This is a genomic window from Mycobacterium sp. 852014-52450_SCH5900713, assembly GCF_001667075.1.
Classification (GTDB): Bacteria; Actinomycetota; Actinomycetes; order Mycobacteriales; family Mycobacteriaceae; genus Mycobacterium.
In genome coordinates this window covers 113,086-170,756 of record NZ_LZIL01000035.1, presented here as the reverse complement: position 1 = coordinate 170,756, position 57,671 = coordinate 113,086, and the positions used below count along the sequence as shown (strand labels likewise).

General features: G+C 65.0%; 49 protein-coding genes (2 of these 49 only partly in view). 27 read left to right on the top strand and 22 right to left on the bottom strand.

Translation table 11 applies throughout. The annotated features are described in order from the left end of the window. A protein-coding gene (locus A5773_RS10280; RefSeq protein WP_082948168.1) for an amidohydrolase family protein crosses the window boundary here: on the top strand, positions 1-353 show its 3' portion. 841 nt of this gene lie to the left of the window's left edge; 353 of the gene's 1,194 nt are visible here — the last part of the coding sequence; the start codon falls outside the window, past its left edge; the stop codon is at positions 351-353. Here A5773_RS10280 and A5773_RS10275 read toward each other — a convergent pair. Genes A5773_RS10275 through A5773_RS10255 form a run of 5 tightly spaced genes read right to left on the bottom strand, consistent with a single transcriptional unit; the run spans position 350 to position 6,248 of the window. Next, entirely contained in the window at positions 350-1,318 is a 969-nt protein-coding gene (locus A5773_RS10275) for an LLM class flavin-dependent oxidoreductase (protein ID WP_066958690.1), read from the bottom strand. The two genes, A5773_RS10280 and A5773_RS10275, sit on opposite strands and share 4 nt — an antisense overlap. 23 nt (positions 1,319-1,341) lie before the next feature. Further along, entirely contained in the window at positions 1,342-2,883 is a 1,542-nt protein-coding gene (locus tag A5773_RS10270) for a class I adenylate-forming enzyme family protein (protein WP_066958530.1), read from the bottom strand. Further along, on the bottom strand, positions 2,883-4,082 hold the full coding sequence (locus A5773_RS10265) for an acyl-CoA dehydrogenase family protein (RefSeq protein ID WP_066958533.1): 1,200 nt from the start codon (positions 4,080-4,082) through the stop codon (positions 2,883-2,885). Before A5773_RS10265 ends, A5773_RS10270 begins: the two co-directional genes overlap by 1 nt. Then, positions 4,079-5,044, bottom strand: coding sequence for an acyl-CoA dehydrogenase family protein (locus tag A5773_RS10260; protein WP_067790781.1), 966 nt, complete (start codon positions 5,042-5,044; stop codon positions 4,079-4,081). The genes A5773_RS10265 and A5773_RS10260 overlap by 4 nt, the downstream gene beginning before the upstream one ends. A gap of 7 nt (positions 5,045-5,051) precedes the next feature. Beyond that, the gene (locus tag A5773_RS10255) at positions 5,052-6,248 is read right to left on the bottom strand and encodes an amidohydrolase family protein (protein WP_066958537.1); all 1,197 of its coding nucleotides are present in this window, start codon (positions 6,246-6,248) and stop codon (positions 5,052-5,054) included. Positions 6,249-6,363: 115 nt separating this feature from the next. Here A5773_RS10255 and A5773_RS10250 point away from each other — a divergent pair, with 115 nt between their 5' ends. Both A5773_RS10250 and A5773_RS10245 read left to right on the top strand, forming a co-directional pair. Beyond that, complete coding sequence (locus A5773_RS10250) at positions 6,364-7,458, top strand: acyl-CoA dehydrogenase family protein (protein ID WP_066958539.1); 1,095 nt, start codon at positions 6,364-6,366, stop codon at positions 7,456-7,458. A gap of 10 nt (positions 7,459-7,468) precedes the next feature. Continuing rightward, complete coding sequence (locus A5773_RS10245; protein ID WP_066958541.1) at positions 7,469-8,368, top strand: TIGR03619 family F420-dependent LLM class oxidoreductase; 900 nt, start codon at positions 7,469-7,471, stop codon at positions 8,366-8,368. On the opposite strand, the gene A5773_RS10240 is transcribed toward A5773_RS10245, so the two are convergent. Then, on the bottom strand, positions 8,358-8,795 hold the full coding sequence (locus tag A5773_RS10240) for a nuclear transport factor 2 family protein (RefSeq protein ID WP_066958543.1): 438 nt from the start codon (positions 8,793-8,795) through the stop codon (positions 8,358-8,360). The genes A5773_RS10245 and A5773_RS10240 overlap by 11 nt on opposite strands. A 60-nt stretch (positions 8,796-8,855) precedes the next feature. On the opposite strand from A5773_RS10240, the gene A5773_RS10235 reads away from it, so the two are divergent. From A5773_RS10235 to A5773_RS10225, 3 genes are all read left to right on the top strand, one after another. Beyond that, a complete protein-coding gene (locus A5773_RS10235; protein ID WP_066958546.1) occupies positions 8,856-9,491 on the top strand; it encodes a cysteine hydrolase in 636 nt (211 codons plus the stop codon). Between the two features lie 89 nt (positions 9,492-9,580). Then, the gene (locus A5773_RS10230) at positions 9,581-10,774 is read left to right on the top strand and encodes an amidohydrolase family protein (protein WP_066958548.1); all 1,194 of its coding nucleotides are present in this window, start codon (positions 9,581-9,583) and stop codon (positions 10,772-10,774) included. Further along, complete coding sequence (locus tag A5773_RS10225; RefSeq protein WP_066958550.1) at positions 10,771-11,241, top strand: MaoC family dehydratase; 471 nt, start codon at positions 10,771-10,773, stop codon at positions 11,239-11,241. Before A5773_RS10230 ends, A5773_RS10225 begins: the two co-directional genes overlap by 4 nt. A 2-nt stretch (positions 11,242-11,243) precedes the next feature. Here A5773_RS10225 and A5773_RS10220 read toward each other — a convergent pair whose 3' ends face one another. Beyond that, entirely contained in the window at positions 11,244-13,607 is a 2,364-nt protein-coding gene (locus A5773_RS10220; RefSeq protein ID WP_066958552.1) for a CaiB/BaiF CoA-transferase family protein, read from the bottom strand. Then, entirely contained in the window at positions 13,604-15,061 is a 1,458-nt protein-coding gene (locus A5773_RS10215; protein ID WP_066958695.1) for an aldehyde dehydrogenase family protein, read from the bottom strand. The genes A5773_RS10220 and A5773_RS10215 overlap by 4 nt, the downstream gene beginning before the upstream one ends. A 279-nt stretch (positions 15,062-15,340) precedes the next feature. Between A5773_RS10215 and A5773_RS10210 the strand changes: the two genes are divergently transcribed. From A5773_RS10210 to A5773_RS10175, 8 genes are read left to right on the top strand one after another with little or no spacing between them, the layout of a single operon-like run. Further along, the gene (locus tag A5773_RS10210; RefSeq protein ID WP_066958698.1) at positions 15,341-16,513 is read left to right on the top strand and encodes a cytochrome P450; all 1,173 of its coding nucleotides are present in this window, start codon (positions 15,341-15,343) and stop codon (positions 16,511-16,513) included. Then, a complete protein-coding gene (locus A5773_RS10205) occupies positions 16,513-17,694 on the top strand; it encodes an acyl-CoA dehydrogenase family protein (protein ID WP_066958554.1) in 1,182 nt (393 codons plus the stop codon). The genes A5773_RS10210 and A5773_RS10205 overlap by 1 nt, the downstream gene beginning before the upstream one ends. A 17-nt stretch (positions 17,695-17,711) precedes the next feature. Continuing rightward, on the top strand, positions 17,712-18,263 hold the full coding sequence (locus A5773_RS10200) for a MaoC family dehydratase N-terminal domain-containing protein (RefSeq protein WP_066958556.1): 552 nt from the start codon (positions 17,712-17,714) through the stop codon (positions 18,261-18,263). Beyond that, positions 18,263-18,676: a Zn-ribbon domain-containing OB-fold protein gene (locus tag A5773_RS10195; protein ID WP_066958558.1), complete on the top strand. Its 414-nt coding sequence runs from the start codon at positions 18,263-18,265 to the stop codon at positions 18,674-18,676. Before A5773_RS10200 ends, A5773_RS10195 begins: the two co-directional genes overlap by 1 nt. An 18-nt stretch (positions 18,677-18,694) precedes the next feature. Next, complete coding sequence (locus tag A5773_RS10190; RefSeq protein ID WP_066958559.1) at positions 18,695-19,807, top strand: acyl-CoA dehydrogenase family protein; 1,113 nt, start codon at positions 18,695-18,697, stop codon at positions 19,805-19,807. Next, positions 19,804-20,256, top strand: coding sequence for a MaoC family dehydratase (locus A5773_RS10185; protein WP_066958562.1), 453 nt, complete (start codon positions 19,804-19,806; stop codon positions 20,254-20,256). Before A5773_RS10190 ends, A5773_RS10185 begins: the two co-directional genes overlap by 4 nt. After that, entirely contained in the window at positions 20,253-21,422 is a 1,170-nt protein-coding gene (locus A5773_RS10180) for a lipid-transfer protein (RefSeq protein WP_066958565.1), read from the top strand. The genes A5773_RS10185 and A5773_RS10180 overlap by 4 nt, the downstream gene beginning before the upstream one ends. A 44-nt stretch (positions 21,423-21,466) precedes the next feature. Further along, positions 21,467-22,069 carry a TetR/AcrR family transcriptional regulator gene (locus tag A5773_RS10175; RefSeq protein ID WP_066958567.1) on the top strand — a complete coding sequence of 201 codons (603 nt, stop codon included), beginning with the start codon at positions 21,467-21,469 and terminating at the stop codon, positions 22,067-22,069. A 10-nt stretch (positions 22,070-22,079) separates the two neighbouring features. Here A5773_RS10175 and A5773_RS10170 read toward each other — a convergent pair whose 3' ends face one another. Genes A5773_RS10170 through A5773_RS10160 form a run of 3 tightly spaced genes read right to left on the bottom strand, consistent with a single transcriptional unit; the run spans position 22,080 to position 25,116 of the window. Next, positions 22,080-23,291, bottom strand: coding sequence for a cytochrome P450 (locus A5773_RS10170; protein ID WP_232001826.1), 1,212 nt, complete (start codon positions 23,289-23,291; stop codon positions 22,080-22,082). Then, positions 23,288-24,541, bottom strand: a complete 1,254-nt coding sequence (locus A5773_RS10165; protein WP_066958569.1) for a CaiB/BaiF CoA-transferase family protein — start codon at positions 24,539-24,541, stop codon at positions 23,288-23,290. The genes A5773_RS10170 and A5773_RS10165 overlap by 4 nt, the downstream gene beginning before the upstream one ends. Positions 24,542-24,585: 44 nt before the next feature. After that, positions 24,586-25,116, bottom strand: coding sequence for a nuclear transport factor 2 family protein (locus tag A5773_RS10160; protein WP_066958702.1), 531 nt, complete (start codon positions 25,114-25,116; stop codon positions 24,586-24,588). A gap of 127 nt (positions 25,117-25,243) precedes the next feature. On the opposite strand from A5773_RS10160, the gene A5773_RS10155 reads away from it, so the two are divergent. The 3 genes from A5773_RS10155 to A5773_RS10145 all read left to right on the top strand — a co-directional run bounded on the left by A5773_RS10155 (position 25,244) and on the right by A5773_RS10145 (position 28,542). Continuing rightward, entirely contained in the window at positions 25,244-26,857 is a 1,614-nt protein-coding gene (locus A5773_RS10155; protein WP_067790780.1) for a class I adenylate-forming enzyme family protein, read from the top strand. A gap of 89 nt (positions 26,858-26,946) precedes the next feature. Continuing rightward, positions 26,947-27,723 (top strand): SDR family oxidoreductase, encoded by a 777-nt coding sequence (locus A5773_RS10150; RefSeq protein WP_067261027.1) that lies wholly within the window; start codon positions 26,947-26,949, stop codon positions 27,721-27,723. Between the two features lie 15 nt (positions 27,724-27,738). Continuing rightward, positions 27,739-28,542: an SDR family NAD(P)-dependent oxidoreductase gene (locus A5773_RS10145; RefSeq protein ID WP_066958573.1), complete on the top strand. Its 804-nt coding sequence runs from the start codon at positions 27,739-27,741 to the stop codon at positions 28,540-28,542. Between the two features lie 54 nt (positions 28,543-28,596). Here the strand turns inward: A5773_RS10145 and A5773_RS10140 are convergent, their stop codons facing one another. Next, on the bottom strand, positions 28,597-29,031 hold the full coding sequence (locus A5773_RS10140) for a hypothetical protein (RefSeq protein WP_066958575.1): 435 nt from the start codon (positions 29,029-29,031) through the stop codon (positions 28,597-28,599). 79 nt (positions 29,032-29,110) lie between these two features. On the opposite strand from A5773_RS10140, the gene A5773_RS10135 reads away from it, so the two are divergent. Together A5773_RS10135 and A5773_RS10130 are read left to right on the top strand one after the other, a co-directional pair. Next, positions 29,111-29,899, top strand: a complete 789-nt coding sequence (locus tag A5773_RS10135; protein ID WP_066958578.1) for an SDR family NAD(P)-dependent oxidoreductase — start codon at positions 29,111-29,113, stop codon at positions 29,897-29,899. Positions 29,900-29,969: 70 nt separating this feature from the next. Next, positions 29,970-31,004, top strand: coding sequence for a dihydrodipicolinate reductase (locus tag A5773_RS10130; RefSeq protein WP_082948177.1), 1,035 nt, complete (start codon positions 29,970-29,972; stop codon positions 31,002-31,004). On the opposite strand, the gene A5773_RS10125 is transcribed toward A5773_RS10130, so the two are convergent. Next, complete coding sequence (locus tag A5773_RS10125; RefSeq protein WP_066958580.1) at positions 31,001-31,783, bottom strand: SDR family NAD(P)-dependent oxidoreductase; 783 nt, start codon at positions 31,781-31,783, stop codon at positions 31,001-31,003. The two genes, A5773_RS10130 and A5773_RS10125, sit on opposite strands and share 4 nt — an antisense overlap. Positions 31,784-31,863: 80 nt before the next feature. Between A5773_RS10125 and A5773_RS10120 the strand changes: the two genes are divergently transcribed. Then, entirely contained in the window at positions 31,864-32,685 is an 822-nt protein-coding gene (locus A5773_RS10120) for a mycofactocin-coupled SDR family oxidoreductase (protein ID WP_066958582.1), read from the top strand. On the opposite strand, the gene A5773_RS10115 is transcribed toward A5773_RS10120, so the two are convergent. The 3 genes from A5773_RS10115 to A5773_RS10105 are packed head-to-tail and all read right to left on the bottom strand — an operon-like array spanning position 32,682 to position 36,085. Further along, positions 32,682-33,779: a dihydrodipicolinate reductase gene (locus tag A5773_RS10115; protein ID WP_197505826.1), complete on the bottom strand. Its 1,098-nt coding sequence runs from the start codon at positions 33,777-33,779 to the stop codon at positions 32,682-32,684. The genes A5773_RS10120 and A5773_RS10115 overlap by 4 nt on opposite strands. A 43-nt stretch (positions 33,780-33,822) precedes the next feature. Next, a complete protein-coding gene (locus tag A5773_RS10110; RefSeq protein WP_067790775.1) occupies positions 33,823-34,887 on the bottom strand; it encodes a spirocyclase AveC family protein in 1,065 nt (354 codons plus the stop codon). 1 nt (position 34,888) lies between these two features. After that, positions 34,889-36,085, bottom strand: a complete 1,197-nt coding sequence (locus tag A5773_RS10105) for a cytochrome P450 (RefSeq protein ID WP_067790773.1) — start codon at positions 36,083-36,085, stop codon at positions 34,889-34,891. A 169-nt stretch (positions 36,086-36,254) separates the two neighbouring features. Here A5773_RS10105 and A5773_RS10100 point away from each other — a divergent pair, with 169 nt between their 5' ends. Further along, on the top strand, positions 36,255-37,289 hold the full coding sequence (locus A5773_RS10100; protein ID WP_066958710.1) for a dihydrodipicolinate reductase: 1,035 nt from the start codon (positions 36,255-36,257) through the stop codon (positions 37,287-37,289). On the opposite strand, the gene A5773_RS10095 is transcribed toward A5773_RS10100, so the two are convergent. Both A5773_RS10095 and A5773_RS10090 read right to left on the bottom strand, forming a co-directional pair. After that, on the bottom strand, positions 37,286-38,332 hold the full coding sequence (locus A5773_RS10095) for a dihydrodipicolinate reductase (protein ID WP_066958589.1): 1,047 nt from the start codon (positions 38,330-38,332) through the stop codon (positions 37,286-37,288). The two genes, A5773_RS10100 and A5773_RS10095, sit on opposite strands and share 4 nt — an antisense overlap. A gap of 12 nt (positions 38,333-38,344) precedes the next feature. Beyond that, complete coding sequence (locus A5773_RS10090) at positions 38,345-39,583, bottom strand: cytochrome P450 (protein WP_066958591.1); 1,239 nt, start codon at positions 39,581-39,583, stop codon at positions 38,345-38,347. A 138-nt stretch (positions 39,584-39,721) separates the two neighbouring features. On the opposite strand from A5773_RS10090, the gene A5773_RS10085 reads away from it, so the two are divergent. Next, positions 39,722-40,810 (top strand): dihydrodipicolinate synthase, encoded by a 1,089-nt coding sequence (locus tag A5773_RS10085; RefSeq protein WP_066958594.1) that lies wholly within the window; start codon positions 39,722-39,724, stop codon positions 40,808-40,810. Here A5773_RS10085 and A5773_RS10080 read toward each other — a convergent pair. Next, positions 40,772-41,926: an ABC transporter substrate-binding protein gene (locus A5773_RS10080; RefSeq protein ID WP_066958596.1), complete on the bottom strand. Its 1,155-nt coding sequence runs from the start codon at positions 41,924-41,926 to the stop codon at positions 40,772-40,774. The genes A5773_RS10085 and A5773_RS10080 overlap by 39 nt on opposite strands. Before the next feature lie 99 nt (positions 41,927-42,025). On the opposite strand from A5773_RS10080, the gene A5773_RS10075 reads away from it, so the two are divergent. The 5 genes from A5773_RS10075 (at position 42,026) to A5773_RS10055 (ending at position 46,380) form a co-directional block, all read left to right on the top strand. Then, on the top strand, positions 42,026-43,129 hold the full coding sequence (locus tag A5773_RS10075) for a dihydrodipicolinate reductase (RefSeq protein ID WP_066958598.1): 1,104 nt from the start codon (positions 42,026-42,028) through the stop codon (positions 43,127-43,129). Between the two features lie 40 nt (positions 43,130-43,169). Beyond that, positions 43,170-43,802, top strand: coding sequence for a TetR/AcrR family transcriptional regulator (locus A5773_RS10070; RefSeq protein WP_066958600.1), 633 nt, complete (start codon positions 43,170-43,172; stop codon positions 43,800-43,802). 117 nt (positions 43,803-43,919) lie between these two features. Then, positions 43,920-44,714 carry an SDR family oxidoreductase gene (locus tag A5773_RS10065; protein ID WP_066958602.1) on the top strand — a complete coding sequence of 265 codons (795 nt, stop codon included), beginning with the start codon at positions 43,920-43,922 and terminating at the stop codon, positions 44,712-44,714. 10 nt (positions 44,715-44,724) lie between these two features. Then, positions 44,725-45,888, top strand: a complete 1,164-nt coding sequence (locus tag A5773_RS10060; RefSeq protein WP_067790769.1) for an NDMA-dependent alcohol dehydrogenase — start codon at positions 44,725-44,727, stop codon at positions 45,886-45,888. A gap of 21 nt (positions 45,889-45,909) precedes the next feature. Beyond that, on the top strand, positions 45,910-46,380 hold the full coding sequence (locus tag A5773_RS10055) for a hypothetical protein (RefSeq protein ID WP_066958605.1): 471 nt from the start codon (positions 45,910-45,912) through the stop codon (positions 46,378-46,380). A 418-nt stretch (positions 46,381-46,798) separates the two neighbouring features. On the opposite strand, the gene A5773_RS10050 is transcribed toward A5773_RS10055, so the two are convergent. From A5773_RS10050 to A5773_RS10040, 3 genes are all read right to left on the bottom strand, one after another. Beyond that, positions 46,799-48,124 (bottom strand): dipeptidase, encoded by a 1,326-nt coding sequence (locus tag A5773_RS10050; RefSeq protein WP_067790766.1) that lies wholly within the window; start codon positions 48,122-48,124, stop codon positions 46,799-46,801. A gap of 111 nt (positions 48,125-48,235) precedes the next feature. Then, positions 48,236-48,628, bottom strand: coding sequence for a holo-ACP synthase (locus tag A5773_RS10045; protein ID WP_067790764.1), 393 nt, complete (start codon positions 48,626-48,628; stop codon positions 48,236-48,238). 31 nt (positions 48,629-48,659) lie between these two features. Beyond that, a protein-coding gene (locus tag A5773_RS10040) for a type I polyketide synthase (protein WP_067790762.1) crosses the window boundary here: on the bottom strand, positions 48,660-57,671 show its 3' portion. 234 nt of this gene lie beyond the right edge of the window; only the last 9,012 of its 9,246 coding nucleotides appear in the window; its start codon lies beyond the right edge, outside the window; it ends in the stop codon at positions 48,660-48,662.

The window sequence follows — 57,671 nt, the reverse complement described above, 5'->3', positions numbered from 1 at the left end:
GGGTGTTCGAACGTTTTCCCGGGGTGCGCGTCGGCGTGGTCGAGAACGGCGGCTCGTGGGCGCACCGCCTGTTGGACGTGTTCGACCGCGTCTACCGAAAGAGGCCGTATGACTTCAGCGAGCATCCTTGTGATGTCTTCCGCAGGCACGTGTGGGTCAACCCGTTTCACGAGGAGGACATGTCGCACCTCATCGACATTCTCGGCACGGACCGCGTAATGTTCGGATCGGACTACCCGCACCCGGAGGGGCTCGCCGAACCGGCGAAATTCGTAGGCGAACTCGCAAACCTTCCAGCCGACATCACCGCGCGCGTCATGGGGGGAAATCTCAAGGAGCTCATCGGGATCTAGGTTGCCAGCTGTCCGAGATCGGCGAAGCGCTTCAAGTAGGGCCACGCAATCTCGGTTGGCATGCCGCCGCACAGTGGTGAGAGGTTCATGACTTCCCCGCTGGCGACACGCTCGGCCGCCTCCTCCACCGACAGAATCACGTGCGTCGTGGCCTGACGCCGCAGCTCGTCGACGGTCTTCGCGTGCGTGATGTTGGCCGACACGGCGTTGTCGGGATTCCACTCGCCGTATGCCATCGCATCGTGCAGCAGGTACTTGCCGATCTCGTCCCACGCCGCGTCGACATCCTCTGCCACGAAGCAATTGGTGGCCGCGTCGCGCTCGGGAATCAGCACGAAACCCGGTTGGTGACCATTCTGCCGACACGCCTGTTCATAGGCCTCCCGCATGCCCGGGACCCCGCCGTTGGCCAGCAGACCAAGGCCGTTTCGGCCAGCGCGCCGCGCGGCGGCCAGGCTCGCCCCACCCCACATCAACATCGGCCCACCCGCAGTGTGCGGCAGTGGCGTCACCTTCATCCGCCGGCCCCCATGAACGACCTCCTCGCCGGTGAGCAACCGGCGCAGAATGCCGAGCTTCTCCTCAGCCAGTCGTCCACGCTCGGACAACGAGAGCCCGAAGTGGTCGAATTCCTCTCGGCGATAGCCAATCCCGAACACATAACTGGCCCGGCCAGCGCTGATGTGGTCCAGCACCGATATGTCCTCGGCCAGCCGGGCCACATCGTAGAACGGAAGAATGACGACCAAGTTCAGCATCAGCCGCTTGGTCCGCGCCGCGATCGCCGAGCCGAGCAGCAGCGGCGACGGCAAGTAACCGTCGGCGGCGCAATGGTGTTCGCACAACACGACGGCCACGCATCCGCGGGACTCGGCCCATGCGGCCATGTCGGCGGCCGCTGCGTAGAGTTCGCTCGCGGGCGCACCGATCTGCGGTGCTCTCATATCGAACCGAAGCGTGAACATTCCCACCGGCAGTTCCAAACCCTCTACGTTTCGCCGAACCGGCTGCGAAGTTCATTCTTCAACACCTTGCCGGTGAGATTTCGCGGAAGCGCCTCCACGACCTCGAGCCGCTCCGGTGATTTGTGTCGGCTCAGATTTTGCGTCGCGCAGTGTTCCGCGAGCTCGGCAAGCGTGACATCTCGTCCGGGTGCAGCGACAACGACTGCGCAAACACGTTCACCCGTACGAAGATCCGGCACGCCGATGACCGCGACGTCGGCGACGGCGGGGTGGGTGGCCAGAACACCCTCGATCTCCAGCGCCGAGATTGTTTCCGCATTGCGGATGATCGCGTCCTTGATCCGTCCGGTGATGACGACGTTTCCTTCGGCATCGATACGACCTCGGTCGCCGCTGCGAAACCAGCCGTCGGCGTCGAACGCATCGCCGTTGAGCGTCTCGTCAACGTAGCCAAGGAAGCACTGCGGCCCCTTGAGCCGGAGCTCGCCGACTTCGCCAGGACCGACCTCCCGTTCGGACTCGTCGACGACACGGATGCCTACCCCCGGCACCGGGCGGCCCACGGTGTGGTCAAGCACGTCCGGCTCTCCGTCCGGCGGTGGTGAGGTCACGACCGGAAACTCGGTGAGCCCCCACGCATTGGCCACTCCGGCGACCGAAAACGTCTCGCGCACTTGTCGTCCCAGCTCGGCGGTGATCGGCGCTCCACCGCCGACACAGCCCCGCAGATCGGGGAACAGCGGATCGGTGCCGTGCTCCCGCTGTGCTGCCATGTAGGCGACGAAGAAGGGGGTAGCCGACCCGAGCATCGTCGGCCGATGCGCCGCGACCGCCTTTGGGGTGAGCACGGGATCGAAGGTGTCGAACAACACCAGCCGCATCCCGGTGAACAGGCTCGCCGCCAACATCGCGGCACCGCCTATATGCGAAACCGGAAACGTAATCGGATTGACGTCGGTGTTCGACGCGCCAAACATTCCCACTACTCCGGCCGACCCGGCGATAACCGAGCGATCGCAATGCCGCACGCCCTTTGGCGCCGCAGTGGTGCCCGAGGAGTAGTAAACCCAGCGTGGATCTTCGCCGGACCTCGGCGGCGCGGGGAGACGGATCGGATCGCCGACCGGCAGGCGAAGCCCTTCCGTTATCGGCGCGTCATGATCTATGACGACCACCGACATCGGCCGCTCCTTTGCCAGCTTCGACGCAAGTGCGGTGTGGTCGAAACCCCGCCAATGGCCCGGGACGATGAACACTTCGGTCGCGAGTTGTTCAGTGACGAAACGGACTTCGCTCTCGCGCCAGATGGGCAGGATCGGGTTCTGCACGGCGCCGAGTCGGGTCAGTGCCGCCATGACAACCATCGTCTCCAGAGTGGTGGGCAGCTGCCAGGAAACTACCGAACCGACACCAACCCCGCGTTCTGCCAATGCCGCTGCGACGCTTGCCGCCGAATCCCGCAGCTGCGAATTCGTCAGACTGCGGCCGAAGTCGTCGACGAGGACGACGCGGTCGGGATTTGTCTCGGCCGCCGCTTCGACCAGGCTCCAGTAGGTTTCGGACATCACTTGCTCGGCAACAACAGCCGACGTTTGGCGAGGATGTTACGCATCATCTCCGAGCTTCCGCCGGAGATCGTATAGGCACGTGACCATAGCCAGCATTCTCGGAGACGCTGTTTGGCCTGCTCGACACTCGGATCGGCCGCTACGGTGCATACCATCGCGGCGAGTTCGGTGCCATAGGCCGAAACCCGGTGGTAGGTCTCGGAGAAGCTGAGTTTGGCTATCGAGCCGTCACCCGGTTGATCCGCGCCGATGATCAGACGTTCGACGTGATCGTCGATGAAGGCCTTCGCCACTTCGGCTTCGACGGCCAACTCGCCCACTGTCTGCCGGATGTCATCGCGTTCAAGCGCCGGGATGCCGTCGAGGGTGGCGTTGCGCGCCACCATCACCAGATCGTCGATCAGCAGCTCGAGCAGGATGACGTTTCCGCCGATGCCGAACCGTTCGAAGTCCAAGCCCGCCATGATGATCGGCCATCCCTGGCCGGGCTCGCCGATCAGGCTTCCCGCCGGCAGCGTTACGCCATCGAGAAAAACCTCGTTCACCTCGATCGCCTCGTTGATCGTCCGGATCGGACGAACCTCGACGCCTGGCGTCGACATGGGCACCGCGAACACCGAAAGGCCTTGGTGGCGCAGTGAAGCCGGGTCGGTGCGGATGAGCGCGAGCCCCATGTCGGCCCAGTGGCCGTCGGTGATCCAGGTTTTCTGACCGTCGAGCACCCATGTTCCGTCCGGTTGCCCGACAGCCCTGCTGCGGACGGCGGCGATATCGCTGCCGGCATCGGGTTCGCTGAGCAACTGACACCACACGTGCTCGCTGCGCCGGATCGGCGGCAGCAGTGCGGCCTTCTGCTCGTCCGACCCGAAGTGCAGGAGCACGTGGGCCGCAAGGTTGACCTGGTCGACGGGGCGCGGGGCACGGGCACGCAGGAGCTCTTCGCTGAGAATGCGGTCGTGCAGGGGGTGGTGATCCGCACGTCCGCCGTGCTCGACCGGCCAGTCCGCCCCGACGAAACTCGCATCGAACAACGTCGCGAACCACCTGCGCAACTGCGCTTCCTGCTCGGCGTTTTCCGGCGCCCGACGTCCCTCTCTGGCGTCGAATGGAGGTGCGTGCTCGGCGATGTGCGCCCTGACCCGATGCCTGAACTCGGTCAGCTCCGCTTCGCTGGGACGGGCGGGTGCGACGCTCACCAGCCCGACCTTTGCGCAAAAAGCGCACGGCTGGAGCGAGCCGTGCCGAGCAGATAGCCGTTGGTGAATACCCGACGCAGCTCGCGATGCAACGGGTACTCCCAGGTGAATCCGATGCCACCCGACAGTTGCATACACTCGTCCACGGCAGCGGTTGCCTTGGCGGCGACGAACGCGTGCGCCGCGGCGGATAATGTGATTGCGACGTCCAAGTTTTCGTCGGCCTCGAGGGCGCGGCACGCCTTCATGACGATCGCGCGTGCCTTCGCCTCGAACACCAACAGATCCACCAGTCGGTGTTGCACCACTTGAAAACTCGCGATCGGCGCACCGAACGCGATGCGCTCCTTCAGGTAGCCGACCAACCGCTCGAACGTGCTCGAAAAGGCTCCCAGCGAATCCGCGCCGAGCAGGACCCTGGCCACCGCCAGCAGCTGAGCCGCCCGTTGCGGGCCGCCGATCAACACGCTGTCCGCCCCACCGGCCTCGACGCGCCATGCTGCGCGGTCGAGATCCAGCAGCTCGTCATCACGGCTTCGCGGGATTGTTTCCGCTAACTCGAACAGATGGATTCCGTTGTGCCCCAGTGTGACCAGGATGTCAATCGCATCTCCGCGCGCAACCCGAACCGTGTCGGCAGACTGCGCGCAGCCCGCCGTCGCGGTTCCGTCGAGCATCGCGGGCAACCATCGGTCGCGCACCTCGCCGGGTGCCGAAGCCAACGCGGCAGCAGATAGCACGGACCCAAACCAGGTTGACGAGTTGTGCGCGCGGCCGAGTTCCTCGGCGATGACCGTCGTCTCCACAGGACGCCAACCGCTGCCGCCGAGATTCTCCTCGACGAGCAGCCCCGTCCAGTCCATGGCCGCGAGTTCTTTGACCGAGTCTTGGGCGCGGCGCCCGGTCAGGAAATCGCGCGCCCCTGCGCGCAGCAGATCGAGATCGATGTCATCATCTGCCATAGAGCGTCTAGCTCCGCCCAATGAGATGCTCAGCGTTGTCACGCATTATCCGTTTCTTGGTGGCATCGTCGAGCGGGTCGAGCAACTTGACGAAGTCAGCAGGCTCGGCCAGTCCTTCCGCATGCGGGTAATCGGAGCCCATCACCAGACAGTCGTCGTAGCCCAAGCTGGCGACGATCGCGGGCGTATCGTCCTCGGGATACGGCACCACCCGGACGTGCTGGCGGAAGATGGCAGACGGCTTTTCCGTCAGTTTCCCGCCGATCCATGGACCATTTCGGCCCATGCCGCGGCTCTTGTCCATGTGTTTGGTGAAGAAGGGCACCCACTCTGCACCGTGTTCGGCGACAAGCACGTTCAAGCCGGGAAAGCGGCCGAACAGGTTGTCGAAGATCAGCGCTGAGAGGGTGTCCTCGATCGGGCGTTGGCCGTAGACGTTCATCCACTGCCAGGCCGACATGTGCCACGAGGCAGGATCTGCGCAGTGCCCCCAGGCAGGCGAGATCGCATCGAAGTACCAGAAGGGCATGATGTGGAACACGAGGACGCAGCCGGCTTCCTGAAGCCGGGCGTAAATCGGATCAAAGTGGGGATCGCCGGGAGATCTGCCGTATGCCGGTCCCGTCGGCAACATGACAAACTTCGCGCCCTGCGCGATCAAGGCGTCGGTTTCGCGGATGGCCGAGTCGAGGTCGCGAAGTGAAAGCAGCCCGGTCGCGTATATGCGGTCCTGGTAGTTGAACCCCCATTCCTCGTCGAACCATCGATTGAAGGACCGGAGATTTGCGTATAGCGCCGCGGTGTCGTCGACGTAGTGCTCGGCAGCCAGGGCCATGCCGCTCGGGTAGATGACCATCCGCTCGACGTTCTGCTTCCCCATCACCGCGAGCCGTGCTGACCGCTCGATGTACTCGGGCTGCATGGGTTGGGGCTCGTAGGACTCCTCTGGGTTGCCTGATCCCATCTGCCTGAGCATCTCTTTCAGCGATCCGGGGCGGTATGCGACGTCCAGCCCCAGCCCCCCTTCGCTGTTGAAGGTTGCGACACGATGGCCGGCGAGGATTACCTCGACCCCGTCGGCTCCCCGAACGGTGGTGATCGCGCGATTCTGGAACTCCTTGGGCAGGTATCGAGTAAACGCGTCACGCGTCTCGTAGCAATGCGTGTCGCAGTCGATGATCCCGTAGTCGAGTTTCGTCGTCACCGCGCGGCTCCTTCATGCGAGAATGGTGATTCTCCTATTTCAGAAAAGATACTATCCTTTCCCGGCAATGCCTATCCCGGGTCGGGCCGGGCAGACCCACACCGAAGGAACCAGGATGAGCGAAGCCGACGAACTCCGACAGGCGGTGCGGGAGTTCCTGGAGGCCGCCTCGCCGTCCGGCCGGGTACGCGACCTCATGTCCACCGCGGAGGGATATGACGAATCGGTGTGGCATCAGATGGCCGGCGAACTGGGGCTGCACGGCATCGCCGTTCCCGAGGAGTTCGGCGGTGCGGGTGCCACCTTGGCCGAACTCGCGGTCGTGTTCGAGGAGATGGGCGCCGCCCTGTTGTGTGCGCCGTTCTTCTCCACCGTCGCACTCGCCACGCAAGCGATCCTCTGTAGCGGCGATACCGTCGCGATGGGCGACTACCTACCGCGTTTCGTCGACGGATCCATGACCGCGACGGCGATCCTCAACGGCGGCCTCGATGCGTGGGAGCCGCAAGCCGTCACACTGACTGCACGCGCCGGTGGCACCGGTCATCGGATTCATGGCGATGCGGATCTCGTCCTCGACGGCCATACCGCCGATGTCATTCTCGCCGCGGCGAATACGAGCGCAGGCACATCACTGTTCGCGGTCGCGGCGGACGCCGACGGGCTGACGCGTGAACCGCTCGCCACGCTCGACCGCACGCGCAAGGTCGCACGCCTACGGTTCCACGACGTCCCCGCACGATTGATCGGAACCGATGGGGACGCTGCCGCGGGCCTGGCCCGCACGTGCGACCTCGCGATCGCCGCGCTGGCCGCCGAGCAGGTTGGCGGCGCCCAACGCTGCCTCGATATGGCCGTGGGCTACGCCAAGGAGCGAGTTCAGTTCGGGCGCGCCATCGGCAGCTTTCAGGCCGTCAAGCACCGGTGCGCGGACATGCTGGTGCTCGTCGAGGGCGCTCGCTCCGCCGCCGTCCACGCTGCGGAATCCGCCGACGGCAGCGACCTGCCGATTGCCGCGTCGGTGGCGAAGATGGCCTGCTCGGAGGCCTTTCTGCAAGTCGCCTTGGACAACATGCGAATCCACGGCGGAATCGGGTTTACCTGGGAACACGACGCACACCTCTACGTTCGGCGCGCCAAGGCCACCGAGCTGATCTTCGGCAGCCCCGACCACCATGCCCAACGCTTGGCAGCCTTAGCCGCACCATGAAAGGACGAACGTGACCATCTCGTACTCCCTCGAACTGCCCACCCAGCGGGTAGACGCCGTAACTGAATTCGTCACCGCCGACGCGATATCCGAAATCGCCCGGGTCGGCGAGGCGAGCGGCTTCGCCGCCGTGCACGTCACCGATCACCCCGCCCCCGACGCGAAATGGCTCGACCACGGCGGACACCACGCCCTGGACCCGTTCGTCGCGCTGTCGTTCGCGGCGGCCGCCACCACGGAGGTGAAGCTGCTCACCAACGTCTACATCGCGGCCTACCGCAATCCCTTTCTGGGCGCGAAGTCGATCCAGAGCCTGGACGTCCTCTCCGGCGGTCGGCTGATACTGGGTACCGCCGCGGGTTACCTCAAACCCGAATTCAGGGCGCTTGGAATCGATTTCGACAACCGCGGGGCTTTGCTCGACGAGGCGCTCGACGTGCTGGACAAGGTGCTCACCGGCGACGATGTCGCGTACGAGGGCAGCTCGTTCGCGGCTCGAGGTGTGCGACTCTATCCAGTACCGGCGACCCCACCCCCGATTTGGGTCGGCGGCAACAGCAGGCCCGCCGTCCGCCGTGCGGTTGCCCGCGCCCAGGGGTGGGCGCCGTTCAACACGTTCGGCTACGCCGCCGCGTCACGGACCGCGGAAATCTCGACGCTGGAGGAACTGGCGGCGGCCATCGTGTGGGCCAAGAAGCACGCGGCTGAGATCGGCCGCACGGAGCCGCTGGACATCTGTTTCTCGGCAGGCAACCTGCTCGACGACAGCATATCGACCGACGAACGGCACGCCACGATCGCGAAGCTGGAGGCGATGGGCGTGACCTGGCTGACCATCGCGCCCCAGGGAGCCACCCGGGCCGAGTTCATCGACCACGCGCACGCTTTCGCCGAGAAGTTCATCGCATGAGGCTGTCGGCAGCAAAGGCGTCGACGCTGATACGACGATGCGCGAACAACCACCGCCCGTCCAGCGGGACGAGGACGTCGCGATAGCGTCCCCAATGGTCGAGGCCGATGTCGGTGTGGACGGCGAAATAGCTACTGACCTCGACACGGTCCGTGGCGACGCGACCAAACCGAATGCTCGAAACATGATGGCGCACATGAGTCGGCACCCGTCTCGCCGGGTCGGGATCCTTGGACATGGCAGCACCGAGCCCCGCCTCGATCGCCGCAGGACCGGTGAGCGGTTGCGCTCCGCCGGTGAACTCGAGGACGCCGTCCGGCGTGAAGCAGACGGCGAGACCGCGCAGATCGAACCGGTCGGTGGCGGCGGTGTAGTCGGCGAGCGTCTGGCGCACCGACTCGCGGATATCGAGCTCCCAGGCGTCCATGTACCTCCCAGCGGTCCGTGACTGGAAATTACGTTCTCACACACGATAACGTCTATTCTCATGCCGCAACCCAGCCTGCTCGATCTGTTGACACCCGCAACGACCGCCCTGGTCACCCAGGAATGCCAAGGCGGAGTGATCGGCCCTCAGGCCGGCCTGCCGATGCTGGCGGAGGAAGCCAGACGGGAGGCGATACCCAACATCGCCGCGCTCCTCAAGGCGGCACGCGCGACCGGCGTTTCGGTCGTGCACTGCGTCATGCAAAAGCGCCCGGACAATCGCGGGTCCAATACCAACGCCAGGCTGTTCATGGCGGGCAAGTCATTCGCCGCCGATTTGACCCCGGGTAGCCCCGGCGCCTCGGTGCTGCCTGAGTTCGGTCCGGAACCAAGCGATCTGGTCCTTAACCGCACGCACGGTGTCGGACCGATGACCGGCACCGACCTCGACTCGGTGCTGCGCAACCTCGGTATCCAGACGATCGTGGGCGTAGGCGTTTCGGTCAACATCGCGATTCAGAACTTCGTGATGGACGCGGTCAATCGCAGCTATCAGTTCGTGCTTCCGCGTGATGCGGTGAGCGGTTACCCGCGCGACTACGCGGAATCGATCATCGACAACACGTTGGCCCTCCTGGCCACCGTGACCACTACCGAAGCAGTCGTGAACGCGTGGAACGATCTCTGTAGGACATGACCCCGCATAGATGTTGCGGGGCGTTGGTGATAACGTCGTTTCCACAAAGCGTAAACGGCCATATTCGCTGCTCTGGAGGGATCCGTCACATGTCTACCCGGTCCTTGCCGTATCCGGTCTTCGACATCGACAACCACATGTACGAGACGACGGACGCGCTCACCAAGTACCTGCCCAAGGAACACAAAGGCAAGGTCGGCTACGTCGAGGTCAACGGCCGGCCCAAGCTTGTCGTCAAGGACCACATCAGCCACATGATCCCCAACCCGACGTTCGAGCGGGTGGCGAGGCCGGGCAGCGCCGAGGATTACTTCCTGGGCAACAATCCAGAAGGGCTCAACTTCCGCGAGTTCATCGGTGAGGCAATGAATGTCATCCCCGCTTACCAGTCCCCGGCTCCCAGGTTGGAGCTGATGGATGAGCTCGGCATTGATCAATGCGTCATGTACCCCACCCTCGCCAGCCTCATCGAGGAGCGCACCACCGACGACGTCGTACTAACCCACGCCATCATCCATGCCCTCAACGAGTGGATGCACGAACACTGGACGTTCAACTATCACAACCGCATCTTCGCGACGCCCGTCGTCTGCCTGCCCCTGGTCGCCGAGGCCATCAAGGAGCTGCACTGGTGCCTCGAGCGGGGCATGAAGACGTTCTTGGTTCGCCCCGCTCCGGTGCCCAGCCGCTTCGGCGGCTCGCGGTCTATGGGTCTGCCCGAGTTCGACCCGTTCTGGGAAGAAGTCGTCAAGGCCGGTATTCCGGTGACCATGCATGCGTCGGATAGCGGATACCAGAAGCACCTGATGGAATGGGAGGGCGGCGACGAGTACCTCTCGTTCAAGCCCAGCGCACTGCGCGAGGTGGTGATGGGCCACCGCGCCATCGAGGACACCCTGGCCGCGATGATCTGCCACGGTGCACTGTCCCGCTTCCCCGACTTGAAGATATTTTGCGTCGAGAACGGCAGCGGGTGGGTACGCAATCTTCTCGAACAGCTCAACACCGCGTACAAGATCATGCCCAAGGAGTTCGACGAGCACCCTGTCGCGGTGTTCAAACGCAACATCTACATCCACCCGTTCCTCGAGGACGACGTCAAGGGGATCGTCGACATCATGGGTGAGGATCACGTGATGTTCGGCTCCGACTTTCCCCACCCCGAGGGCATCGGCGACCCGTTGAGCTTTGTCGACCGGCTCGACGGCATCTCCGATGCCGCGAAGGCGAAGATCATGGGCGGCAACGCCATTGAGCAGTTGGGACTCAAGGTCCCAGCATGACGCAGTCCATGCCCACGGTCTACGAGGGCATCTCCGGCTTCGAATCGCACGTCGGCGAGCACCTCGGCTACAGCGGGTGGCACGAGGTCACCCAGAAGGAAATCGACCTGTTCGCCGAGGCGACCGGTGACCACCAATGGATTCATGTCGACGCGGAGCGGGCGGCCAACGGCCCATACGGTAGGACGATCGCGCACGGATATCTCACCCTGTCGCTGGTTCCCATTCTGGTGCAACAGATTTACCAGGTGACGGGACTGTCGATGCAAGTCAACTACGGTTCTGACAAGCTTCGCTTCCCCGCCCCGGTGCCCGTCGACTCGCGCATCCGCGCCGGCGCCGAACTGATCAAGGTGGAACGCAACGACAAGGGTGGGCGGGCCACCGTGCGAGTCACCGTCGAGGTTGAGGGGTCCGACCGACCGGCATGTGTGGTCGACACCATCGCGGCCATGGTCGATGCCTGAACCTACGCGTTCAGCAGCCGCTCGCCGATAATCTGATCGTCGCGCAGTTTCGTCAGCTCGTCATCTGACAGACCGAGAGCGCCCAGCACCTCGTCGTTGTGCTGACCGAGCGTCGGCGACGGTGCACGGTGATGACGCCGCGGTCCCGGCGTGATCCGAAACGGCCAGCCCGGGAACCGATGTCGGCCAGAGAGTGGATGCTCGAGCTCCTCGTAAAAGCCGCGCACCTGGAGCTGGTCGATGTCGTACATGCGGTCCGCGGTGAGTATCCGCTCCGCGGGTACTCCGCCCCGCCGCAGACGGTCGGCGGCCTCGTCTGATGTTCGGCGCGCAGTCCACCGGGCGAGCACTTCGTCGAACGCGTCGTGGTTGTGCAGCCGTGCCTCCGGTGAGGCGAACCGCGGATCCTCGTTCAGTTCAGGACGACCGATGGCGTCGACGACGGCGGCCCAGTCGGCATCATCACGCACCGAAACGGCGACCCACTCGTCATCGCCACTGGCCGGATAGACGCCTTGTGCGTAGCAGCGGTGTCGATTCCCTTCTCGTTGGCGCAACTGGTGGGTCAGTGAGTATTCGATGACCGGCTCGGCGGTCACCGCCGCGCCGACCTCGATCTGCGCGACCTCGATCAGTTGGCCTTCACCGGTTCTGCGTTTGTGCTCGAGCGCGGCCAGCAGGGCGACGGTGGCGTGTACACCCACGATCGGATCGGCAGGCCCCTGCAGGTTGCACGGTGGGCCGTCGGGGTAACCGGTGGCCGCCGACATCCCCGATATCTGCTCAAAGTTCAGCGCCCACCCGACGTAATCGCGCCAGGGGCCTTCGAGGCCGAGGCCCGGCATGCGGACCATGACGACATCCGGATTCACCTTCACCAGCGAGGCATAATCCAGGCCGAACTGCTCGACCACGCGCGGCGAGAAGTTCTCCACCACGACGTCCGCTTCGGCGGCGAGCTTCAGGGCCAATTCGCGGCCGGCTTCGGTGCTGAGATTCAAGGTGATATCTCGCTTGTTGAGGTTGGTGCCCTGCCACATCGGCCCTATCTCGTACCAGTCATCGGTGCTGCGCAGCAGCGAGCCCGAATATCGGTGACCGTCCGGACGCTGGATCGACTCGACCTTCACCACATCAGCGCCGAATGCGCCCAGATAGCAGGTGAGGTAGGCGCCGGACCAGAATGTGCTCAGGTCGAAAACCTTGAGATCTGCGAATGGCATTGTCGCATTGTCAACTTCAGACACGGGGGGCGCCGTCCGTTGGTCCTGCGATGGAGCCGCAGCTACGTCTCCGAGCCGCGGGGCTGGCTTCGGTGGCTCAACCGGCGTGCGGACCAAGCGGAACGGTGCGCCCGGTCGCAGGAAGCGTTGGCCTTCCGATTCGCTTTCGATGAAGAAGCCGCGCTCGCGGTACTGGGGACAGTCCAGGATGGATGCTGCGTCGTTGACCGGCGCGGCGGGGATTCGCATTGCCTGGCTCAACTCGACCAGGTCGGCCACGGTCATCGAATCGAGCCACGGCTGCGCCTTCGCGAAGAACTCCTCGCGTTCGGGACCGCCCAACATGATGGCTATCTGGTGATCTCCGAACTCCGGCAGTCCTACCATCGCGCAGACGTCCAGCCAGTGCTGTCCCGTCAAGCAGTTGATCCCGATCCAGCCGTCGGCGCCACGCACTATGCCGAGCATCGGACCCGCCTTTGAATTCGGCGGAAGACCAAGGCTTTTCAAGCGTTCGGCCATCAGCATCGGATACGCCAAGGTGGACAAGAGCGACTCGAACGCCGAGACATCGACCTCGATCACCCGCTCAAGACCGGCATCGGCAACCCGCAGGGCCGTCAGCGCCGCGAGCGCGGCGTAGCTGCCCGCGATGTACTCGGGGATGCGGACGCCGGCCTGTACCGGCGTCCGGCCGAGTTGGCGAGTGTTGACCCAGCCCGACGCGGCCTGCAGGGTCAGCGATGTCGATTGGCGATTCCGGCGCGGGCCCTCCTGGCCGTAGTCGGAGATCCGGACGACCACGAGATTCGGATTGAGGCGTTGGAGAGCGTCACGGTCGAGTCCCCAGTTGAACCTGTCGGCCGATCCGGCCGGCAGATCCTCGACGACCACGTCTGCGTGAGCAATAAACTCAGCGAGCGCATCGGGATGCGCCTCGAGATCGATAGTCAGCCCGTGCTTTCCAGCGTTCAAATACTCAAACAATCCGCCCGACGGCCCCCACCTTCGCAGCGGATCCCCCGTCGGCGACTCAACCTTGTATACGTCGGCGCCCAGATCGACGAGCAATTTCGTGCAATACGGCGCCGAAATATCGGTTCCGACCTCGACCACCCGCAGCCCGGACAGGGACCCTGTCACGCAGGCACTCCGATCGCCTTGGGTTCCATGTATGCCCGCAGCCCCATGACGCCGCCTTCGCGCCCGATTCCGCTCTGCTTGAACCCGCCGAAGGGCGCGTCGCCGGGTATCGTGCCGTTGATCGAGACCTGACCGGTCCTGATCCGTCGCGCAAGTCCGACCGCGCGCTCGATGTCGGTGCCCCAGACCGCGCCACCGAGCCCGTAGGCCGAATCGTTTGCGATGCCGACCGCTTCGTCGTCGTCGCGGTATCGCAGCACCGTCAATACCGGCCCGAACACCTCCTCCTGCGCGATAAACGACTCCGCGGTGGCATCCGTCAAAACCGTGGGCTCGAAATAGAAACCGCGGTCGAGTCCGGCCGGCCGCCTGCCGCCGGCGACAATCTTGGCCCCGTCGCTTTCCGCGCGCCTGACGAAACCCTCGACCCTGTCCAGGTGTTGGCGACTGATCAGCGGACCCATGCCGGTGGCCTCGTCGGTCGGGTCTCCCACCGTGACGTTGCGAGCCAGCTCGGCCAGCCGGTCGACGACATCGTCGTGCAGCTTGTCGGGGACCACCAGACGACTGTTCAAGATGCACGCCTGACCTGCGTGCATCGTGCAGCCTTCGAAGAGCAGCCGCTCGAACAATTCGTCAGTCAGATCGACATCGTCCAGCAGGATGCTCGCCGACTTGCCGCCGCACTCGAGCAGGATCCGTTTCATTGAGGTTGCGGCACCGGCCATCACGTCGCGACCGACGGCCGAACTTCCGGTGAAGGTGACCATGTCGACGCGGGGATCGACGGTCAAGATCCTGCTGGCCTCCACACTGCTCGGAGTGACGACGTTGACGACGCCAGGTGGAATGTCGGTCTCCTCGTCGATCAGCCGCGCCAGTGCGAGACCGGCCAGCGGTGTCAACGGCGAGGGCTTGAGGACAAGCGTGTTGCCCGCGGCCAGCGCGGCTCCCAGCTTCATCACGTTCAGCGTGTGCGGGAAGTTCCACGGCGTCATCGCCGCGACCACCCCGAGCGGCTCGTAACGCAACAGGGTGGTGCCCGCCGCGCCCCACGCGTCCATCGGGGCCTCAGCCGGCTCGAGCGCGAGTTCTGCGGCATGGCCGACCATGAACGCGGGGCCCTCCACATGGATCAAGCGCTCGTTTGCTGTGCAGCCCCACTCAGCCTGCGCCAGCGCGTAGATCTCGTCGCCTCGGGCGAGCAGCGCGTCGCTGAGCTGTTGGAGGCAGCGAGACCGCTCGGCTGGATCCGCCACGGCCCACGGCCCGGAATCGAAGGCGGTGCGCGCGGCACCGATGGCCTGCTCGACCTGCGCGACCCCGGCATCCGGCGCCGAGGCAATCACCAACTCTGTCGCCGGGTTGACGACGTCATATCGTCCGGTGTCCGGTTCGACCCAACCGCCATCGATATAGACGCCGTACCTGTCCACCAGGCTCGATTCGGCCATCACGTCACTGGACCTTCCCGGTTGGTCGCCGAACTGTACGGTGTCGCCCCGATCTCGATGCGAGGTGTCCGACAATTCTTCAATTATGTACACCTGATGATGCACGGGCGTCAATGTTCTCGGCGTTTAGCGGGGCGAATGGCGATTGACATCGGCGACACCTGTGCTGTAGACACAGCATTACCGGACATATCCGAATTAACTGTCCGATCCCCCGTGTGTCGAGGAAGGCCAGCAGTGCCCACTGACTCCACCTCCAGACCGACGTCCACGTTGCCACTGCACTCTCCGGACTACTACGCCGGCGATCCGTACCCGGGCTATCGCGAACTGCGCAATAGCACGCCGGTGGTCTGGAACGACGTCACCAAGTTCTGGGCCCTGACGAAGTACGAGGACATCCGCCACGTCTCCGGCCACCCGATGACCTTCACGTCGACGAAGGGCATCTCGATCCCGGATCCCGCGATGCCCAGCCCGGTGCAGGAGGGGAACCTGATCTTCACCGATCCGCCACGGCACCGGCAGCTGCGCAAGCTGATCAACTCTGGTTTCACCCGGCGGCAAGTCAGTTTGCTGGAACCCAAGGTGCGTGAGATCGTCAAGGGCATTCTCGACGATGTCGACCCATCACAGGACTATGAGTTCGCCGAGCAGATTGCCGCGCCGCTGCCGACCCGGATGATTGCGGAGATGCTCGGCGCACCGCCCGAGGACTGGGAGCGGTTCCGCACATGGTCGGACGCGGCGGTGGGTACCGCCGATCCCGATATCGAGATGGACAACCTGGTCGCACTCGGCGAGCTGTACGAGTACTTCACCAAACTGATCGACGCGCGGCGCTCTGGCAAGGTCACCGGGCAGGACGACCTGCTGTCCATTTTGGCAGCGGCCGAGGTGGACGGCGAGCGCCTCACCGATGCGGACCTACTCAACTTCTCCTTTCTGCTGCTGGTGGCGGGCAACGAGACGACACGCAACCTCATCGCGCTGGGCACACTGGCGCTGGTGGACCATCCCGATCAGTTCGCGCTGCTTCGCTCGAAGCCCGAGCTTCTGCCGCTGGCAGTCGAAGAGATGCTGCGGTTCACCAGCCCGGTGACCCACATGGCACGCGAAGCCACCGAGGACGTCGAGATCCGTGGCCAACAGATCAAGGCGGGTGAAACGGTGGTCATGCTCTACGGGGCGGCTAACCGCGACGAGGAGATCTTCGGCCCAACCAGCGAGGAATTCGATATCACCCGGAACCCCAATCCCCACATAGCATTCGGCGCCGGCGAACACGCGTGTCTCGGCGCGCAACTGGCACGGCTGGAGGCGAGGGTGATGTTCGAGGTGTTGCTGGGCGCCTATCCGAGCATCGAACTGACCGGCGATGTGACGCGGCTGCGCGCCACGATGGTGCCGGGCGTCAAGCGCATGCCGGTACGGATGGGAGCGGGCGTCTGATGGATTTCGACTACACCCCCGAACAGGAACAGCTTCGCAAGGACTACCGGAAGCGCCTTGAGAAGGTGATGACGCCCGAGAGACGCGCCGCAGTCACCGGACAGATGGAGGGCGGCGCCGCAGTCACCGAGGCGCGCCGCGCGCTCGGCGAGGCCGGGTTGCTCGGCGTCGCATGGCCGGTCGAGTACGGCGGCAGCGGACTGACTGCGCTCGAGCAGTACATCTTCGGCGAGGAGGCGCGGCGGGTGCATGCACCTCTGCCGTTTGTCACCCTCAACACTGTCGGTCCTACTCTCATCCAGTACGGAACCGAGGAGCAGAAGCGTAAGTTCCTTCCCGCGATCCTCAATGGCTCCGTCGACTTCGCGATCGGCTACTCGGAGCCGGGGGCCGGTAGTGATCTGGCCTCATTGCGGACCAGCGCCGTGCGTGACGGCGACGAGTTCGTGATCAACGGCTCCAAGATGTTCACCAGCGGCGCGGAGTTCGCCGACTACATCTGGCTGGCCGCCCGCACCGATCCAGAAGCCAAGAAGCACAAGGGCATCACGGTATTCATCGTGCCCACCGACTCCCCGGGCTTCTCCTGGAAACCACTGCGCACTATGCCTGGCGTCTCGACCTACTACACCTTCTACGACGATGTGCGCGTACCCGAGAGCGCCATCGTCCTCGGCGAGAACCAGGGCTGGAAGCTGGTCACCAATCAGCTGAATCTCGAGCGTGCGGCACTGGGCAATCTCGGTGCGCTGGAGCCACTGTTCGCCAAGACGCTGGAGTGGGCCAAGACGACTGAGCTCGACGACGGGTTCGTCATCGACCAGCCGTGGGTGCAACAGGCATTGGCGCGAGTGGAGGCACAGGTCGCGGCCTACCGGCTGCTCAACTTACAGGTGAACACCAACATGAGCTCCGGTGCGCTCGGCATGGGCGAGGCGTCGGCCGCAAAGGTTTTCGGTACCGAGCTCACCCAGCAGGTGGCCCGCGAGCTGCTCGACGTTGTGGGCCAGGCGGGCCTGCGCAAGGAGGCGTCGGCTCCCCTCGAGGGCGAGCTGGAGAGTGCCTACCGATTCGCCGTCATCAACACATTCGGCGGCGGCGCCAACGAACTGCAGCGCGACATCATCGCCATGGCCGGCCTCGGGATGCCGCGCGCACCCCGCGACATGCGAGCCTCCTGAAAGGAGTGTCGACACCTATGACCGAATTGACCAAAGACGAACTGCGCCAGCACCTCGACGCGTTGATCGGCACACCCACCGACGGGGTCGGCAGACCCGCTCACGCGCCAGATCCGGTGAACACCGCAATGATCCGGCACTGGGCGCACGCGTTGGACGACATGAACCCGGCGTACCTCGATGAGGAGTTCGCGCAGAACTCTCGATACGGCGGCTTGGTCTCGTCGCCGGTGATGCTGCAGAGCTGGACGATGCCACCGCCGAAACTGGCGGGGATTCTCGAGCGCGGCGGTGTGCCGATCGAGATCAAGAGCAACCCGCTGCAGTTCCTGTCCGACGCCGGCTACACCGGCATCATCGCGACGAACTCCGAGTTCGAGATCGAACGCTATCCCCGGGTCGGAGACCAGATCACCGCCGAGACGGTCTTTGACTCGATCTCTGACGAAAAGGAGACCGCGATGGGCAACGGCTTCTTCGTCACCTGGGTGACCACCTACCGCGATCAAGACGGCGACATCATCGGACGTCAGTGGTTCCGCACCCTGCGATTCAAGACGGGAAGCTGATGGCCAGCAGACTCGCCCCTTCCATCAGCCCGGACACCGAATTCTTCTGGTCGGGCTTGAAAGACAACGAACTTCGCATCCAGCGCTGCGCAAACTGCCAGACGTTACGTGTTCCGCCACGGCCGATGTGCGGCAAGTGCCAGTCACTGAAATGGAACTACGTCGTGGCGTCGGGTCGCGGCACGGTGTACAGCTTCGTGATGCCGCACTATCCGCCACTGCCATTCCTGCAGTACCCGTACGTTGTGGCGCTCATCGAGCTCGACGAGGGCGTACGCGTCGTCTCGAACCTCTGCGGCATCGAACCCGCCGCCATCGAGGTCGGGATGCCCGTCGAGGTCTTTTACGAGACCTTCGAAGCCTTGCCGAGCGGCGACGAGTTGGTGCTGCACCAATTCCGGCCGGCCGGCTGACCGAAGGCGGTTGGACTAATGGATTTCACTTTCACCGAGGAACAAGAGACCGTCGGTAAAGTGGCGCGTCAGCTGTTCGAGCACCGCGCCACGCCCGAGCATCTGACCGAACTGGAGTCCGGCGACGTGCGCTACGACGCGGGACTGTGGAACGAACTCGCGGCCGCCGACCTACTCGGCATCGCACTACCCGAATCCGCGGGCGGGAGCTGCGGCGGATTCCTGGAATTGGGCGTGCTGCTCAGCGAGGTCGGATTCAGTGTCGCGCCCGTACCTGTCTACGCCACACTCGTTCTGGGCGCGGACACCATTGCGCGACACGGTGATTCCGCTTTGCAGCAAAGGTATCTACCCGGCGTGGTCGACGGCAGCACGATCCTCACCGCGGCGCTCGTCGAGCCGGGCAACTCCTCTCCGACCGCACCGCGTACCACCGCACGACTCGACGGCGACACGTGGCGGCTCGACGGTGAGAAGGAGCTGGTGCCCGCGGCGCAACTTGCATCGGCCGTAATTGTGTCGGCCCAGACCGAGGACGGTCCGGGGCTATTCATCGTCGACACCGGAACCGATAGCGTGAGAATCACACCGGTCCCCACCACCAACGGTGAACCCCACGCCGATATCGGTTTGACCGGCGCGACCGGCCAACGGCTCACCGAGCATGACGACGGGGACATCGTCGACTCGCTCTACACCCGGGCCCTCGTCGGCCTGTGCGCGATCCAAATCGGCGTTGTGGAAAGGGCTTTGAAACTAGCGGCCGCGTACACCAGCGAGCGTGAACAGTTCGGCCGCCCCATTGGATCCTTCCAGGCCGTCCAGCAGCGCCTCGCCGACGCTTTCATTGACGTCGAAGCCATCCGGTGGACCACATGGCACGCGGCATGGTTGATCGCCCAAGGACGACCGGCCAATCGGGAGGCCGCCATCGCCAAGTTCTGGGCCGCCGAGGCAGGCGCCCGGGTCGCCGCCTCGGCCCAGCAGGTGCACGGCGGCATGGGAATCGACATCACCTACCCGTTATTCCGTTATTTCCTTTGGGCCAAACAGAACGAACTCGCACTCGGCTCGGCCTCGCAGCAACTGGCCCGGCTCGGCAACGCATACCCGGAAGGAAGCGGCAAATGACCTCCACCATCAGGCGCACCACGACTCTGGCGTGGAACACCATCAATGTCGGTGACGAGGTCACACCGATGGACGTGCCCGTGACCACCACGCTGATCGTCGCCGGCGCCATCGCCTCGCGTGACTACATGCCGGTGCACCATGATCGCGACTTCGCCAATTCCCAAGGCTCCAAGGACATCTTCCTCAACATCCTGACCACCAACGGGCTATGCGTGAAGTTTTTGCACGACTGGGCCGGACCGGAGGCGATGGTCAAAAGGCTGTCCATTCGCCTCGGTGTGCCCGCCTACCCGAACGATCCGCTGCACTTCGAAGGCAGCGTCACCGACAAGTCGCCGGCCAACGGCGAGGGCTTGGTCGAGGTCACCTTCACGGGCACCAACAGCCTCGGTACCCATGTCTCCGGCACGGCGAAGCTGAGCCTGCTCGACGGGGTCGATGTATGAGCGGCGGCATCGGCGGGAAAACGGCCCTCGCCGGTATCGGCCAGACCGAGTTCTCCAAGGCGTCCGGTCGCACCGAAATGCAGCTCGCCTGCGAGGCAGTCAAGACGGCGATCGACGATGCCGGCCTGCGGCCCCGCGATATCGACGGCATGGTGACGTTCACCGTCGACGAGAACGAGGAGATCGAAGTCGCCCGCAACGTCGGCATCGAGAACCTCACGTTCTTCACCAGGGTGCCGCACGGCGGCGGAGCGGCGGCGGGCACCGTGATGCAAGCTGCCATGGCCGTCGCGACCGGCGCAGCCGAGGCGGTGGTGTGCTACCGAGCGTTCAACGAGCGCTCCGGCTTCCGGTTCGGCGGCGCTGGACGCCAACCCGGTGTGACCCCGTTGTGGATGGCTCCCTACGCGCCATTCGCGTTCATCACGCCGGCCGCATGGGTCGCCTTGCACGCTCAGCGGTACATGTCGACCTACGGGGTCACCAACGCCGATTTCGGCAAAATCTCCGTCATCGATCGCAAACACGCCGCCAACAATCCGGATGCCTGGTTTTTTGGCAAGCCGATATCCCTTGAGCAGCACCAGGAGTCACGCTGGATCATCGAACCGGTGCTGCGCCTGCTGGATTGCTGCCAGGAAAGTGACGGCGGCGTCGCGATGGTGGTGACCAGCGTCGAGCGGGCGCGGGATCTGCCCAAGCCGCCCGCCGTCATCACCGCGGCCGCCCAAGGCGCGGCCTACGACGGCGAGGTGATGACGAGTTACTACCGCGAAGAGATTACCGGGCTACCCGAAATGGGGGTGGTCGGCAACAAGCTGTGGCGTGACTCCGGACTGAAACCGAATGACATATCGACGGCGTTCCTCTACGACCACTTCACTCCGTTTGTGTTCACCCAACTCGAGGAACTCGGATTTTGCGGGCGGGGCGAGGCCAAAGATTTCGTATCGATCGACGAGCTTTCACTGGGCGGGCGGATGCCGATCAACACCAACGGCGGCCTGCTGGGCGAGGCCTACATCCACGGGATGAACGGGATCACGGAGGGAGTGCGACAGGTACGCGGCACGTCCCACAACCAGGTCGATCACGTCGAACACGTGCTGGTCACCTCGGGCACCGGCGTCCCGACCAGCGGACTGATCCTCGCGCCCGACAGGTGAGCCGCAGCACCGCTACTCTCAGAGGCAGCTAGAAAGGGGCCTCCATGACGCAGGCAACCGCGACCGACACCCGCGCTGCCATCATCGCGGCGGCCTTCGCGTGCTTTCGGACCCAGAGCCTGGCGAAGACGACCATCGTCGATATCGCGCGGGCCGCCGATGTGTCCCGCAGCACTTTCTACGAATACTTCCGGGACAAGGAGACAATCGTCGAGGCCTGCGCCGAGGCGGCTTCGCAGCGGTTCTACCGCAACATGGCCAAGGCGATCGACCGTCGCGGCGGTAGCACCCTGGAGGGTCGGCTCGTGGAGGCCGCCGTGTTCGTCACCCAGGCACGCAGGGTCGTCGAGCCGGAGGCGTACTTCGACGAGGCGGAAGTCAGCCTGATGATGACGAAGAACGCGGCCATGCTTCTGAAGGAATGCACGGAATTCCTGGCGCCCTACGTATCCGCCGCCAGGCTCACCGGCGAGGTCCGAAATGATCTCGACATCCCCACTGCGACCGAATGGTTCGCACGGATCCTGTTCTCGCTGTTCACGACTCCGTCGCCAACGATCGACATGCGTGACGACGACGCGGTCGCCGAATTCGTGAGGACCTATGTCGTCAATGGGTTCGTCGACGGCCACGGGCGACGGCGCTAAACGTCTGGCCCTAGCCAACCCTGCGCACCGGAACATTTGACCAGCCACAGACATTCGCCATTGCCACGCGCTGCAGCCCGTCGCGGTCGACTTCGTACTCGGGAAGCAGGTCCAACAGCGCGTCAAGTGCGATGCGGCTCTCCATGCGGGCCAGTGCCGCACCGAGGCAACTGTGTATGCCGTAGCCGAACGCGAGGTTGAAGCCCATCTTGCGCTCTCGATCGATGTCCAACCGGTCGGGATCATCGAACATTCGCTCGTCACGTGTCGCCGAACCCGTGACTAGTATGACCGCACCGCCGGCCGGGATCGTTGTCCCGTAATACGTCACGTCGCGCGTGGCGGTCCGAACCTGATATTGCGAGGGAGCCTCGTAGCGCAGCAGCTCCTCCACCGCGGCGGGGATCTTGCTTCGGTCGTCGCGAAGCTTGCGCCACTGGTCGGGAAAGTCTGCGAAAGCGACCATCGCGTTGCCTACCAGTTTGGTGACCGTTTCGGCGCCCGCCCCGCCGAGCATGGTTGCGAAGCCGGTGATGTCGACGTCGGTCAGCTTCTCCACCACGCCGTCACGTTCGATCTCCGTCTCGATCAAACGGCTGATCATATCGTCTTCGGGGTGGGCCCGACGCTGCTGCACCAGGTCGTAGTAATACAGGCCCGTGTTCACCGACGCCTGGTATCCCCGCTTGGTGGTGGCGATCTCGCCGGGATGGCGCTCTAGAAGCAAATCCAGCCAGACGCGGATCTGATCGCGGTCCTGCTTCGGCACGCCGAGCATCGCCGTGATGACCTCGTTGGGGAACAGGGCCGAGAAGTCGGCGACGACGTCGAAGGCGGCGGGATTCAACGCCTCGATGCGCTCATAAACCTTGTCGCGCACCATGTCTTCCAACGCGGAAATCGCCCGCGGAGTGAACACATTGCTGACCAGCCTGCGCATCTTCTGGTGCTCGGGTGGGTCCATGGAGATGATCACCTTGGGCACCGGGATGGCGTCGTCATGGGCCTTGACCATGTCCAGTGTCGCACCCTTGGCCGATGAAAACGTTTCGTGGTCTTTCGTCGCGGGTGCTACATCCTCGTACCGGGTGAGCGCCCAGAAATCCCACTTCGCGCTGTAGTAGATGGGCGCCTCGTCGCGAAGCCGTCGATAGGTGTCATAAGCCCCGTTGAAGAATTCGGTTGAGAACGGGTCGAATTCGACGGAGATCGCTGAGCTCACACGATCGCCCCGGATTCCTTGTACTTCGTGATCATGTCCCAGTCGATGCCGGCATCCATCAGCACTTCCTCGGTGTGCTGGCCGTGCTCGGGTGCGCCTGGCGGGATGACCGCCTGTTCGTCGAATTGAACGGGGTTGACGGGCAGTGAGAATGGCACGCCGTTGACTGTTCGGGTGTGTGCGACGTAGCCGTTCGCGACGACGGCGGGATCCTGACAAAGCTCGGCCGGCGTCTGCACGATTCCCCAGGCCCCCGAGAGCACCGCCAGAGCCTCGCGCCATTCGGCCAGCGTGCGCTTGGCAAACGCCTCGTCGAGCAGCGCGACCAGACTGACTCGGTTCTCGAACCGCGATGCGGGATCGGCGAATCGCGGATCGTCCACCAACTCGGGAAGGCCGATAACCCGCATCGCCTCGGCGTAGAACTTGTCGAGCTGCAGCATCATCAGCTGCACGTAACGACCGTCTTTCGTCCGGTAGGTCGCCACCAGCGGGTTGGGTGAATCGGCGTGCCCGTATTTGGGAATGGCGCTACCACCATGTATTTGGCTCACCGCGACGTCGGGGCTGAGGTTCCATGCGGCCAACCCGAGAAGGGAAACGTCGACCACCGAGCCTTTCCCGGTCGTTGCCTTTTTGTAGAGCGCTGCGGCGATCCCTCCCGCGATCGTCATCCCTCCGAGCAGGTCGCCGAACGCAGGTCGCGAGCGCACCAACTCATCGGCATCCTCGGTGAGAACAGTGGCGATTCCCCCCCGCGCCCAGTAGGACACACCGTCATAGCCAGGCTTGTCGGCATCTGGCCCCTTCGGCCCGTGTCCCGATCCCCGCACATAAACGATGCTCGGGTTGGCCGCTCTGATGTCCTCGACGTCGATGCCGAGCTTCTTGCGACGCTCCGGCAGGTAACTGGTCAAGAACACATCGCTGGTTCTGGCCAGTTCGCGCACCACTTCCTGGCCGCCCGGCGTGCTCAGATCCACCCCGATGGATTTCTTTCCCCGGTTCGGGATTTCGATCATGTAGTTGATCGAGCCGCCGCCCGCGTCGACGATCCCCATCGTGACCAGGCCGCGCTGCGGATCACCGCCGTCACGCGGCTCGACCTTTATGACTTCTGCGCCCCATTCTGCGAGTACCGCGCCGGCCGAGGGCACGAACGTCCACGCGGCGACCTCCAGCACACGAACTCCGCGGAGCACCTTGTCGTCGTCGGAAATGACGCCCTCCCACCTTGAGATAACTGTCATTTACGTAAATGAGAATGTCACTTTCGCTTTGCATTGTAAACGGGCTACGGCCGGCGCGAGAGCCGCCCGGGTTGCTCGGGATCTCCGTGCTCCCAGAACGCTCGCCAACTCGGCATCCGCTGCGGCATGGCCGCGCGAAGCGGTACGTCCGTCGGCCACCGGATGAACTCCGGCCCGGGCCGTTCGGTCACGTCCACGGAGTACCACGGATGCTCACGCCTCTTGACGAAGTACCACCGACCGTCACGTCGTTCGTACACGTCGTCGTAGCGCATCGTGATCACGTACCACCCGTCGCCGTCCTCGTGCTCCGCGCGACAGTACACCGATCCCGTCGCATGATCAGCGTCGATGAAGTCGAACTCGTGCCCGCAGATCAGGTGGATGCTGCGGTAAAACCGCCGCAGAACCCGGTCATACCAGCGCTGCAACGCATTCCGGCCGCGACCCTGCGTGCCCGCGTCGACATCGTCGACGAAAAGCGCCACCAACGCGTCCACGTCGCGGGCGTCCAGCGCCATGGCATAGCGGCTCGGCAGCTGACTGATCGCCAAACTGGACTCGATCCGATCCAGACGGTCCGGCGCCATGGTTTGCAGTGTAGTTCGACAATGGCATTCCCGAGAACCGGTTTTCTCGTTTGACGAAAAGGGAACTATCCTGTTGAGGCCCAATGAACATCCCACGAGGATCCCGACCACCATGCCCTTCCCGACCATCATCCCCACGATCCCGCGACTGGTGAGATCGTGCGCGGCGAGTTTCGGCGACAAGCCGTTCCTCATCGCCGACGGGCAGGTGCTGACGTACGCCGATCTCGACATGCGATCGTCGCGATTGGCGATGACGCTGCTCGCCGAGGGCATCGGAAAGGGCGACCACGTCGGGATTCTGATGCCCAACAGCGTGGAATGGGCGCTCGCCTGGTTCGCGGCCACCCGGATCGGTGCCGTCGCTGTTCCACTCAACACGTTCTACAAGGCGTCCGAATTGGCCTGGACGGCCCGTCACGCCGACCTGAAAGCGGTCTTGGCATGGTCGGCCTTTCGCAACCACGATTTCGTCGAGCGGCTCGAGGAGGCGTTACCGGGTCTCGCGCAACAGCGTGAACCGGGCCGCATCCTCCTGCGCAAGATACCTTTTCTGCGCACGATCGGGGTGTGGGGACCGTGTGATCGGTCCTGGGCGACGGCATTCGAAGACAAGGAACTACCGGCGGGCATCGATGCCGATTTCCTTCTCGATGTCGAGTCCTGCGTAACCCCCGCCGACGAGGCGATGATCATTTACACCTCGGGCAGCACCGGTGACCCCAAGGCCCCTGTGCACACCCAGGGCACGTTGGTTCGCCACAGTTATAACCTGACCGCCCAATACGGCGTCATCGCCGACACCGTCTTGTTCACCGCGATGCCGTTCTTCTGGGTGGGAGGGTTGATCACCGGATTGCTGGCCGTGATTCATCATGGCGCCACGCTTGTCACTCAGCCGGCGTTCGATGCAGCCGAGGCGTTGGCATTGATGGAGCGGTACCGCGCGACCACCGTGCTGGGTTGGCCACAGCAGGGCAAGTCGTTGTCCGAGCACCCCGATTTCGCCCGGCGCGACCTGAGTTCGGTGCAGCGGACCAGCCTGCCCGCGATGGTGCCGCCGGATCGGCGACCGAAGGGACCGAGTGCCCTTGGCATGACCGAACTGTGCGGAAATCACCTCGGAGTCGATCCGTATCCGCCGCAGCCTCCCGATCGCGCCGAGACCGGAGGCTTCTCGATCGAGGGTCTCAGCCACATCCTCGTCGATCCCGAGACCGGTGTACCGGTCCCGATCGGGACGAGTGGTGAGATCTGGGTTCGCGGCTACTCGTTGATGCAGCGCCTCTACAAGCGTGAGCGCGAGGACGTGTTCACCGCGAACGGGTACTACCGGACCGGTGATTGCGGAGTCGAGTATGACGACGGCTGGATCAAATTCACCGGCCGGTTGGGCGATCTGATCAAGACGGGTGGCGGAACCAACGTCACACCGAGCGAAGTGGAACTGGCACTTGCCGACTGCGAGGGCGTGCTCGAAGCGTATGTGGTCGGCGTCGAGAGCCCCGATGACGGAACCGTGGTCGCGGCGGCGGTGGTGCCGCGGGGTGATTCGACGCTAGACGGCGAGTCATTGCGGATGCAACTGAGAGGCCGACTCTCGGCATACAAGGTGCCGAAGTTGATCTGGGTTACGTCAAAGCAGAATCTTCCGTTCACCGCGACCGGAAAGATCAAGAAGGTGGAGCTGGCGCAGCAGCTCAGCGGATTACTGGTGCGCAGCTGAGCGTCAATTGGTTCCAACCGCCCCTGTAGGAGAATCCGCATTCTCACATGCGAGAATTGCCTCGACCACGGCCACCAAGGGAGCGATTCATGAGCGACCGGAACTCCAGCATTGCAGGGGCACGGATGCTGGTCATCGGGGCATCCTCGGGCATCGGACAGGCATTGGCCGTTGCCGCCCATTCCCGGGGCGCCAGCGTGGCGCTCGCCGCGCGGCGGCTGGACCGCCTCGCGGAACTGGCCGGCCAACTGCACGGATCGGCGCACGAGCTCGACGTGTCCAACCCCCGCGCCATCGAATCCGTCGTCGGTGACGTTGTGGCCAAATTCGGCAAGCTCGATGCGGTCGTTTTCACCAGCGCCGTGGTGCCGTTCGCCCTGATCGAAGAGACTGAGGTGGAGACTTGGCTGCATGCGTACGCCGTCAATGCCGTCGGCGCCTCCCACGTACTGCGCGCGGTACTTCCGCATTTGGCCGACGACGCCGTGGTCATCGTCGCGTCGAGCCACGACGTCGGGCGGCCTCGCGCAGGTGTGGCTGCCTACCACGCGAGCAAGGCGGCGCTCGACGAGATCCTGCGGTCGTGGCGAGCCGAGCATCCCGATCTCGCCGTGATCCGGGTCAGTGTCGGCCCCACTTGTGACACCGAGATCCTCCGCGGAGCCGATCGCGACCTGCTGGCCCACTTATACCGGGCCTGGGCGCACGAAGGGCAGATTCCCGACGAGATGTCCACGGTCGAAGACGTGGCCAACGCCATGCTTTCCCTCATCGCCATTTCACGCGCCTACCCCACGGTGATCAGCGAGATAGTGCACCTCGCCCCCCGAATCATCAAGCGCCAGCCGGCTCTGACCGACAGCTGATGGAAAGGAGCACGAATGGACCTGGGCTTCAACGGGGCAACGGCGGTGGTCACCGGGGGCAGCAAGGGCATGGGGCTGGCGATCGCCGAGAGTCTCGGGGCAGAAGGCGCTTCGGTGGCGATCATGGCACGCGGCCCGGCTGCGTTGGACTCGGCCGCAAGGAAAATTCGCCGTGCCGGTGCTCCCGAAGTTCTGACGATCAGCGTCGACATGTCGGATGCCGAGTCGATCACAGCGGCATTCAATTCGATCAGCCTTGCCTGGGACTGCCTGAATGTGTTGGTGCACACCGTCGGCCCGAATGCGGGTGCGTTCGAAGATCTCGACGACGACGACTGGCACGCTGCATTCGATCTCGGTACGCTCTCCGCGGTGCGCTCGGTGCGGGCCGCACTGCCGATGTTGCGGTCGGCCGATTGGGCCCGCATCGTCACGCTCTCGGCGCACTCGATTCAGCGCCAGAGCGCTCGCCTGGTCGCCTACACGGCCACCAAATCGGCGCTGTCGAGCTTCACCAAGAACCTATCTAAAAGCCTTGGCGCCGAGGGCATACTGGTCAACTGTGTGTGCCCCGGCACTATCGTGACCGCCAGTTTCACCGAGATCCTGCGCGATGCGCTCGCCGCAGAAGGTCTGGACTCCTCAGATCCAAAGCATGTCATGACGTGGGTCGAAAGGACCTACGGTCATCCAAGTGACATCGGGCGCGCTGGCTTGCCCGAAGAAGTTGCTTCAGTCACTGCGTATCTGGCCTCGCGGCGGAATGGCTACGTAACGGGGGCCACCGTCAACGTCGACGGCGGATCAGACTTCATCTGACTCTCGGTAAGCGCTTCTCAGTTGACCGTTGAGCGTTAAGTGGCCACTCGGCAGTCAGGTCGAAGGGCCGTCCGGCAGGTTGGTCTCCAGCAGCGTCAAAGGGATTCCGAACAGCGGTTGAAATTTCACTTCGGTGACCTCGAAGCCGTCGCCCTCGACATGCTGGCGAAAATCGGCGGTGGCACCGTACCGCCTCGCGCTGTGCTCGGCCGCATCGCAGTCGGCGGTTCGCACGACCACGGAGAACAGTCCGTCACCGTTACGGGCGAGGAAGTCGGCCGCGCTACCCGCGTCGGTCGGCGCGTCGGCCAGGGGCGATATCAGTTCGAACCCGCGATCCCAATCGAGCCTGATGGCAAGACGCAGCTCCTCGTGGTCGAACGCGTGGAAGCAGAACCCGATAGCGGTCAGGTAATCGGTAGCCTGGTCGAGACGTTCGAGCCCGATTGCAAACACCACGTGGTGCAGCAGCGCGGTTGGCTGAGTCATGCCGGCACTCTAAGCCGTTTTCGAAAGCCAAATTCTCATTTTTCGGGAATTATAATTCTCGCTCGGGTAGGTTCCCAATGTGGCGCTGGAACAGTTCGAATTAGACGGGCAGGTGGCGATCGTGACCGGCGCCGGGCGTGGCGTCGGTGAAGGGATTGCCAAAGTGCTCGCCGAGGCGGGCGCGACGGTGGTCGGGACGGCACGGACGTCGTCCGAAATCGAGTCGACGATCAAGGACATCAAGGCCGCGGGCGGCAACGGACTCGCGGTGACGGCGGACGCACTGGTCCGCGCGGACAGCGAGCGCGCGGTGCAAACCGCTATCGACGAGTTCGGCCGAATCGACATCCTGGTGAACAATGTCGGCTTCGCGACCTACGGCCCGTTCCTCAGCCTTGGCGATGACGACCTTCGCAACACCTTCGACTACTGCGTCACGTCGGCGTTCATCATGAGCCAACTCGTCGTCCCGCACATGCTTGCACTGGGCCGGGGTTCCATCGTCAACATCTCCTCGGGGGCAGGGCGGTTCGGCATTCGCGGACTATTGCCCTACTGCGTAGCCAAAGGCGGCCTCGAGGCACTCACCAGAGCGATGGCACAGGAACTCGCGCCCAAGATCCGGGTTAACGCCATCGCCCTGGGTGCGTTCATGACGACAGGGCTGCAATCGAGTTTCGACCTGCTCCCGGGGTCCGAGGAGAAGTTGAAGCAGCTCACTCCCCTGCACCGCATCGGCGATGTCGCCGACCTCGGCCGACTGACGCTGTATCTGTCGACACGCGACTGTTACGCCACCAACTCGGTGTTCGTCGTCGACGGGGGCCTGCAGGGTCCGAACTCGGAACTGCCCATTCCCGATCTGTGATCGAATGCGAGTAGGAGCAATGGCAATGACCACCAAGCCTTTACGCGTTGCCGTCATCTCCACCGGTTGGATCAGCAGCCTGGCGATACGCGCTATCGTGCGGCGCCGGCACCTCGAGCTGGTCGGGGTGTGGGTGCACAGCGCGGAAAAGACCGGTCGCGACGTCGGCGAGATCGTCGCATTAGGCAAGATTGGCATTACCACCACCAACAATCTCGACGACATCATCGCGCTAAGGCCCGATTGCGTCGTATACGGTGCAGCCAGTGCCGAGATGGATGCGGCCGCGGTGCGCGACTACGTGCGTCTGCTCGGCGGCGGGCTCAACGTCGTCACGACCAACACGCCCGGAATGATGTTTCCCGACAGATGGATTCCCGAGCTCGCCAGCCAGGTGCGCGAGGCGGCCTTATCGGGCGGGGTGACCATCTACACCTCGGGTATCGAGCCGGGCTTCGCCGGTGACCAGTTCGCGGTGTTACTGACAACGCTGTCGAACACGATCCGGTCTATTCGCGCGCAGGAGATCTTCGACTACTCGGCTTATCCGAATCAGGACCTAATGGTCACCGCCATGGGATTCGGCAAGCCGCTCGACTTCACTCCGCTGCTTGAACTCGAGGGTGCCCAGCAGTTCGCCTGGGGCCCACCCATCGGCTTGGTCGCCAAGGCGCTCGGGGTCGAACTCGACGAGGTCACCGAGTCCTACGAACGCGTGATCACCCCGCGTGATCTCCACGTAGCGTGCGGGATCATTCCCGCCGGGACGGTTGGCGCCGTCCGCTCTGAAACCACCGGCGTGGTCAACAGTCGGCCGGTGATAACCATCGAACACATCAACCGCATGGCTCCCGACCTGGCGCCGGAGTGGGCGACGGCACCCAACGGCACATACCGCCTCATCATCGACGGCCAACCTCATATTCAGTGCGACCTAAGGCTCGGCACCGAGGACACGCCGGAGTCGGCCAACGACAACGCAATGGAGGCGACTGCCATGCGCGTCGTCAACGCCATTCCCTACGTCGTCGATGCCGCCCCGGGAATCGCGACTTCGCTCGATCTGCCGATCACCGCGCCGCGCAACGCCATCGACGTCGGCTAGACGGTGAACATGGGTCCGCGCGGCGCTCCGCGGACCTCGTTGCCGCCGTCGATGGCGAAACTCTGCCCGGTCATCCAGCTGGATTCGGGTCCGGCCAAGTAGCGCACCCCCGGGGCGATGTCGTCCGAAACCCCGAGCCGTCCCAACGGGACACGTTCGAGGAAGCTGCGCGTCAGCTCCTCGAGATGGATATAGCCCTGCGTGGTAGCAGCTTCGGTCAGCCCCGGCCGCACCGCATTGACGCGAATACCGCGCGACCCGAATTCCGATGCGGCGACTCGGATGAGCATCTCAAGCGCGGCCTTGCCCGCCGAATAGTGCCCGAGCCCCTCCATCGGGATCTTGGACGACGTCGACGAGATGAACACGATCGAGCCGCCGTCCATCATCAGCGGTACCGAATAGCGCATCGCGAGGAAGTTCGATCGGAGGTTACCCATAACGAAGTCGGTGAAGGTCGCGAGATCCTGTTCGACGAGTGGGCCCGTACCCCCGCTGGCCACGGTGCCGATCACGATGTTCAGCCGCTTCTTCACGTCGTAGGCCGACTGCGCAGCCTGTCTGACAGTGTTCTCGTCCTCCGGATCGCCTTCTTGTAGCACGATTTCAGCATTGGGCGCGACAGCGAGAATGCCCTCTTGGACGGCTTCGAGCCGGGACTGGGACCTGCCCAGCAGATACAGCGCGGCCCCATCGAGGGCCAATAGCTTTGCACTCGCTTGGGCTATCCCCCCCGATGCGCCGAGGATGAATGCGGTCTGACCGTCGAGCACACCCATGGGCCGGACGCTACCACTGATCGCAACATCGATTCTCGATAAACGTTAATGTTTATTCTCGTCTGGTGTAGCGTACGCGTGTGGCCGAGTTGACCGACCGGGTCGCCCTCATCACGGGCGCGGCGCGCGGCCAGGGGCGCGCCCACGCGCAGCGGCTCAGCGCCGACGGCGCCGATGTGATCCTGACCGACCTCGCGGGCCCGCTCCCGACGTGCGTCCCATACGATTCCGCAACGCCAGCGGACCTGGCTGCGACCGCGGATTTGGTCAAAGCCAACGGCCGACGGGCCGTCACCGCAATCGTTGACACACGCGACCACGATGGTATGTGCACGGCAGTTACGGAGGCTGTCGCAGAGCTCGGACGACTCGACGTCATCGTCGCCAATGCGGGCATCTGTGTGCCCGCACCATGGGATCAGGTCACGGCCCGCGACTTCCAAGACGTCGTTGACGTGAACCTGGTCGGGACGTGGAACACCGTCATGGCGGGTGCAGGGCACATCATCAACGGCGGCCGGGGCGGGTCGATCATTCTCATCGGCTCCGCTGCGGGGTTGACGATGGAGCCATTCATGATCGCCTATACCGCCAGCAAGCACGCAATCGTCGGACTCGCGCGCGCGTTCGCAGCCGAACTCGGTAAGCACAATATCCGGGTAAACAGTCTTCATCCGGGATCGGTCGCCACCCCGATGGGCACGGGTCGAATGCTGGAGGCGATGGCGGACGCCGCGAGCTCGAACCCCGCTCTGCACAACGGCTTTTCCAAACAGCTACTTCCCAACGCGGTCACGATGCCGGAAGACGTTGCCGGCGCAGTGGCATGGCTGGCATCCGACGAATCGCGGTACGTCACGGCTGCCGCCATTCCCGTCGACGTCGGCGTGACCGGAACCTAGGTGCGCGACTGCCGGCTTACGATCGAAGGTCCCGACAGCGGTTGAGCGATCACACCGGGCGCGGCGTCGACGACGTCCGGAATCGCGTTGACAGCGGCCATCGCCGTGACCGCGACGCCTGGGTTCACCCGGTCGGTTGCCGACTGCTCGAAATGCAACTCCACGCTCATACTCGGACTGCCGTGCAGGCGAAAGACCATTCCGCCCTCGCCCTCACGTGCGGGCTTCGGCCAGCGATCCGGCCACGGCGTGCTGCTGACTGTCGCGAAATATTGCACGGCGACAACCGGTCGCGTGCCGACCACGCCGGCCAGTTGCCAGCGGTGGGCACAAATCGTCCCCTCGGGAATGACACCCAGCGCGGTGTCGAGATCCGTCGGCGCAAGCAGCCTCTCCCAATCCAGTTCGATCCGGTCGAGCGCGAATCCGAGGATGTCAGCGATGTAGCGCACGACGGTTTCCCAGTCCTTGTTCACTTTTCCCGAGGCGATGCGAACCGGCACGTGACCGTCGGGCTTCCCGAAGCCCATCGACTCGTGCAGGACGTCCCAGATCGGATACGCCTTGTCCAGATCGAGCGCGTACTCGTCCATCCGATACGAGTCGACCCGACCTGCCCCAGCGAGTAGAGCGGTGGGGATGTTCAGGCTGATGAAACCCGGCTCACTGCCGGTCGCGTAGAAGGTTGAATTCCCTTTCCGCGCCGCGCTTTCCAGAGCCTCGCGCCATTCGGTGGGCGCCGCGGCCGGATAGACCAACGGGATGGTCGAGAAGGTCACCACGTTGATGCCCGCCTCGAGGTAGGTGACGATGTCTGCGATGACTTCCTGTTCGCGCCGGACCGCCGTCGCGCAGTACGCGACACAGTCCGGGGCCAGCGCCAAGACCTTTGATGTGTCGCCGGTTGCCGCTACACCGACATCCGCCGCCCCGCAGAGTTGGCCCGCATCCACCCCGACCTTCTCCGGTGTCGACACCTTGACGCCGACCAGTTCCAGCACGGGATCGTCGATGATTGCCCGCAACGCCTCGCGGCCGGTCAATCCCGTACCGATGTGGGCCACGCGGTAGTGGCGCTTAGCATCAGTTGCCAATGTTTCACTGCCCCTTTCAGTTCGGCGCTGGGCCTGGCGCGAATCACCTGTAGAACGGCCCCGGCTTGCCCGCGTTCTGCAGATGGCCGTACGGGTCATAGACCTTCACACTCGGATAAGGGTTCTGGTCGTAGGCGGGCTCGGACACGCCCGCCGCCCGCAGGCCGGCGAGCACAGCCAGCGGCACCGCGAAAGTGACGAGCCCCGCGGTCACCGAGATCAGCAACTGTCGGGTCAACGTCAGCTTCGGACGTCCTCGGCGTGGCGGCAACCATCGCGCGATGCGACTGATCAGCACCAGTTCGTCATCCTCGTCGCGAACGCACATCACCGCGACCATCGCGAAGATGAACGAGTCGTACACCGCCATGATCAGCGGGAAATGGACATGCCCGACGCGCAGCACGGGGCCGACCGCTTCCGTGTAGAAAAAGATGCCGCACCTCATCCAGGTGAACTGCACCAGGCCGTTGATCGGAATTGCCACGGTGGCCGCACCGAGGAAAACCGCGACAAGCCGATGGTGCGCAAGCCAACTCGTGCGCGGGATCAACGGTGCGACGAAGCGGTTGTGCAGTTTCAAGATCGCGAGTCCGGTGAGCAGATAGTAGGCGGCGTAACCGCCCAGGAACGCCAACGCCGGTTCAAGATCCGGCGAAATGTTGACATACGGCCAGGTCAGCGGGAAATGCAACATGCGCGGATCGAAGATCGCGAAGGTTGCCCAGTTGGCGAGCGGATCGAGCGCACCAGTGATCAACCCGGCGAAGGCGATCACGACCGCCCAGTGCACCTTGCGTTGTCTATAGGAGAGCCCTACCAGCGTGGCGATCAAGCCGACCGCCATCGGAATCGAGCTGATGGACACGGCGAGTGGCCAGTTGTCGAAGCCGAGGAACGGCGGATAGGGCGCAGGATCCGGATGCGGATTCGTCCTGGTCGGGTCACCGTGCAGACCGGTTTGGATCGTCGCGATGGTGATGACCGCAAAGACCAGGTAGGCGACGATGAACAGCCCCCAGCCAGCTCGTGCCGGCCATCGCGAGAACCGAGGCCTGGCCACGTCGGTGGCGCGAGAGTCGGGGCTGCTGTCAACAGTGTTCGTCATGTCAGACCCGCACCGGCAGGTTCGCCCAGCCGCGAACGCTGGTGGTGTGCGCACGCTTGGCGTTGTCGTAGTCGACTTCCCAGTCGGGCCACCTGGTGAGCACTTCCTCAAGCGCGATGCGTGCCTGAACGCGCGCCAGCGCAGCACCCAGGCAGAAGTGGATGCCGTGTCCGAAGGACAGATGTGCCGCCCGCCGGTGGATGTCGAATCGATCGGCGTCGGCGAACTGGCGTTCATCGCGGTTCGCGGATCCGTTGAGTAGTAACATCACCGACCCTTCGGGAACCGTCTGCCCATAATGTTCGACGTCACGGGCGACATGGCGCGCCTGCACGGGTGACGGGGCCTCGTAGCGCAGCACTTCCTCGACCGCCCCGGCAATGAGGCTGAAATCCGCTGCGAGCTCCCGGCGCTGGTCGGGGTGATCGGACAACAGCTGCCCGGCGAAGCCGATCAACCTCGTCGTGGTCTCGTTGCCGGCGCCCACGACGGTGCCCGTGTAGGTCAGCACCTCTGCACGTGTCAACCGCCTGCGGCTACCGTCCGGTTCCTCGACCTCGGCGTTGACCAGTTCGGTCATCAGATCATCGGAGGGGTGGTCGTAGCGCCAGTCGATGAACTCCTGCAGCATCGACCCCTGACGCGTCAGCATGTCATCGGCCACCTGGGCGAGCCCGCCGTCTTTCAATTCGAGGAGCCGGTCGGTGTGCCGCCGGATCGCGACCTGCCTGTCCTCAGGTATGCCCAGCAGGAATCCGATCGTGCGCATCGGCATCCAGGCGCCGAGGTCGGCGATGAAGTCGAATGTGTCGGCGTCCGCGAGGGGCTCCAGCGCGCGCCGGCAAAACTCCCTGGCCAGCGGTTCGATTGCCGCCATCCGCCGCGGCGTGAACACCCCTGACAGCAATCGCCGGTGCAAATCGTGAATCGGCGGGTCCTCGAACAGGATGATCCCGGGTGGCACCTCGACCCCGCTGAGGATGATTTCGATGGTCGTGCCTTTACCGGACCGGTAGTCATTCCAATTCACCAGCTCGCGCGCGACATCTGCGTGTCTGCTCAACGCGTAAAAGCCGTACTTGTCGTTGTGGTAGAGCGGTGCGACGTCACGCAGCTGTTTCCACACGGGATACGGGTCGTCATCGATCTCGAAGTCGAACGGGTCGTAGTACGGGTCAACCTTCACCCTGTATGTCACAGGATGAGAATAGGCGTTATCGGCTGCCGGAACGAGTTTTTGCCTTAAGAACACAGCACTGCCGATACATTGGAGATCCGCGATGCGACGCGAAGGGAGTCGATACTTGACCACCAGCACCCGTCCACTACGAGTCATCCAGTGGGCCACCGGCGCCGTGGGCAGCGAGATGGTCAGGGCCATCATCGATCACCGGCCAGACCTCCAATTGGTGGGCGCGCGGGTGTATTCCGACGAGAAGAACGGCGTGGACATCGGAACGCTGGTCGGCAGAGAGCCGATCGGCGTCACCGCAACCACCGACGTCGCGCAGATCCTCGCGCTCGACGCCGACTTGGTGTTGTACGCGCCGTCGTTCACCGATGTTGACGACGTGTGCGCTCTCTTGGCGAGCGGAAAGAACGTGGCAACGCCGGCGTTCCTGTTCCACCCGCGACGGATCCCGGAAGCCGACCGCGCGCGCCTGCAGGCCGCGTGCGACAAGGGAGGCAGCACCATCCACGGCAGCGGCCTGAACCCCGGCAACCTGTCCGGGGTGCTGCCGCTCGCGCTGTCCGGGATGAGCCGCACCATCGATCGGATCACGCTGCAGGAGCGCGCCGACTGGACGCTGTGGGAGAGCACCGAGATCACCTTCGACGGGATGTGGTTCGGTCGGCCAATCGAGGAGGTCACGCCGACGGCCAACGAGTACCTAAGCTTCCTGACGAGACTGTTCGTCGAGCAGACGTGGTTCATCTCGGACGTCTTGAACGGCGACATCGACGATGTCTCAGTCACGCTTGAAGCCGTCCCCGCGACAAAGGACTTGCAGATCTTCGACCACGTTGTCAAAGCCGGTACTACCGCCGGACAGCGGTGGAACTTCGACGGCCATCGCAACGGGGAGACGCTGGTCGAGTTCGAGACGCTGTGGACGGTCGGCGGCGAGTACCCCAAACAGTGGCCCAAACCCCTTGACGGGTGGACGCTGACCATCGAGGGCGATCCGTCCATGCGGACGCACTTCTTTCCCTTGGCCAGCTTTTCGCGCGATGCTTCGATCGAGGAGCACGTCAGGGCTGGATTGATCACCGTCGCCATGCAGGTCGTCAACGCCATTCCGGCCGTGTGCGCCGCGCCGGCAGGGTTCGCGACGATGGCCGATCTCCCGCTGGTCCGCAGCTACACCGGTTTCGGCAATCGAAGTCCGGGGGCGCTCTAGCGGTTGGTCCAGTGCGCGACAAATGGGGTGATCGTGGAAACGTCGTAGAGGCCCGGATCGGCCGCCATCACCGTCGGTATCGCGTTGATCGCATGCATGGCGGTGGCCAAGCAGCCTTGTTTGGCGTGATCCTGATCGTGCGAGCCGATCACGAGGTGGCACTTCAGGTTCGGCTCGCCATCAAAGCTCAGCTCGTATCCGATCTCCGTCGGCCAGTCCGGCGCGAGGTCATCGGCCATCCGGGTGAGGTGCTCGACAGCCACGGTGGTTGCACCGCAATCGATCTCGACGCCGAAGCGCATGGCGGCAACCGTGCCCGCAGGGATCTCGCCGGCGGCCACGGTCAACGCCCGCGGCGTGGTCTGGACCTCGCGGAAACCCTGCACGGACCTGATCTTGAGCCCCAGCGACTGTGCGAGCACGGTGGCACTGCCGATCCAGGCGCTCGCCGCGTAATCGGTGTTGGTCAGCAGCGGCGTCGTATCGTCGGTCGTATGTCCGAAACCCATGGCATTGAAAATCAGATCATGGCTGGCGTAGGTCGAGTAATTCAGGACTTCACGCACGCTGATCCGCCTGGTACGCGCGGTGAGTCGCGACAGGACGGGCGCAAGTGATTCGCCGAAGAATCCCGGGTATAGGCCGACCCCAAGGAACGAGGATTGTCCAGTGCGACAGGCGTTCTCGATGTCATCTGCCAACGAGGCATGCAGCGAACGGGGATGGATGAAACGGCTCCCGGTGGCCACGACGTTCTTGCCCGACGCGAGCAACTCGCAGACGTCGGCAAAACAGCCCGGCGTGTCCGTCTCGACCTTGCCCATGTAGAGCACCACGTCGGCGTCGGTGTTGATGATCTCGTCGCGATCGGCGGTGGTGTGAAGTCCGACCTCGCGGCAACCACACAGCGTGCCGGCGTCCACTCCCGCCTTCGCGGGGTCATAGACGCGCACCCCGACCAGTTCCAGATCCGCTCGCTCGATGACGTGACGAAGCGAAATCATCCCGGTAACGCCAGTGGCCCACTGGATCACCCGTGGCATCGCATACCCCTTTCAATCCCACACGACGTCGAGGCGGGGCGGGGAACGGAACATCGTGCCGGTGATGTACGGCGGGGGTGCGTCGGGATCAAGCCGCAGGTCGGGGAGTTCGTCGAAGAGCGCGTTGAAAATCTTGGTGGTCTCAAGCCGGGCCAAGTGCATACCAAGGCACACATGTGCGCCGTGAGCAAAGCCGATGTGCGGCTTACGCTCCCGAAAGATGTCGAACTTTTCTGGTTCTTCCCAACGTGTCTCGTCGTGATTCGCGCTTCCCAAACTGAGCATCATGGTTGCGCCCTTGGGAAGCTGCACTCCGCCGATCTCGGTATTGCAGGTGACCTCGCGCATGAAGTTGAGCAGCGGGGTTTCCCAGCGGATCCCTTCCTCGATGGCCTGATGCAGCAAGCTGCGATCGTCGCGGACGGCGTCGAGTTGGTCGGGATGCGTCAATAGCGCCAGGGCCAGACTGGCCGTCGAACGCGAGGTCGTCTCCGCGCCGGCCGGCAGCAGGTTGCGCATGAAACCGTAGATCTGTTCGTCGGACATCTTCACGCCATTGACTTCGGCACCGGCCAGGATCGAAACCATGTCGTCCTTCGGGGCTTTTCGCTTGTCGGCAAGTATCCCGACGAAGTACTCCTTCATCTCGGCCGATGCGCGCAAAGCGGCTTCCATGTCCCCGCGGAAGCCCAGCAGGTCGATGGCGAGTCGGTGGAACTGCAGCACATCGGCATCCGGAAGTCCCAGCAGTGCTGCGATCACCCGCACCGGGATCGGCATGAACACCGCATCGACGAGGTCGGCACGCTTGGCGTCCTTGAATTTCGCGATGGTTCTCTCCACCAAGGGACCGACGAGTTCGGCGTCCCAGCGCTTCATCGAAGAGCGGGCGAAGGCGAACTCATGCAGTTTGCGGTAGACCGCGTGTTCGGGTTCCTGCATCTCCAGGATGGTCGGCCCCTGGAGTGGCCGGACGACATCTTCGTAGCAGCGCGTACTGAAGGTGATGTTGTCGGTGAAGATGGCCTTGACGGTGTCGAACGTGTAGGCGGTGAAGGTCGGCGGGCCGTCACCCGAATTGCCGACCATCCCCATCTCCGGCCAGCCGGCGTGCACCGGGCTCTGTGCACGCAGCTTCTTGAGCATCGGGTATGGCGATGCGTCGCCGTCGGCACCCATGCCTTCGTTGAATCTGTCCTGTGCGTCCCGAATGCTCTGTTCAAGCTCCTCGACAGTCGCCGGCTCGGCCATGTGACGACTCCTCACTCGTGCATCGGCTCGCACAACATACACCTTGCTGGTTGAAAACCTACATGATGTAGGTTGAGTGGGCCAGTTACCGTACGGACCGAAACAGCAACCAGGAGCGTTCGATTGGCAACTCGAGTCGTGCAATGGGCTACGGGCGCGGTTGGCCGTGCCGCGCTGCAGGAACTGATTGAGAATCCTGATTACCAGTTGGCCGGTGTGCTGGTGTACGACCCCGCCAAGGCCGGGCAGGACGCCGGAACCTTGTGTGGGCTGCCACCCACCACCGGAGTCCTCGCCACCTCGGATAAGGAGGAGATCTTCGCGCTGGGCGCCGACGTGGTCATCCACGCCGCCAGCAAGGCGCATGCCGTCGAAACCAACGCCGAAGATATCTGTCGGCTGCTCGCCTCGGGAACCAATGTCATCACGACCACCTCGTACAACCACCTGCCCACCTACGGGGCGGAGACCGAGCGCGCCTTTGTCGCAGCCTGTCGCGCGGGCGGGTCCCGCTTCCATGCGGCGGGCGAGAATCCGGGCTTCATGTTCGAACGCCTGGTCGCCACGATGACGGCGCTGTCCAAGACCATCGACCGGATCGATCTCTTCGAGGCCACCGACGTATCGGCGGTCGACAGCAAACCGATGCTCGTTGATCTCATGGGTATGGGCAGACCGCCCGAAGATGTAAGCGTCAATTCCCCGATCATCAAAAAGCTCGACCTGGCCTATCGCCAGGCGCTCAACGCGACCGCCGACGTCCTTGGGATTACGCTGTCACATGTCGACGTGTCGGTCGACGCCACGACACTACCCCACGACCTCGAGGTCCGCGCCGGCACTATCGAAGCGGGCACTGTTGTCGGACAAAGGTTCTCGTGGGTCGGTCACTGGTCTGACCGGCCGCTGCTCGCCATCCACGAGGAGTGGGTCCTCACCCGCGACCTCCCGCAGTGGGGCCTAAAGCCCCTCACTCCCGGCGAAAAGGCGCCGCTGATCCGGGCCGTCATCAAGGGAAAGCCAAGTTTTGAGTTGCAGCTGGATGTCGGATGGGACGACGAGCCGCCCACCGGAACGCACGCCGAGCCGGGGCATCTCATGATCGCGATGGGGGCGGTGCGCGCGATTCCCGACGTGCTGGCTGCCCCAGCGGGCGTCGTAACCGCCCCGGTGTTCGGTGCGATCCAGCTAGCGGGGACCAGTAAGAGTCAGACCGACCGCGCGTGAGATGTGGTCACTTGGCGCAGCGTGGAACACGTGCGCCGAACCGTCCGGCAGCACCCGGCGGGCGATCAAATAGTCCGTGCCCATCCAGCCTTGCCGGATGCAGCGGCCGAATCGCAGAAAAGTCCCCGGCGCCCCACTGGCCGACGGGACGAGCTTGACCTGCTCGATGCCCTCTTTGGCACCGCCCCCGGTCAACGGGCGCGCGGCAGCGAGCCCACGCGCGATCACCGTCGCCACGTCGTGCGTCAGGCCGGGCATCGAATGTGCCGGCCTGCGGCCAAACCGGGCCTCGAAGCGATCCAGGAATGCCTGCCCAACGAGATTGCGCTCGTCGTAGCTATCCAGCCCGACCCAGCCCGACAGCTGCCGCATCCACTCGGCGTTGATGTGAGCCATCTCGAATGCGGTGGTGGTGTACCGCGGTGGATCCCATCCCACCGCCCGCAGCGCGTCGGTGAAGCCCCACAGCCCGTGGCCGAACCCGACATGCACCAGGGCGTCTGGCTCGGCACCCCGCAGCTCGTTGACGACCTTGGATTTGTCGGCTTCCACCTGCGGTATCGCGACCGTGGTCACGACCTTCAATCCGGCAGCAGAATAAGCCTTTTCGGCGAACGCCAGGTACTCCTTGCCGATCAGGGATGCTTCGTAGGCGATGGCTATCCGCGATCGCCCGTCCCCGAGCATCACGGCGGCCAGCATCACCGGCTCTTCGGGCATCGATCCGTTGTTGAGCGCAAACGTCCACTCGCCGAGCGCTCCCTCGGAGCCCGACAAGATGATGTTGGGAACCTTGGCCACTCGTTCGGCGTGCGCCGCCAATGGCACCGCGTTGTCGGAGACATACGGACCGTAGATCGCGAGACACCCCTCGGCGACCAGCTCGTCGTAGGCGGTCTCCACGGCGTGGTACGTGCCGTTGGGGAGACCGATCACATGACGTTCCACCAGCTCTACGGGCCGGTCGAGCAGACCCGCGGCGACCGCCTCGTCGAAGACCAACCGCAGTGTGTCGACAGTGTCGTTCTCCGTGCTGGCTTGGGTCGGATAATCGTTGAGCAACCCCACTTTCAACGGCGCAACCGATCCGTACGCGCGAGCCTCTACGTCTGCCATTAGGGCAACATACAATACGAAGGTTGTCCGGCCGCCGACGGAAATGCACGTTTACGAAATCGCATATACGGATTGCCGGGTATTGGTAACGTCGCCGCCATGTCCGTCGAACCGGCCACCGGCAGGAAGTACCGCGTCATCCAGTGGGGCATGGGCAATGTCGGGACGCTCGCGCTGCGCCACATGGCGCACAACCCCGTCTTCGACGTTGTCGGGGTGCTGTGCAATCGCCCGGAGAAGGTGGGCAAAGACGCCGGCGAGCTCGTCGGGGTTCCAGCCATCGGCGTTTTGGCCACCACCGACAAGGACGCGCTCGAGGCGTTAGACGCGGACTGCGTGTTCTACGCGCCGCTGTGGTCAGACCTCGACGAGATATGCCGACTGCTGCGCGGCGGCAAGAGCGTCGTCGCCTCGGGTGGCGCGTGGTGGCACCGAACCGAGGCCAACGCGGCTGACATCGACAAGATCGAGGCCGCATGCGCCGAGGGTGCGACGTCGTTCCACGGCGGCGGAATCCATCCCGGCTACGCCGCGGACCTGCTCGTGCTCACCTTGGCCCGGATCGTCGGCAAGACCGATCACATCCACATCTACGAGGCGGTCAACTTCAACAAAGACACTTTGAAGTATCTGGACGAGATGGGATTTGGGAAGACGCCGGACGAGTTCGCCAAGGGCAATCTCTTCGCCGACGCCTGGTCGCTGTTCGCACAGTCGCTGACCATGGTGGTGGAAGGACTGGGCAAAACGGTGGAGAAGTTCACTACGGACGTCAAGCTGGGCATCGCAACCCGCGACATCCCGTACGAGGGCACCGCGGATATGGACATGCCCGGTCTAAAGGGCGTGATCGAGAAAGGAACCGTCGCCGCCCAGCATCACCTCTGGACGGCATGGGTGGACGGCAGGCCGTTCATCACGCTGCACGAGCTGTACTCGTTCATCGAACACGACGCCATCGAACCTAAACCCGATTGGGAGCCCTACTACCACTACAGGATCGTGATCGAGGGCGACCCGGGCACCGAATTAGTTCTGCGCGGTGACCAGAACGCTCGTGACACTGCCAAACCCGGCTACGTCGGCTACGCGTGGACGGCGATGGAGCCGGTGAACACCATTCCCGCCATCTGTGACGCACCGCCGGGGTTCAAGTCCCACAGCGACCTCGGGCTGATGCCGGTGATCGGCATCGTGCGCTGAGCGGTTCAACATACAAGATGAATGTTGCTACGATGCTGGAATGGCCAAGCGCGGTGGCGCCGACGGGGAGCGCCGGGCGCGGGGGGATCGGACTCGGCGCGAGTTAGTCGACGCCGGTCGCGCGCTGTTTGTCGAGAAGGGATATTTCGAGACAAGTATTTCGGACCTGGTGACGAGGTCCGGTGTAGGCACTCGCGGTGCCTTTTACCACCACTTCAAGGACAAGGCCGAACTCTTTCGCGCGGTCTTCGAAGAGGTCGAACGCGACCTGACGCTGCGATCGCTCGCCTCACCGCCGCAAGGCGCCGACGCATGGGAAAAGTTGTCCGTCGGGATGCGCGGATTCCTCGAATCCGCTCTCGAACCCGAAGTGCAGCGCGTCATGCTCATCGACGGACCGGTGGTGCTGGGTTGGCAGACGCTGCGCTCCATCCAGGAGAGCAACAGCATTGCCCTGATCAACGAGTTGGTGGACGAAGCGATCGCCGAGGGCATTATCGACGACCACCCGGTCGGAGAGCTGACGCATCTACTCGTAGCGGCAGTCGAGGAGGCGGCCCTCCTCCTAGCGCACGCCGACCGCCCAGCCAAGGCCCGGGTTAGGGCGGCCAAGGTTCTGGACCGGCTCCTGCTCAGCTTCGCCCTCGAGCCTCGAAAAGTACTGCGACGATAGTTTCTGCCCGGAAGGCGGAACGCTTGCGCTACATGCGGAAATGATTGTTCTCGATAACTGAATATGATTCCTCTACCGAACTGATAATGTTCCTCTCGACTTCTGCTAGGAGAGCCGATGCCTGAGACACCACCGCTGCGAGTTGCCGTGGTTGGAGCATCTGCGGGCCTGGGCCGGTGCATCGGTATGGGCCTGGCCGACAAGGGCACCCGGGTCGCATTCCTCGCCCGGCGTCGTGACCGCCTGGAGAACGCTGCCAAAGAGGCGGGCAACGGCGCGGTTGCGGTCGCGGTCGATGTCACCGATGGTGCGGCGTGCGGGCGGGCGATCACCGAAGTCGTCGATACTTTCGGCGGCTTGGACGCGCTCGTGTACACCACGGGTGTCGGCGTGCTCGCACCGCTCACCGATGTCAACGCCGAGCAGTGGGGGAAGCTGTTCGCTACCAACGTGACCGGTGCGTCCCTCATCACCGCTGCCGCTGCGCCGCACCTGGCCGCCTCGGCCGGATCCGCGGTGTACCTATCGTCCCTGAGCGCCTCCTATTCCGCGCCGTGGCCGCTGCTTGGCGCGTATGCGGTGTCCAAAGCCGCCCTCGACAAGCTCGTCGAGGCATGGCGCATCGAACATCCCAACATCGGCTTCACCCGACTTGCGGTCGGAGACTGCTTCGGCGGTGAGGGTGACTCACAGACCGAGTTCAACAAGGCCTGGGACCCCCAGGCTCTGGAGGCTGCCATCCGCTACTGGATGGACCATGGCTACATGCAGGGCGGCCTTGTCGAGGCCCCACACCTTGTCGACGTCGTCCATTCCGTACTCCGTTGCGGTAACAGCAGTTTCATCCCCTATTTAACCTTGGCGCCTCGGCCGTCCGGCGCGGTGGCCGAACTCCGACAATGGGACATCTGAAGGAACCGCGATGAAATCAAAAGCGGCCGTGTTGCGCGGTGTAGGTATGGACTGGGAAGTCACCGAGGTCGAACTCGATCCGCCACATGCCGGCGAGGTCCTGGTCAAGATGGCGTACGCCGGCGTATGTCACTCCGACGAGCACTTCTACACCGGCGACAGCGTGCCCACCAAGGAGATGGAAGAGATGATGCGGGCGTCGGGGCTCCCGGTGCCCGAGTGGTTTCCCATGCTCGGCGGACACGAGGGTTCCGGTGTTGTGGAAGCGGTCGGCCCCGGGGTGAACACCTTGCAACCCGGTGACCACGTGGCCATCTCGTTTTTCCCCGCCTGCGGCAGCTGCCGATGGTGCGCGACCGGCTACACGTACCTGTGTGACGTGGGCGCCGATATCTACGACAAGGCGATGACCACCGATGGCACTCGACGTCGCCATCTGGGGAGCGAGGACCTCATGGCGATGATGCAGGTCGGCACCTTCTCGGAGTACGTGGTGGCATCCGAACGCTCGCTGGTGAAAGTGCATGATTGGATTCCGCTCGAGGCCGCATCCCTGGTCTCCTGCGGTGTGACAACCGGATTCGGGTCAGGCTCAGTCGCGGCGGGCACCCAACCGGGTGACACGGTCGTCGTAGTGGGTGTCGGCGGAATCGGCATGAACGCCGTGCAAGGCGCGAAAGTCGCCGGCGCTAAGCACATCGTCGCCGTCGACCCTAACGAGTTCAAACGCGAGATTGCGCCGACGTTCGGCGCCACCCACACTGCTGTCGACACCGGCGCCGCGCTGGAACTGGTGAAAGAGATCACCTGGGGCGTGATGGCCGACCGGGTCGTTCTCACGCCGGGGGTGGTGCCCGCGGACATGGTGATGATGGGAATGATGTTGTTACGCAAGGGCGGAACATGCGTGCTGACCGCGATGCCGAAGATCACCGACCTAATGGTGCCGATGGTCCTTTCTGACATGATCAGCTCATGTAAGACGTTCAAGGGTGTGCTTTACGGCGAGATGAACCCGCGGGAAGCCATGCCGAAACTACTGTCGATGTACGAGGCGGGCCTGATCAAGCTCGACGAGCTGGTCACGCAGAAATACAAGCTCGATGACATCAATGAGGCCATGAAAGACCTTCGGGCGGGCAAGAACATCCGCGGCGTCATCGCCTTCGAATGACGTCGTGCGCCATGTGGTGCGATGAAGCGAAAACCGCGCGAAAAGGGGAACGACGCGATGAGCATGCCTGACATGGAGACTCAAGGACCCTTCCGTATGGATCCGGCCGTTGTCGTCTGGACACTCGTACGCGAGTTGCTTGATCAACAACGGTCACTCGTCCAATTAGAGCAAACGCTCGCCGCTGTCAAAGCCCAGCATGCCGACAACTATGATGAAGTAGTCAGCCTCACTTATAACCTCAAAAACCTCAGTGATCTAGTCGCCCTGAGAAGGCTTTGGTACTCGAAAGGCCTACCCAGCATGCTCGCAAAGCTCTCAGTAGCACTCGAGGCGCACGAAACGTTCGGCGATCAGGCCGTGTTTATCGACGACCCTGTCGACGCCGAGCTATGGAGAAGCAAATACTTTGTCGCCGTGAATGATTTGAGCGTGCCCTACCTCGAAACCAGCCAAGGCTTAGCGAAGCCTAGTTCGCTGCCTACGCCATGATGGCGCCGAGTCGTCTCAGCTCCAAATTCAAAACAAGTTTCTCAGCCGCGTGCCGGCAATTAGCGACCGAACGCGTCAGCGTCTTGATTGTGTCCCCTGGCGCAGCTTCAAATAGCACAGAGCTGAGTTGCGCAAGAAGGTGTTGATCTCGCGTGCAGGGCGGCGGACCGATTCACGCAACCATCTCACGTGGTCCGCACCCGCCGGGGCAGGCCCGTCGTACTGGCATTACTGCCCCAGCCAGAAATGGGGATACACGGTGCCAATACCGCCAGGATTTGACTGAGCGTGTGCCACCGGTTCGCCGTTACCGTTGACAACGGCCCGTCAGGCCCGGTGTATCCCTTCGCAGAAGCTGATCCGGCCCAAGTACCCCCACCGCGCCCGGCTTCCCCTGGCCGTGAAACTTCCGCTGCGGTCAGCCCAGGTTGGCCAGTAGCAGCGCCTCGGCGACGGCGGCGCGTTCCAGCACCCTCAGGTGCAGGCTTTCATTGATGCTGTGCGCTTGGGTGCCGGGGTCCTCCACGCCGGTGACCAGGATTTTGGCCTGCGGGAACGCTTCGGCGAACTCGGCGATGAACGGGATGGAGCCGCCCATGCCCATGTCGATCGGCTCGGTGCCCCACGCCTGCCGGAACGCCGCCCGCGCGGCGTCGTACACCGGGCCGCTGGCCTCGATGGCGTAGGGCTCGCCCACGTCGCCGCGGGTGATGCTGACCCGCGCGCCCCAGGGAACATGTTTTTGCAGATGCGACGTCAACGCGTCCAGATGCGCGTCGGCGTCCCCGCCGGGCGCCACCCGCATGCTGATCTTCGCCCGGGCCCGCGGAATCAGCGTGTTCGACGCCTTGTCGATGGGCGTGGTGTCGATACCGATCACGGTGATCGCGGGCTTGGCCCATAGCCGCTGAGGCGCCGAACCCGAGCCGATCTCGGACACCCCATCCAGCAGTCCGGACTCGGCACGGACCCGCTCGGGCGGGTAATCCACAGCGGCAGCATCACTTTCGTGCAGGCCGGCGACGGCCACGTTGCCGTCGTCGTCGTGCAGACTCGCCAGCAGGCGCACCAGCACGCTCAACGCGTCGGGCACCACCCCGCCCCAGAGGCCGGAGTGCAGCCCGTGGTCGAGCGTGGCGACCTCGACCACGCAGTCGACCAGGCCCCGCAGCGAAACCGTCAGCGCCGGAACGTCGGTGCTCCAGTTGTCCGAGTCGGCGATGACGATCACGTCGGCGGCGAGCGCATCGCGATGGGCGGCGAGCAACCGGCCGAGTGACGGCGAGCCGGACTCCTCCTCACCCTCGACGAAGACGGTCACACCGACTGGCGGTCGGCCGCCGTGCGCCTTGAACGCCGCCAAATGCGTTGCGATGCCGGCCTTGTCGTCGGCACTACCGCGCCCGTACAGCCGTCCTCCGCGTTCGGTGGGCTCGAACGGTGGCGACGCCCACTGGCCGGCATCGCCTTCGGGCTGCACGTCGTGGTGGGCGTAGAGCAGCACGGTCGGCGCGCCCGGAGGCGCGGGATGGCGCGCGATGACGGCCGGCGCGCCGCCCTCGCTGACGATCTTCACATCCCCAAAACCGGCCTGCGACAACAGATCCGCCACTGCCTGCGCGCTGCGGTGCACCGCGTCGCGCCGGCCGGGGTCGGCCCACACCGATTCGATGCGCACCAAGTCCTCGAGGTCGCGACGCACCGACGGCAACACCTGCCGGACGCGCTCAACAAGATCACTCATGATCTCGAGGCTAGTCGGCTTGCGCCGAGCTGGAGGCACCCCCGCTTTCGGAGGACACGCTGGCGTGACGCTGAACGTCGACAGTCACGCGGGCGTGACGCTCGGCAACGCTCAGGTCGTCTCCAGGATCGCCACCGCGGCGGCGGTGTCCCCCTCGTGCGTCAGCGACACGTGAATCGTCACGTCGGCCAGATGCTTGGCGATGTCACCACTCAGCCGCACCCGGGGCCGCCCCCACATGTCGGTGACCACCTCGATATCGCGGTGGATGTCCTCGGGTAGCACCGGCCGTTGCGCGAAGCGGGATCCCGACCAGGCCTTGATCACCGCCTCTTTCGCCGCCCAGCGGGCCGCCAGGTGCCTAGCCGCCGAAGAGCTCTTGTCCGACGCGTCGCGGCGCTCACCCGGCGTGAACGTCTCGGAGAAGACGGTTCCCGGCTGGTCGACCTGCTCGGCGAAATCACGGATGGAGACGACGTCGATCCCCACACCGACAATTCCCATGGGACGCCAGGCTAACGGACGGTCGACGACGTCATCCGGCCGAGACCTCGTAGGCCTCGCCCTCACCCAGCCGCGACGCGGGGTTCAGCAGCATCGCCGCCTCCTGGCGCTTCTCCGGCGCGTCATGGTCGAAGCGACGACCCGACGGCCGCTCGTACATCGGCGCGCCGCCGGCGATGGCCGAGGCCAACCGGCGCTGACCGGCCAGCAGCCGCGCCTCGGCACGCCGCTGGTAGTCGGCGCGCTGATCGGCGTCCAGCGAGGCAATGAACGCCTGCGGGTGCACCAGCGCCACGAGTCCGGACACGTGGCCGAACCCGAGGCTGGTCAGCATCCCCGCCTTGAGCGGGAACTTCTCGCCCAGCCGCAGCGTCTCGCGCACCCAGACGAAGTGCGCCGACCCGGCCAGTTCGTCGTCGACACAATCCAGGCTGCGGTTGGGCGGGATCACCCCGTCGCGCAGCATCTGGCACAGGCCCATCATCTGGAACACCGCGGCACCGCCCTTGGCGTGGCCCGTGAGGCTCTTCTGCGACACCACGAACAGCGGGGCACCCTCGGAGCGGCCCAACGAGTCCGCCAGCCGCTCGTGCAGCTCGGTCTCGTTGGGATCGTTGGCCAGCGTGGACGTGTCGTGCTTAGAGATCACCGCGATGTCGTCGGCCCCGACGCCGAGCTTGGCCAGCGAGCGCGCCAGCGCCGAGTCCCTGCCGCCGCGACCGGCGCCCAGCGCGCCCAGTCCCGGTGCCGGGATCGAGGTGTGCACGCCGTCGGCGAACGACTGCGCGTAGGCCACCACGGCCAGCACCGGCAGACCCATCTTCAGGGCCAGGTCGCCGCGCGCGAGCAGGATGGTGCCGCCGCCCTGCGCCTCGACGAAGCCGAGCCGGCGCCGGTCGTTGGGCCGGGAGAACTTCGAGTCGTGAATGCCCCGGCCCCGCATCATGGAAGTGTCGGCCGTGGCCGCCATGTCACCGAAGCCGATGATCGCTTCCAGCGTCAGGTCGTCGAATCCGCCGGCCACCACCAGCTCGGCCTTGCCGAGACGGATCTTGTCGACGCCCTCCTCGACCGACACCGCCGCGGTCGCGCACGCGCCGACCGGGTGGATCATCGCGCCGTAGCTACCGACGTAACTCTGAATGACGTGCGCAGCAACGACATTCGGCAGCACTTCCTGCAGGATGTCGTTCGGCTTGTTCCGGCCGAGCAGGTTGCCGTGATACATGGTCTGCATCGACGTCATCCCGCCCATGCCGGTGCCCTGCGTGCTGGCCACCAGGCCCGGGTGCACCCACCGCATCAACTCGGTCGGGGTGAATCCCGAAGACAAGAACGCGTCCACGGTCGCGACGATGTTCCACAGCGCCACCCGGTCGGTGGAACTGGCCATGTCCTGGCTGATGCCGTACACGGTCGGATCGAACCCGCTGGGGATCTGCGCGCCGACGACCCGCGACAACTTGGTCTTGCGCGGCACCCGAATCTCGGTGCCAGCCTTGCGCGTCACCTGCCAGTCGCTTGAATCGGGAACCGGCCGCACCACCGTGTGCTCGGGATCGAACTCGACGAACGCGCGAGCGTCGGCCTCCGACGAGACGACGAAGGTGAAGTCCTTGTCCAGGAACACCGACACCAGCAACGGCGACGCGTGGTCGGGGTCGATGGCGCCGTCGTCGACGAACTCGCGAATGCCCACCCGCTCGACCACGGTGTCGTGGTAGCGCTCGACCAGCTCGGCTTCGTCCACCAGGTCGCCGGATTCCGTGTCGTACCAACCAGGTTGGGGGTCGTCCTCCCAGCGGATCAGTCCGGTGGTCCAGGCCAGTTCCAGGACGCCGGCGGCCGACAGTTCGTTGTCCACCTCCATCTCGAAGCGGGTGCGCGACGAACCGTACGGGCCGAGCTCGGCGCCACCGACGATCACCACCAGGTCGGCCGGGTCGACGTCCAGGTCGTCCCATTCCGGGGGCGGCGCGGGGGTGAAGCCGCGCGGCGGCGACGGCAGCGCGGCGATGGTGCCTTCGGCCGCCGTGTCGCCCGTGGCCTGCTCACCCGACGTGACCTGCTCGCGCGCCTTGGCGGCCAGTTCGGCCATGTCGAGGTTGGCCTCGGCGAGGCCGCCGGTCAGATCCGCCTTGATCGGCGCGCCGGCCGCCGCGACCTTCGACTCGACGTCGCAGAGGTCCAGCAGCATGGTCGCCATCTGCTCGGTGGAATACGTGGTGACACCGGCCTCCTCGACGGCCTCGACGATGGCGTCGTTGTGGCCCATCAACCCGGTGCCGCGGGTCCAGCCGATCAACGCGTGCGCGAGGCTAACCCTTGCGGCCCAGGAGGACTCGGCGTGCCAGCGGCTCACCAGGGCGTCCAGGGCCGACTTGGCCTCGCCATAGGCGCCGTCCCCGCCGAACATTCCGCGGTTGGGCGACCCGGGCAGCACCACGTGCAGCCGTGACGCGATGTCGCGCTCGGCGCCGATCTTGGACAGCCCGCCGATCAATCGCTGCACCGCCCAGAGCAGGACCTTCATCTCCATCTCGGAGCGCGAGCCGGCCTCCGAGAGGTCGCCCGCGACGCGCGGCGCCGCGAACGGGAACAGCAGCGTGGGAGTCTGCGCGTCCTTGATGTGAATGGATTGCGGCCCAAGGCTTTCGGTCTGCTCCGTACCGATCCATTCGACCAGTGCGTCGATGTCCGAGTAGGACGCCATGTTGGCGGCCACCACCCACAGCGCCGCACCGTACCGCGCGTGGTCACGGTACAGCCCGCGGTAGAAGGCCAGCCGCTCGTCGTCGAGCTTCGACGTGGTGGCGATGACGGTGGCGCCGCCGTCGAGCAGTCGCGCCACGACCGACGCCGCGATCGAGCCCTTCGAAGCGCCTGTCACGACGGCGACTTCGCTGCTGTAGGGGCCGGGATCGGGGTTCTCGGCGCCGGCGGCGATGCGGCCGTACAGCGACGCGTGAATCTGGCGACCGGCGGCCAGCGATTTGCCCTGCCACCAGGTGGCCTGGGTCGCGACGACGTGGCCTGCGCCCTCGAACCTTTCGGACAGGCTCTTCCACTGGGCGTCGATGTCACCCTCGTCGGTCAGCCAGAGCTTGACCAGGTCCTCCCGCGCGCTGGCCCACCGGTCGTCGAACACGACGGCTTTCTTGGCGTCGAAAGCCGGCGCCACCAGACGTGGCCAGTCCGCGCCGAGTTCGGCGGTGACCAGGTCGATGAGCTCGGCGTCGGTGGCCGCCGGCGCCGCGCTGATCGGGTCGTCGTGGCCCAACTGGCCCAGGATGAGGCGGGCCGCCGAAGCAAGCACCCCGTCGCGACCGGTGATCTGATCGGTGAATTCGCTCAACGCGGCCGCGTCAACGGTCGCCCCTCCGCCGCCGCCCGACGATGGCAGCGCCACCGGGATGCCGCGGCGCGCGGCGACAGATGTGACGGCGGCGTCGATGACCTTGTCGACCGAGGCGGCGTCGGCCAGCGCACCCTCGTGCAGGTGGCCCATCGCGCCGCCGCGCACGCTGGTGCCCTCGCGGGTTCCCAGCGCCACTTCGACCGTGACGTGCTTGGCCCAACCGTCGCCGAGCTCCCACGTCTTCTTGACCCGCTCGGCGATGGCGCCGGGCCGCTTGCCCGAGGGCCCCAGCACCGTACGCAGCTGATCGTTGATCGCGTCGGAAAGCACTGGGCCGAAGGGCTTGTAGGTGCGCGCCAGCTTGGTCACCTGCGACCGCAGCCCGGCCAGGTCGGCCTCGGCGGCACCGTCGATGGCGCCCAGGTTCAGCTCCGAACCGAGGTCCACCAGCAGCTGGTTGCGCCGAGACGAGGCACCGTCGGTGATGGACTCGATGGAGTCCAGCTCCTCGATCTGGTCGATGCGCATCTTGGCCGACAGCGCGATCAACGCCAGGGTGGCATCGGCGGCGTCGAACCCGATGTCGTCGGGGCGCGGGCCGGAAGACGCGGCAGCGGGTGCCGGCGCCGCCGGTGCGGCCTCCACGGTGGCCGCCCCCTCGGCGGCCTCGGCGGCCGGCTCGTCAGCCTCCGGCTCCGGCTCGGGGTCGGTGTCAGTGGCGAACAGCACCGCGGCGTCGCGCTCGGCGTTGAGCACTTCGACTGTGCTGTGGGCATATTCGGGCAGCTTGAGGGTGTTGGTGGCCAGTCCGGCGACGGTCGGCGCCGACTTCACGCCGATCTCGACGAACCGCTCCACGCCCAGGCCGCCCGCGGCCTCTTCGGTGAACAGCAGGTCCTGCGTCTCGATCCAGCGCACCGGGCTCGCGAACTGCCATGCCAGCAGCTCGATCAAGACGATGCGCGCCATGTCGTTTCGGCGCTCTGCGAGCCAGGTGTCGTAGTCGGCGAGGATCTCGTCGAGCGGCTCGGCGGGCACCAGGTCACGGATCTCCTGGATGAAATCACGGTCCAGGGTGAACGGACGCGGCACCAGGTTGGGGATGTAGCGCCCGATGATGACGTCGGGATTCTTGTCCCGCGGCATGACGCGTTCCAGCGAGCGGCGGAATTCGGCCACCCCGACGCGCAACACCCGCGAGTGGAACGGCACGTCGATGCCGGGCACCAGGATGAACGAGCGCTTGCCTCCAGTGAGCTCGCGACGGCGCTCGACCTCGGCTTCCAGCTCCTCCAGACCGCGGACCGTGCCGGCGATCGCATACTGCGAACCGCGCAGGTTGAAGTTCACGATCTCCAGGAATTCCCCGGTGCGGTCGGCGATTTCGGCGACGAACGCGGGCACCTCGTCGTCCGGCAGGTCGATCTGCGACGGCCGGATCGCTGCCAGCCGGTAGTTGGAACGGCCCAGCTCGTCGCGCGGCACGATGTCGTGCATCTTGGAGCCGCGGTGGAACACCGTCTCCAGCAAGGCTTCCAGCTCGTAAATCCCCGTGACGCAGGCCAGCGCGGTGTACTCCCCGACGGAGTGGCCGCAGGCAATGGCATCTTCGACGAACGCGCCCTGCTCACGCATCTCGGCGACCTGCGCCGCCGCAACGGTCGCCATCGCGACCTGGGTGAACTGCGTCAGGTACAGCACCCCCTCGGGGTGGTTGTAGTGCACGCCGCTGGCAATGATGCTGGTCGGATTGTCGCGCACCACGTGCAGCACCGAGAAGCCCAGCGTGTCGCGGGTGAACTTGTCCGCTTTGTCCCACACCTTGCGGGCGGCCTTGGACCGGGCGCGCACATCCATGCCCATGCCCTTGTGCTGAATCCCCTGGCCGGGGAAGGCATAAACCGTGTGCGGGGCGGCCAGTCGGGCCGTCGCCGACATCACCAGGTCCGACCCTATGCGGGCGGAGACATCCAAAACCTCTGCGCCCTGGTCGATCCCGACACGCTCGACGCGGAAGTCGACCTCATCGCCGGGGCGCACCATGCCCAGGAACCGCGCGGTCCAGCCGACCAGCCGGGCCGGGGGGCGCGCCTGGCCGTCGGTGGCGGTCACCGCGTGCTGCGCGGCGGCCGACAACCACATGCCGTGCACGATGGGCGATTCCAGACCGGCCAGCAAGGCGGCGGCCCGGTCGGTGTGGATCGGGTTGTGATCGCCGGAAACCACGGCGAACGGCCGCATGTCGACCGGGGCGGTCAGCCGGACGTCGCGGCGGCGGCGACGCGGGGTGTCGGTCGCGTTCTCCGACACTGCGCCGCCGGCCCGCACCGGCTCGGTGAGTTCGGCGGCACCCGTGCGCCCTAGGATCGCGAACCGCTCATCGAGGGTGGCGATCGTCGCGCCGTTGGGGTCGGCGATCGTCACCGAGACGCGGACGACGCGGCCCATGTCCGTGTCGATGGCCGGCGAAGCCGTTGCGGTGACGGTCAATTCGGCCGCGACCTTGGGCAGTGCACCAACCACGTGGGCGGCGTGGTCGAGGTGGACCAGACTCAGCAGGCCCTCCACGACGGGGACGCCGGCGTCGGTTACCGCCGAGCCGATCGCCGCGAAGACCGCAGGCCAGCACAGGCCGACCAGCGCGTCGGGCACGGTAGTGAGACCGGGGGCCAACGGCTCCCCAAAGGTGGCGGTGACTCCGGTGTGGTCGGCGACCCGCTCGGGGTCCCAGTCCACCGAGACCGTGGCGGTCCCGTCGACGACGGCCGGCAGGAATTCCGGCCCGTCGACTCCGGCGGCGATCGCCAGCACCGCGCGCATGGCGGTCGCGGCGTCTTCGGTGGACACCACCGGGGTGCCACCGTCAATCGTGTTGCGGGGCAACGTGAACGGGATGTCGATCCAGATGCCCGACACCGGGACACTCAGCACCACTCGGTCGCCGTCGACCTCAAGCCGCGCGCCCGTGAACGAGTGCGTAGCACGACGGCTCTCGGGGCCTTCAGAGCCTTCGTGCACGAGCCAGTCGGCGGGGTCGGCGATTCGGTGTACCGGGTTGATAGCGGTGCGGCCGGCCCACTGCACGTCGGGAGCGTCGAGCACGACGGCGAGCGGCCCGGTCACGTCGGGGCGACCCAGCCGACGCGACGCGACGTCCCGCGCCTGACCACCGGAGGACAACACCTCGTCGATGGCGGTCTGCTCGAAGCGGTCCAGCAGTTCACCGACGGGCTCGTCCATGCGGGTGATGCCGGCCACGGCCGCGGTGCCCGGGATGATGCACACCTGGTCGGCGTCGTAGCGGGCATCGTGCGCCTGCCACAGCGAGTCGCTGCGCCACCAGCGCCGCACGTCCTTGTCGATGACCGGCACGAAGTTGACCGGCTTACCCAGCGTCTTGCACAGGGTGACGAAGAATGGGACGTCGGCCGGGTGCAGCTGCACGGTCTCGGCGTCGGGGTACTCCGCGAGCAGCGTGGCGATGGCCTGCTGGGGGCTTTCCAGTAGCGCGGGGTCATCGAACAGCGTCTCGATCGGGCCGGAATCGTTTGCGTGCAGACGGGCTTCGGCGCGCTGCAGCATTTGCTGGAACCGGTCGCGCCAGGTGTCGGCCAGCCATGGGCTGCCCGGTGCGGCGGTGTCGGCGGTGGAGTTGCCCTCGCCGATGGTCAGCTCGACATAGCGCTGCAACCACTGCAAGTACGTCATGTCGGCGACGTCGCCGAAGTACGGCTTGGCGGTGTTGGCCATCGCCGCGATGATCTCGTCGCGACGCTCGGCGACGGCCTCCCCGTCACCGGCGACCTCGTCGAGCAGCCGGCCGCACCGCGAAGCGCTGTTGTCGATCTCGTGGATGTCGGCACCCAGCTGGCTGCGGCTGGAAGCCATGCCGCCCACGGCTTTTCCGGCGCCGACCCACTGTTCGGTGCCTTGCGTCTCGACCAGCATCCGCTTGACCGAAGGCGACGTGGTGGCCTCCTTGGTCGCCATCGCCGCGGTGCCGACCAGGATGCCGTCGATCGGCATCAGCGGGAAGCCGTAGGCCTGCGCCCACCGCCCGGACAAGTACTCGGCCGCCCGCTCGGGCGTGCCGATGCCGCCACCCACGCAGACGGTGATGTTGGGGCGCGACCGCAACTCCGAATACGTTGCCAGCAGCAGGTCGTCGAGGTCTTCCCACGAATGGTGACCACCGGCGCGGCCACCCTCGATGTGCATGATCACCGGCTTGGTGGGCACCTCGGTCGCGATGCGGATGACCGAGCGGATCTGTTCGACCGTGCCGGGCTTGAACACGACGTGACTGATGCCGACGTCGTTCAATTCCTCGATCAGCTCGACGGCATCCTCGAGATCCGGGATGCCGGCACTGATCACCAGGCCGTCGATGGCCGCGCCGGACTGACGCGCCTTCTGCACCAACCGCTTTCCGCCGACCTGCAGCTTCCACAGATAGGGGTCGAGGAACAGCGCGTTGAACTGATACGTGCGGCCGGGCTCGAGCAGCGTGGCGAGCTCATCGACGCGACCGGCGAAGATTTCCTCGGTGACCTGCCCACCGCCCGCCAGCTCGGCCCAGTGCCCGGCGTTGGCCGCGGCGGCGACGATCTTGGCGTCGACGGTGGTCGGGGTCATGCCCGCCAGCAGTATCGGCGAGCGTCCCGTCAACCGAGTGAACTTCGTCGAGAGCTTGACCCTGCCGTCGGGAAGGCGAACGACGGTCGGAGCGTAGGTCGACCACGCCCGCGCCACCTCGGGGACGGCCCCGACGGTGAAGAGGTTGCGCTGCCCGCCGCGGGTCGCGGCGGGCACGATGCCGACGCCCAGGCCGCGGATCACCGGCGCGGTCAGCCGGGTCAGGATGTCGCCGGGTCCCAGGTCGAGGATCCAGCGCGCACCGGCCTCGTGGACGCGGCTGATCTCTTCGACCCAGTCGACACGTCGCACCAGGATCGCTTCGGTCAGCTCACGGGCCAGCGCGACATCGAGCCCCACCTTCTCGGCCCAGCCGCCGACGATGTCGATGCCGTCGGCCAACCGGGGCGTGTGGAAGCCGACCTCCACCTGCACCGGATCGAAGACCGGCGAGAAGACGTCCCCGCCGCGGAGCTTGTTCTTGCGGGCGGCCTCCTCCTTCTCCGAGATCTGCTGGCAGTAGAGCTCGAACCGGGACAGCTGTTCGGGGGTGCCGGTGATGACGACCGAGCGCCGGCCGTTGCGGATGGACAGCACCGGCGGCAGCACGGTGCGGACGTCTTGCGCGAACTCGTCGAGCAGCCGGCTGATGCGCTCGGGGTCGGCGTTGGTCACCGACACCATGGGCGGGCGGTCGCCGAGCACGGAGATGCCGCGCCTGCGGGCGACCAGCGTCCCGGCCGCGCCGATGAGCTGGGCCATTGCCAGCAGCTCTGCGTCGCGGGCGCCCCCGGCCCTGAGCGCCTCGACCGCGAGCACCCCTTGCGAATGCCCGGCGACGGCCACCGGCGGGGTGGCATTGAGGTCCATGCCTTGGCGGGCCAGCGCGCGCACGGCCGCGATCTGGGTGAGCAGCACGCCCGGGATGGACACCGCGGCGGACGTCAGGTGCTTGTCCGACGGGACGGGATCCTCGGCCGCCAGCGCGCGCACCCAGGCGAGCGGCTCGAAACCGATCGGCCGTACCACCACTAACTCTTTGGCGACCGG

Excerpts from the sequence above, each read along its gene's own strand:
- A5773_RS10275 (WP_066958690.1), bottom strand. The coding sequence starts at position 1,318 with ATGTTCACGCTTCGGTTCGATATGAGAGCACCGCAGATCGGTGCGCCC.
- A5773_RS10270 (WP_066958530.1), bottom strand. The coding sequence starts at position 2,883 with ATGTCCGAAACCTACTGGAGCCTGGTCGAAGCGGCGGCCGAGACAAAT.
- A5773_RS10260 (WP_067790781.1), bottom strand. The coding sequence starts at position 5,044 with ATGGCAGATGATGACATCGATCTCGATCTGCTGCGCGCAGGGGCGCGC.
- A5773_RS10250 (WP_066958539.1), top strand. The coding sequence starts at position 6,364 with ATGAGCGAAGCCGACGAACTCCGACAGGCGGTGCGGGAGTTCCTGGAG.
- A5773_RS10240 (WP_066958543.1), bottom strand. The coding sequence starts at position 8,795 with ATGGACGCCTGGGAGCTCGATATCCGCGAGTCGGTGCGCCAGACGCTC.
- A5773_RS10235 (WP_066958546.1), top strand. The coding sequence starts at position 8,856 with ATGCCGCAACCCAGCCTGCTCGATCTGTTGACACCCGCAACGACCGCC.
- A5773_RS10230 (WP_066958548.1), top strand. The coding sequence starts at position 9,581 with ATGTCTACCCGGTCCTTGCCGTATCCGGTCTTCGACATCGACAACCAC.
- A5773_RS10225 (WP_066958550.1), top strand. The coding sequence starts at position 10,771 with ATGACGCAGTCCATGCCCACGGTCTACGAGGGCATCTCCGGCTTCGAA.
- A5773_RS10215 (WP_066958695.1), bottom strand. The coding sequence starts at position 15,061 with ATGGCCGAATCGAGCCTGGTGGACAGGTACGGCGTCTATATCGATGGC.
- A5773_RS10205 (WP_066958554.1), top strand. The coding sequence starts at position 16,513 with ATGGATTTCGACTACACCCCCGAACAGGAACAGCTTCGCAAGGACTAC.
- A5773_RS10200 (WP_066958556.1), top strand. The coding sequence starts at position 17,712 with ATGACCGAATTGACCAAAGACGAACTGCGCCAGCACCTCGACGCGTTG.
- A5773_RS10195 (WP_066958558.1), top strand. The coding sequence starts at position 18,263 with ATGGCCAGCAGACTCGCCCCTTCCATCAGCCCGGACACCGAATTCTTC.
- A5773_RS10190 (WP_066958559.1), top strand. The coding sequence starts at position 18,695 with ATGGATTTCACTTTCACCGAGGAACAAGAGACCGTCGGTAAAGTGGCG.
- A5773_RS10185 (WP_066958562.1), top strand. The coding sequence starts at position 19,804 with ATGACCTCCACCATCAGGCGCACCACGACTCTGGCGTGGAACACCATC.
- A5773_RS10180 (WP_066958565.1), top strand. The coding sequence starts at position 20,253 with ATGAGCGGCGGCATCGGCGGGAAAACGGCCCTCGCCGGTATCGGCCAG.
- A5773_RS10175 (WP_066958567.1), top strand. The coding sequence starts at position 21,467 with ATGACGCAGGCAACCGCGACCGACACCCGCGCTGCCATCATCGCGGCG.
- A5773_RS10165 (WP_066958569.1), bottom strand. The coding sequence starts at position 24,541 with ATGACAGTTATCTCAAGGTGGGAGGGCGTCATTTCCGACGACGACAAG.
- A5773_RS10155 (WP_067790780.1), top strand. The coding sequence starts at position 25,244 with ATGCCCTTCCCGACCATCATCCCCACGATCCCGCGACTGGTGAGATCG.
- A5773_RS10150 (WP_067261027.1), top strand. The coding sequence starts at position 26,947 with ATGAGCGACCGGAACTCCAGCATTGCAGGGGCACGGATGCTGGTCATC.
- A5773_RS10145 (WP_066958573.1), top strand. The coding sequence starts at position 27,739 with ATGGACCTGGGCTTCAACGGGGCAACGGCGGTGGTCACCGGGGGCAGC.
- A5773_RS10140 (WP_066958575.1), bottom strand. The coding sequence starts at position 29,031 with ATGACTCAGCCAACCGCGCTGCTGCACCACGTGGTGTTTGCAATCGGG.
- A5773_RS10125 (WP_066958580.1), bottom strand. The coding sequence starts at position 31,783 with ATGGGTGTGCTCGACGGTCAGACCGCATTCATCCTCGGCGCATCGGGG.
- A5773_RS10110 (WP_067790775.1), bottom strand. The coding sequence starts at position 34,887 with ATGACGAACACTGTTGACAGCAGCCCCGACTCTCGCGCCACCGACGTG.
- A5773_RS10100 (WP_066958710.1), top strand. The coding sequence starts at position 36,255 with ATGGTCAGGGCCATCATCGATCACCGGCCAGACCTCCAATTGGTGGGC.
- A5773_RS10095 (WP_066958589.1), bottom strand. The coding sequence starts at position 38,332 with ATGCCACGGGTGATCCAGTGGGCCACTGGCGTTACCGGGATGATTTCG.
- A5773_RS10090 (WP_066958591.1), bottom strand. The coding sequence starts at position 39,583 with ATGGCCGAGCCGGCGACTGTCGAGGAGCTTGAACAGAGCATTCGGGAC.
- A5773_RS10080 (WP_066958596.1), bottom strand. The coding sequence starts at position 41,926 with ATGGCAGACGTAGAGGCTCGCGCGTACGGATCGGTTGCGCCGTTGAAA.
- A5773_RS10075 (WP_066958598.1), top strand. The coding sequence starts at position 42,026 with ATGTCCGTCGAACCGGCCACCGGCAGGAAGTACCGCGTCATCCAGTGG.
- A5773_RS10070 (WP_066958600.1), top strand. The coding sequence starts at position 43,170 with ATGGCCAAGCGCGGTGGCGCCGACGGGGAGCGCCGGGCGCGGGGGGAT.
- A5773_RS10065 (WP_066958602.1), top strand. The coding sequence starts at position 43,920 with ATGCCTGAGACACCACCGCTGCGAGTTGCCGTGGTTGGAGCATCTGCG.
- A5773_RS10060 (WP_067790769.1), top strand. The coding sequence starts at position 44,725 with ATGAAATCAAAAGCGGCCGTGTTGCGCGGTGTAGGTATGGACTGGGAA.
- A5773_RS10055 (WP_066958605.1), top strand. The coding sequence starts at position 45,910 with ATGAAGCGAAAACCGCGCGAAAAGGGGAACGACGCGATGAGCATGCCT.
- A5773_RS10050 (WP_067790766.1), bottom strand. The coding sequence starts at position 48,124 with ATGAGTGATCTTGTTGAGCGCGTCCGGCAGGTGTTGCCGTCGGTGCGT.
- A5773_RS10045 (WP_067790764.1), bottom strand. The coding sequence starts at position 48,628 with ATGGGAATTGTCGGTGTGGGGATCGACGTCGTCTCCATCCGTGATTTC.